The following is a 56513-nucleotide window of genomic DNA, read 5'->3' as shown; positions in this document are numbered from 1 at the left end:
GCGGCGACGATGCGACCGCCTTCGTCGCCGCCGCCCGGACCGAGGTCGATGACCCAGTCCGCGCCCGCCACCACCTCCATGTCGTGCTCGACGACCACCACCGAGTGGCCCGCGTCGACCAGACCGTGCAACTGCCGCATCAGCACCTCGACATCGGCGGGATGCAGCCCGGTCGTCGGCTCGTCCAGCACATAGAAGGTGTGCCCGCGCCGCACCCGCTGCAGTTCGGTGGCGAGCTTGATGCGCTGAGCCTCACCGCCCGACAGCTCGGTCGCGGGCTGGCCGAGGCGAAGATAGCCGAGCCCCACATCGAGCAGGGCCCGCAGGCTGCGTTCGGCCGCGGGGACAGCGGTGAAGAACTCCGCCGCGGCCTCGACCGTCAGATCGAGCACCTCGGCGATGTTCAGGCCCCCGTAACGGACTTCGAGCGTCGCCGGGTTGTAGCGGGCACCGTGGCAGTCCGGGCACGGGGCGTACGTGCTGGGCAGAAAGAGCAGCTCCACCGAGACGAAGCCCTCGCCCTGACAGGTCTCGCAGCGTCCGCCCGCCACATTGAAGGAGAACCGGCCCGCCTTGTAACCGCGTGCCTTGGCCTCGTCGGTGGCAGTGAAGAGCTTGCGGATGACGTCGAACAGACCGGTGTACGTGGCGAGATCGGAGCGCGGCGTACGGCCGATGGGGCGCTGGTCCACCTGGACCAGACGCTGCACGGCCGCCAGCCCCTCGACGGAGACGCACCCGGCCGCCGATGTCGCGTCCGTCCCGCCGCTGTCCGGCGCATCCGGGCCCAGTCGTTCCGCGAGAGCGCCCGCGAGCACCTGCCCGACCAGAGTCGACTTCCCCGAACCCGAGACGCCGGTCACCGCGGTGAACACCCCGAGCGGGAACCGCGCGTCCACGCCGCGCACATTGTGCCGCTCGACCCCGTTCAGCCGCAGCCAGCCCGTCGGCGCGCGGGCCTCGCGCACCGGCGCGGACCGCCGCTCGAACAGGAACCGCCGAGTCGCCGACGTGTCGACCCCGGCCAGATCCGCCACCGGGCCGCTGTGCAGCACAAGACCGCCGTGCTCGCCCGCATGCGGCCCCACATCGACGAGCCAGTCCGCGCTGCGTACGACATCGAGATGGTGCTCCACCACGAAGACCGAGTTGCCCGCTGCCTTGAGCCGCTCCAGAACCACCAGCAGCGCCTCGGTGTCCGCCGGATGCAGACCGGCCGACGGCTCGTCGAGTACGTACACGACGCCGAACAGACCGGAACGCAGCTGGGTGGCCAGCCGCAGCCGCTGCAGCTCTCCGCTGGACAGGGTGGGCGCGGTGCGGTCCAGGCTGAGATAGCCGAGCCCCAGTTCGGTGACCGTGCCGATCCGGGCGAGGAGATCGGCGGTCAGCACCCGTGCGGTCTCGGAGCCGCCCGCGGCGCCTGATCCGAGCACCTCGGCAAGTCCGGTCAGCGGCAGCGCCGCCAGTTCGGCGATCGTACGGCCCGCGAACGTCACCGCCAGCGCCTCGGGACGCAGCCTGCTGCCCCCGCACGACGGACAGGGCGCACTGACCAGGAACCGCTCCGCCTTGGTGCGCAGCGTCTGGCTCTTGGAGTCCGCGAAGGTGTGCAGGACATAGCGCTGGGCGCTCATGTACGTGCCCTGGTACGGGCGTTGGATACGGCCCGCCTCCCGTACCGGATGCACCGTGACGACCGGCTGCCCGTCCGTGAACAGGATCCAGTTCCGGTCCTTCTGATCGAGCTCGCGCCACGGCCGGTCGATGTCGTACCCCAGAGCGTCCAGCACATCGCGGAGGTTCTTGCCCTGCCAGGCCCCCGGCCAGGCCGCGATCGCGCCGTCCCGGATGGACAGCGACGGATCGGGGACGAGGAGCTCCTCGCTGGTGCGGTGGATGCGGCCCAGACCGTGGCACTCGGGGCAGGCCCCGGCGGTCGTGTTCGGCGAGAAGGCGTCCGAGTCCAGACGCTGGGCCCGCTCGGGATAGTCACCCGCCCGCGAGAACAGCATCCGCAGCGAATTGGAGAGCGTGGTGACCGTTCCGACCGAGGAGCGCGAGGTGGGCGATGAACGGCGCTGCTCCAGCGAGACCGCGGGCGGCAGCCCGGTGATCTCGCCGACCTTGGGCGCGCCCACCTGGTGGATCAGCCGGCGGGCGTAGGGGGCGACGGACTCGAAGTAGCGCCGCTGCGCCTCGGCGTAGATCGTGCCGAAGGCGAGCGAGGACTTCCCGGACCCCGAGACACCGGTGAAAACGACGAGGGCATCGCGCGGGATGTCCACGTCGACGCCGCGCAGATTGTGCTCATGGGCGCCGCGGACACGGACGTACGGGTCGTGAGGGCTGTGCATACCGGACGACTCTAGGCGTCCGCGCTGGTCAGCCCGGCGATCCGGGCGAGGCGCCGGAACGAGTCCAGCAGAGCCTCGCGGTCGTACGTACTCGTCGTGACCAGCACCTCGTCGGCGGCACTGTCCTTCACCACCGCCTCCAGCGCCTCCGTGACCTGCTGCTCGGTCCCCGCGATATGGCCGGTGAGCCCGGACTCGTAGAACTCGCGCTGCTTCGCCGTCATCGTCAGCTCCTCGATCCGCTCCGGCGGGACGAGCGGCGGGAACACGCCGTGCGTACGGGAGTACGCCAGCGACCAGGCCTCCGGCATCAGCAGCCGGCGGGCCGCCTCCTCCGTGGCGGCGACCGCAACCGTGCCCGCGACGACCACATAGGGCCGCTCCGACCAGGCGGAAGGACGGAAGTCCTGCCGATAGCGGTCGACGGCGGTCAGCATCCGGTCACGGCCCCGGATGTCGCCGATGACAAGCGGCAGCCCGGCCTCGGCCGCGATCTTCGCCCCTTCGCCGGTGGCCAGGAGGTACGGCGGGACGCGCAGACCCTCCGCCGGGCGGGCGTGCACCTGCGGATGCGTCGTCTGTTCTCCCGTGAACCAGCCGAGCAGCTCCTCCAGCTGCCCGGCGAAGTCCTCCGCGTCCTTCTTCTCGCGGCCCAGCGCCCGGCGTATCCCGTCCGTGAAGCCGACCGAGCGGCCCAGACCCATGTCGATCCGGCCCGGGAAGAGCGACTCCAGCACCCCGAACTGCTCGGCGACGACCAGTGGTTGATGGTTGGGCAGCATCACGCCGCCCGTGCCGACGCGGATCGTCGAGGTCGCGGCGGCGACCGCCGAGGCCAGGACGGTCGGCGCGGAGCCCGCCACCCCCGGCACGCTGTGGTGTTCGGAGACCCAGAAGCGGTGATAGCCGAGCGCCTCCAGCTCCTGCGCGAGCCGCACGGTGTCACGCAGGGCCTCGGGCCCGTCGTGCCCCTCGCGGGTGCGGGAACGGTCGAGTACGGAGAGGCGGGCGGACGCGATCACTGAGCTCACACCCGGTTACAACGCCCTTGCCACGCCAGGATTCCCTAGGCTGGGGGCCGTGACGCGAAGCAGCAGGCCACTGGCCGTATTCGACCTGGACGGGACGCTCGCCGACTCCGGGCACCGGCAGCACTTCCTCGAGCGCAAGCCGCGCGACTGGGACGCCTTCTTCACCGCTGCCCCCGACGACCCGCCGCTGGCGAATGGCATCGCGCTGTGCCTGCAGGCCGCTGAGGAGTGCGAGGTCAGGTACCTCACGGGCAGGCCGGAACGGTGCCGCAGGGACACCCTCGACTGGCTGGCGGCGCAAGGGCTGCCGGAGGGGAAGGTGTTCATGCGGCGCAACGACGACCGCCGGCCGGCCCGCACCACCAAGCTGGAGATCCTGCGGCGGCTGGGCCGGGACCGGGAGATCCGGATGCTGGTGGACGACGACGAGCTGGTGTGCGACGAGGCCGAACGGGCCGGCTTCCCGGTCGTACGGGCCCGGTGGGCGGCCGGTACGACCGAGGCGCTGAAGGACGCTCAGGAGCGCGAAGGCCGTACCTGAGCCGCCCTGATCCCGACCTGAGCCGCCCCGGTCCCGACCTGAGCCGCCCCGGTCCCGACCTGAGCCGCCCCGGTCCCGACCTGAGCCGCCCCGGTCCCGACCTGAGCCGCCCTGGTCCCGACGGCCGGCGGACAGTCCGCTCGTCAGCCGGTCACTCGCCGTCCTCGAGGCGGAAGCCCACCTTGAGGCCGACCTGATAGTGCTGGATCTGCCCGTCGACGATCTGGCCGCGGACCTGGGTCACCTCGAACCAGTCCAGTCCCCGAAGGGTCTCGGCCGCACGGGTGATGCCGTTGTGGATGGCCTGGTCGACGCCCTCCGGTGAGGTGCCGACGATCTCGGTGACCCGGTAGGTGTGATTCGACATGTGTGTCGCACTCCTCTCTGTACGTTCACTCAACGGTGCCCCACCAGGAGGCGCTGCGCGAGGCGTCGGGAACGGAACGGTCGTCTGCGGCCGGGCCGGGTGCGAGCGGGGGGACGATGCGGTAGCGGTCGCCGCGAGGGCTCAGGTCACCGCCCGGACCGCCGCCTGCCGGGGGCCGGAACGACCTCGAGGACACGGTGCCCGCCCGCCAGTGACCATGCTCAAGGACGCGGACGCCAGGCGGGCGTCCGCCCACCCTCGCGGGTGTTCTCGGGGGTGAGGGGAGCACCGCGGCGATGGCCGCGGGAGCCGCGCAGGGCAGGGCCAGACCAAATTCTCCGCAGTGGGCGAGCGCCGGGGCCGACAACCCGATGAAGCCGTACATGACTGCGTTGCTCGAGGGCAAGAGCCCGGACGAGCGGCGCGAGCCGCGTCCAAGCGCATCACCGTGGCGCTCACGCCCCACTGAGCCGCCACCCCTACCCTCTGTGCACGCTCGGTGGCACCGTATTCCCCGCCATTCAGCCGTCGCACATCCAGTCTCCGCCGAGCGGTCATGTCGAATCCAGCCGGCCACGGAAGAAGTAAGGAGCCGGGCCGCCGCACCCGCGGTCCGTCCCCTACCGTCCGGCACAGGAGACTGCCATGCCCGCATCGCCAGCCGTCGTCCCCGCCCCTCTCCCCGCACAGTTCTCCGCGCCCATGCCCTCACCCCTGGCCGCTCCCGGCCCGGAAACCGACCAGCCCCGCTATGTCGTCGCTTTCGCCCGCGACCAGGAGGACGTACGGGCCGCGCAGCGGCTGCGTCACCAGGTCTTCGCCGGTGAGATGGGAGCCAGGCTCGAGGGCCCCGAGCCGGGCCTGGACATCGACGCCTTCGACGCTTACTGCGACCACCTTCTGGTCCGAGAGGCGGACAGCGGTGAGGTCGTCGGCACCTACCGGCTGCTGCCGCCCGACCGCGCCCGGGTCGCAGGACGCCTCTACTCCGAGGGCGAGTTCGACCTCGCCAGGCTCTCCCCGATCCGCGACGACCTCGTCGAGGTCGGCCGCTCCTGCGTCCACCCCCTGCACCGCAACGGCGCCGTCATCGCGCTCATCTGGGCCGGACTCGCCCGCTACATGGTCCGCACCGGACACAACTGGCTGGCCGGCTGCTGCTCGATCCCGCTCGCCGACGGCGGCACCCTCGCGGCCGCCACCTGGGACACCGTGAAGGCCAAGAACCTCGCTCCCGAGGAGTACTGGGTCACGCCCCACAAGCTCTGGAACCCCGATTCCGTCGAGCGGCCCGGCGGGCGCACCGAGCTGCCCGCCCTGCTCCGCGGCTATCTGCGACTCGGCGCCTGGGTCTGCGGAGCGCCCGCCCACGACCCCGACTTCGGCGTCGCGGACCTGTACGTCCTGCTCTCGCTGCGCCGCACCAACCCCCGCTACCTGCGGCACTTCCTCTCGCTCGCCCCGGTGCGATGAGCGTCTGGCTGCCCAGCGCGCCCTGCACCCCGCGGGGCTGCGCGACACACCACGGCCCGGCGGCCGGCGCGCTCAGGGCGGCTGCCCGGCTGCTGGCGGGGACGCTGGCCGTCGTTGTGGGCCTGCTGCTCGCACCGTTGGCCGCACTGCTGGGCACCCTGTTCGGCGCCCGGGTCCGGGACGTCATGACCCGGAGCTGGGCGCGTGCGGTGGTACGCGCCTTCGGCGTACGCGTCCGGATCGTCGGCCGGCCGCACGGGCCCCGTGCCTCTCTGGTCGTTGCCAACCACATCTCCTGGCTGGACATACCGCTGATCGCGGCGGCCCTGCCCGGACGGATGCTGGCCAAGACCGAGGTGCGGCGATGGCCGGTCCTCGGGCCGCTCGCCGCCGGGGGCGGCACCCTCTTCCTGGAGCGCGACCGGCTCCGTACGCTGCCCGCCACCGTCCGCGAGATGGCGTCCGCGCTCGACGACGGGGCACGCGTCATAGCCTTCCCCGAAGGTTCCACCTGGTGCGGACGCGGTCAGGGCAGATTCCGGCCCGCCGTCTTCCAGGCCGCGCTGGACGCGGGCGCCGCCGTCCAGCCCGTACGCATCAGCTATCTGCCCACCGGCGCGGCCGCGTTCGTCGGCGACGACCCGCTGGCCGCGTCCCTGTGGCGGGTCGCGGCGGCCGGCGGGCTCACCGCGGAGATCCGGCTGCTGCCGGTCATCCCCGCGGGGAGCTGCCCCGACCGCCGCTCACTGGCCCGCGCGGCTCAGCTGGCCGTCGCGAGAGAGAGCGCGAACCTGCCTTCCGTATCCGTCCACCAGTGCGTCAATACCATCCCGGCTTCGGCCAGTTCGGTGCGTACACCCTCCTGACGGAACTTCGCCGACACCTCCGTACGCATCTCCTCGCCCGCTTCGAAGGAGACCTCCAGATCCAGCTCGGGGATCTTCACGTTCAGCGCGGAGCGGGCCCGCAGCCTCATCTCGATCCACTCCTGCTCGCGGTCCCACAGCGCCACATGGTCGAAGTCGTCGGGGTCGATGTCCGCGCCCAGCTCCCTGGCGATGACGGACAGCACGTTCTTGTTGAACGCGGCCGTCACCCCGGACGCGTCGTCGTAAGCCCTGACCAGGACTTCCTCGTCCTTCACCAGATCAGTGCCGAGCAGCAGCGCGTCGCCGGGTGAGAGAAGTGAGCGCACGGAGCGCAGGAAGACGGCGCGCTCGGCAGGCAGCAGATTGCCGATCGTGCCGCCCAGGAAGGCGACCAGACGCGGCCCCGGGGTGCCGGGCAGTGCAAGCCCGCGCGTGAAGTCGGCGATCAGGGCATGGACGTTCAGCCCGGGCCGCTCGGCGAGCAGCGACTTGGCCGCGCCCGTCAGCGCGCTCTCGCTCACATCGACCGGCACATAGCTGTGCAGACCGTGGAGCTCGTCCAGCAGATGCCGGGTCTTCTCCGAGGAGCCCGAGCCCAGCTCCACCAGGGTGCGTGCCCCGCTCGCCGCGGCGATCTCGGATGCGCGGGCGGCCAGGATCTCCCGCTCGGCACGTGTCGGGTAGTACTCCGGCAGCCGGGTGATCTCCTCGAACAGCTCGCTGCCGCGGGCGTCGTAGAACCACTTCGGCGGCAGAGCCTTGGGCGTACGGGTCAGGCCGTGCAGCACATCCGCGCGCAGGGCGGCGTCCGTCGCGTCCTCGGGCAGGGTTCGGGTCAGCAGGAACGGGCTCACGCGGTGGGCTCCTTGAGCGGGGTCAGCAGGACATCGGTGCGGGTAGCGGCCAGCAGGGTGCGGTCGGGAACCTCGCGCCAGTGCGGATCGTCGTCGTACGGCTCCGAGGCCACGACCGTGCGGCGGCCCGGCTCGGCCAGATACCAGAGCGTGTCGCCCCACGCGGTCGCCGCGATCGTCTCGCCGTCCGTGAGGAGCAGATTGAGCCGGGACCCCGGCGCGGCCGCGGCGATCTCCCGGACGGTATCGGCCAGCGCCTGGCCCATTTCGTCGCCGTCGCGCAGCCGGTGCAGCAGCAGCGCCCACACCAGCGCGGAGTCGCAGCGGGCCTCGAGCGAGAGCAGCTCGGCCGCGGGCAGCGTCACGGCGAGCGGCTCCAGGGAGCCGGGCCAGCCGCGGACCGCGCCGTTATGACTGAACAGCCACGGCCCGGCGGCGTACGGTGCGGCCGCCGCCTCGCCGTCCGCGCCGGCTTCGGTGGCGTCGCGGACGGCGGCGAGCAGGGCCCCGCTGCGGACCACGCGGGCGAGGTCGGCGAAGGAGAGATCGGCCCAGATGGGGCCGGAGCGCCGGTAGCGGGCGGGTACGGGATCGTCCTCGGCATACCAGCCGACCCCGAAACCGTCGGCGTTGACCGTTCCGTGTCGCTGGTGGCGTGGCGCCCACGACTGCCGGTACAGGCCGTGCACGGGCTCGACGAGCAGCTGCCCGAGCGGCAGCGCAGGTCCGAGGAAGGCGAGATGGCGGCACATCAGGCGAGGCCGCCTTCCTGCGGAGCCGTGTCCCGTGCCGTGCGGAACCCGGAGAAGATCTGGCGGCGCACCGGCAGATCCCAGTTGCGGAAGGTGCCGCGGCAGGCCACCGCGTCCACGGCGAACGAACCGCCGCGCAGCACCTTGTGCGCGCTGCCGAAGAAGACCTCGGAGTACTCGCGGTAGGGGAAGGCGGCGAAACCCGGATACGGGAGGAAGTCGCTCGACGTCCACTCCCACACATCGCCGATCAACTGCCGTACACCGAGCGGTGATTCACCGTCCGGATAGCTGCCGACGGGAGCCGGCCGCAGATGGCGCTGGCCGAGATTGGCGTGTGACGGTGTGGGATCGTCGTCGCCCCACGGGAAGCGGCGCGAACGGCCGGCGTCCGGATCATGCCGCGCGGCCTTCTCCCACTCGGCCTCCGTGGGCAGCCGCCGTCCCGCCCAGCGGGCGTACGCGTCGGCTTCGTACCAGCTCACATGCAGCACCGGCTCGTCCGCGGGCACCGGCTCCGTCACGCCGAAACGGCGGCGGAGCCACTGACCGCCCTCACACCGCCAGAACAGCGGCGCGACGATGTCGTGCTGCCGGATCTGGTCCCAGCCCTCGGCCGCCCACCAGCGGCGCTCCGTATAGCCGCCGTCCTCGATGAAGGCCTGGTACGCGCCGCAGGTCACCGGCACCGTATCGATGAAGAACGCCGGTACGAGACGCTGGTGCGCGGGCCGCTCATTGTCCAGCGCCCATGGCTCGGTGGAGGTGCCCATGGCAAACGGGCCACCGGGGACGAGGACTTCGGCCGGCAGGCCCTTGGTGCTGCCCGCCGGCGGCTCGGGCGCGGTGAGCGCGGCCGGCCCCTTCCGCAGCTGATGGGTGATCAGCATGGTCTCGTCGTGCTGCTGTTCGTGCTGGGCGATCATCCCGAACGCAAAGCCGGCATCGACGAGACGCCCGCCTTCCAGCGGGGTGCGGTCGAGGACGTCCAGGACCCTGCCGCGGACGTCGGAGGCGTACGCACGTGCCTCGGCCGGGGCCAGCAGCGGCAGCGTGGGTCGCAGTGCGCGCGGATGTTCGAAGGCGTCGTAGACGGAGTCGATCTCGGGCCGCAGCGCCTCACGCCCGGCGACCGTACGCAGCAGCCACTGCTCCTCCTGGTTGCCTATGTGTGCCAGGTCCCAGACCAGCGGAGACATCAACGGAGAGTGCTGCGCGGTCAGTTCATGGTCGTCGACGCACGAGGTGAGCGTGGCCGTCCGGGCTCTGGCGGCGGTCAGCGCGTCGAGGGCGCGCCGCCGGAGTTCTTCGGTCATGTGCGGAGTTCCTTCCCGAGGGAGGGGAAGCGCAGATCGTCGGCGGGACATCGGCCCCGCAGTACATGGCGCTCATTGAAGGCGGCGACCGCGTCCCGCACGGCGTCCGACGCGCCGATACGGGGGAGTGCCTCCAGTGCGACGGAGAAGCAGGTCACCGCGACCGCGTGCAGCTCCGGATCGGCAAGTGCGTCCCTGGCGGCAGTGATCCAGAGCGGATTGCGCGGCGCGGGCAGCGGACCTGCCGTCTCTGCCAGCGGTTTGACGGCGCGATAGACCGTCTCCGCCGCCTCGGCGTCGTCGAACAGGGCCGTGGTGACGGCGAGCGGCACCATCCAGCCGTCCTCTCCCGACTGGGCGTCGATCATGCGCAGCTCGAGATGGCCGCGCGGCCTCACGGGTGGAAAGAGCGTGGTCAGGTGGTAGTCGAGATCCTCCCGGGTCGGCGGACGCGGCACCCCTGAGCGCATCCACTGCCGGAAGGTCAGTCCCTCCGGCAGCTCCCACGGCCCGTCGGCCGCCCGAACGCACATCACCGGCGCGTCGAGCGCGTGGGCGGTCCAGGCGGAGTGCGGCTCCATGTACAGGGGCGGCGCCACCGGCCGTACGGCATCGAGCGCGGCCCACACGGCCTGCCGGGTCGACCGCCAGCCGGTGTAGCGCCCTTCCCGTGCGGGGGAGTTGGCGAAGGCCGCCATCAGCACCGCGCCCAGCAGATGCGCGAGCTGCCAGCGTCGGCCGTGCCCGAGCGGTCCCGGCTCCTCGTGGCCCGCGTCGAGGCAGACCTGGATGGATGCGGAGCTGCACATCATGGCGCGGCCGGACGGACCCGTCCGGTCGAAAAACGCCTCCATGGCGTCGTAACGGGGTTCATGGAGGAGCCGGCGCGGCGGATGCCACGGGTCGAGGCCGAGTCCGGTGAGAGTGAGGCCTGCCGGGCGGAGCGCGGTGCGTACGGCGTCCAGATCGGCGGCGGTGAAGTCGATGCACTGCATCAGGGAGGCGGCGGGTGGCGAGCTGAGCTCCAGCTGGCCGCCTGGTTCGAAGGTGAGAGCCGAGTTCAGGGGCAGTGAACGCACCTGGTCGAAGGCCGCCGTCAGGCGGTCGGCCCGGACCGGGCGCTCGGGTCTGTCCAGGTCATGAACGAGCCATTCCACCTCCACACCCACGGTGCGGGGCGGGCCGTTCTTGAAGCAAATACATCGGAGCAGGTCCTCCGCTTCATCCTCGGCGATCGGCCGGCCTTGGTCACCGGCATCGGGTGGATGCATGATCGACTCCTCCTGTCGAAGGCACTCTGCCAACCTAAGGCCACGGCCGCCGCTTCGCACAAGAGTGCCCTTGGCAGTCGGAAATACGCTTGCCGCGTCTGTCGCCGGTCACTGACGATGTCCCTCATGAGTGCACGACTGCGGGGGATCGCGAAGCAGACCGAGGCGATCGTTGAAACGGGCAACTACCTCGGACCTGATGGACGAGAGGTCCCGATAGGGCGGGCGGTGACCGCCGCCCTGGCCGGCACCAGGATGTACGGGCCCGAGGCCGTCCAGGTCACGCCGGACGCGGACCGTACGACAGCCTTCGAGGTCACGGGCGAGAGCAGCACGGAAGCGGCCCGCCGGCTGACGGCCGCCGACCAGGCGCCGGTCGCCGTCCTGAACTTCGCCTCCGCGCGCAACCCGGGAGGCGGCTATCTCAACGGCGCACAGGCCCAGGAGGAGGCGCTCTGCCGCGCCTCCGCGCTGTACGCCACGCTGCTGCGCGCCCCGGAGTTCTACGACCATCACCGCGCCGAGCGCAACCCGTTCTACACCGACCGGGTCATCCACTCGCCCGGCGTCCCGGTCTTCCGCGACGACCGCGGCCGGCTGCTGGACGCGCCGTACACGGTGGGATTTCTGACCTCGCCCGCGCCGAACGCCGGAGTGATCACCAGCCGCAGCCCCGACCAGGCGCACCGCATTCCGTCGGCCCTCGCCGCGCGGGCCGAGCGGGTCCTGGAGACGGCCGTGGAACACGGCTACCGGCGCCTTGTGCTCGGGGCCTGGGGCTGCGGGGTCTTCCGCAACGACCCCGCGGCGGTCGCGGGCGCCTTCCACGCCCTGCTCACCGGGAGCGGCCGGTTCGCCGGACACTTCGAAGAGGTCGTCTTCGCGGTACTGGACCGTACGGCCGAGGGCTCGACACTCGAGGCCTTCCGGCGCACCTTCGCCGGTCAGCTCCAGCCGTAGCGCTCCCGCAGCCGCTGTACGACCACATCGAAACGCGGCCGGTCCAGTGCGCACGCCTCACGGCGCATACCGTCCTCATGCACCCGCAGCACCCGGTCGAGATCGACCCAGGACTCGCGCCCGGCGCGGTCCCACGGCCCGACACCGATCGCCACCCACTCGCGGTCATGGTCATGGCGCTTGCTGGAGAGCTGTACGGCCAGCAGCGTGCCGGCCGCCTCACGGGCCACCACGAGCACCGGCCGGTCCTTGCCGCGACCGTCGTTCTCCTCGAAGGGCACCCAGGTCCAGACGATTTCGCCGGGATCCGGATCGCCGTCGCGATCCGGAGCGTACGAGGTGCGGACCGGGCCCACCTCGGTGGGGTCGGCCTCGGTGGTGGCGGCGGGGCCGCTGCTGCCGGGAAGGTCGGAGGGGCCGTCGAATGCGCCGGATGCGCCCGCCGCGCCGGAGAAGATCGTCACCCGCCACACGGTAAGACCTGTGCGATCGGTTCCGCAGGGCGGGTGCCGTTACTCAGCGGGACTCAGTCCTTCGGCTCGTCCGTCACCGGGATCTTCTCGGTGTGCGGAGCGGGCGGCACCATCCCGTTCACCGCGGCGCTCACGGAATAATGATGGCAGCGAGTACGAGTCCCGCAGCGACGCCGACAACCATCGGCACAGCCCCCTTCGCCCGGTGCCGTCCGGCACCGGATGACCGGGAGTGTCCTCCCGATCGGGAGAGGGCTCAACTGCCGTACGCGGATGTGACATAGACGGTGCGCGGCGGCAGATGTTCCACGACCGTCACCACCGTGCCGGTCTCGATGCGGTCCCGCGCGGAGGCCGGATAGGCGAGGAAGTGCCCGGCGCCGCCGCGGATATGAACGATGACCTCACCGACGAGCCCGGGTCCGACCGTGCCGGTCACCCGCCCGAGCAGCCCCACCATCGACTCGTCGTCCATGGCGGGGAGCCCACCCGCGCGGCTCGGGTCGGCGACCGTCACCAGCGAGGGAACCAGCAATGCGATAGCGGTCGTTGATGCGTGTAAACGCTGTGCGGCACTCGTTTCCGGCCATCCGCGAAACCCGGCGCGGAACCGGTCTGGAAGGATGCCGAGAGCGATGAGCCAGACACCCAAGCAGTCCGCAGAACGCCCCGTTCCCACCAGTGCCGATGTCGCCCGGCTGGCCGGAGTTTCGCGTGCCACCGTCTCGTACGTGCTCAACAACACCTCGGCCGTCCGGATCAGTGAGCCCACCCGCCGGCGGGTCCACGAGGCCGCCGAAGAACTGGGCTATGTGCCGCACGCCGCGGCCCGCAGCCTGCGCGCCGGTCACACCCGGACGGTCCTGCTGCCCACCGCCCATGTCCCGGTCGGCCCGCTCTACAGCCGTTTCTTCAAGGAACTCCAGTGTGCGCTGCGCCGCCTGGACTACACCGTCGTGCAGTACGGCAGCCTCGGCCTCGAGGGCGACGAGGCCGCCCGCGCCTGGGCCGAACTGCGGCCCGTCGCGGTCGTCTCGCTCGGCGAGGTCGCGCTCACCCCGCACGGTGTCGACGTCCTCAAACGCTCCGGTGCGAAGGCCGTCATCACACTGGGACCCGAGCACGTCGACGGCGCGCACTCCCTCGTCATGGACCAGCGGGAGATCGGCGGCTGCGCGGCCACGCATCTGATCGGCCGAGGCTGCCGCAGCATCGGCGTCGTGCTGCCCGAGGAACCCGGCCTGGAGCTCTTCTCCCGCCCCCGGCTCGTGGGTGCGACCGAGGCCGCGACCCGGACCGGCGCCCGGATCGAGCCGCTGCCCCTGTCGTACGACGAGGAGTCGGCCACCGCACTTGCCGCCCGCTGGCGGCAACTGGGCCTCGACGCGGTCTACGCCTACAACGACGAGTACGCCATGCTCCTGATGCGCGCACTCCAGGACGCGGGCATCGACGTCCCGCGAGAGACCGCGGTGGTGGGCGCCGACGATCTGCTGCTGGGCAAGCTGTTGCGGCCACGTCTGAGCACGGTGCGGATCGACCTGGTCACCGGACAGCGCCTGGCGGAGCTCGTCGACCGCGTCGTACGCGACCCGGGCGCCGAGCCCGAGCCGCACGATCTGATGGGGGCGCGGGCCGTCCACCGCGAGTCCAGCTGAATCCGCGCGCCGAGGGCGGTATCCGGTCTGCCAAGAACGACATGCGGGCCGGGCGGGGCGTGTCTAGCGTCGCTTGCATGAGTACTCATCCGCAGCGCTTCGAGATCCTGGTGGTGCCCGAGCACATCGAGGGCGACGACGCGGCATCCCTGGCCGGGAGTGCCATCCGCTCGGCGGTCGTGGACGCGACGGGCCGGTACGGATCCTCCGGTTACCCGCGCTATGCGGGCGACGGCATGGTGGCCGACATCGATCCGGAGACGCGCACGGTCGAGGCGCTGCTGGTGGACGGGTCGGAGCTGGACTACGGGCTCTCGGCGAGAGTGGTCGACGCGGCGGACGCCTGACAGCCCGCTGTTGCCCGATGCCTGGGTTCCGGCGGATTCCTCCGTCGATCGGCAGCGGGCGCCTTTCGCCGTTGAGCGTGGGTTCCTTCGGCCGTTGACAGCGGACGGCACCCGGCAGAGACTCGGGCGGGGCATGTGTGAACCATCGTTCACCAGGCAATAGCCGAACGGCCCAGGCCTTGGGAGTGATCCGATGAGCATCCGCGACGTCTACATAGTCGACGCCGTCCGCACCCCGATCGGCAAGTTCGGCGGCGCGCTCTCCCCCGTACGTCCGGACGACCTCGCCGCACATGTCGTCAAGGCACTCGTGGACCGTGCCCCGGAGCTCGACCCGGCCCGTATCGACGATGTGGTCTTCGGCGACGCCAACGGTGCGGGCGAGGACAACCGCGACGTCGCGCGCATGGCAGTCCTCCTCGCCGGGCTGCCCGTCTCGGTCCCCGGTGTCACCGTCAACCGCCTGTGCGGCTCGGGCCTGGAGGCCGTGATTCAGGCCGCGCGCGCGATCGCGCTCGGCGACGCGTCGGTCGCGATCGCGGGCGGTGTCGAGTCGATGTCCCGTGCCCCCTGGGTGCTGCAGAAGCCCGAGCGGGCCTTCCCCGCCGGCCACCAGCAGCTGTACTCGACCACTCTCGGCTGGCGTATGACCAACCCGCGGATGCCCGCCGAGTGGACCATTCCGCTCGGCGAGAGCGCCGAACTCATCGCCGACAAGCACGGCATCACCCGCGAAGAGCAGGACGCTTTCGCACTCGCGAGCCATCAGAAGGCCGCCGAGGCCTGGGGCAAGGGGCTGTACGACGGTGAGGTCGTCCCGTACGACGGAGTGGACCTGGCCCGCGACGAATGCATCCGCGACTCCACGTCCATGGAGGCGCTCGCCAAGTTGAAGCCGTCCTTCCGTGCGGACGGTGCTGTGACGGCGGGCAACTCATCGCCGCTCAACGACGGGGCCGCCGCCCTGCTTCTCGTCGACGAGGAGGGCCTGCGCGCGACCGGCCGTGAGCCGCTCGCCAGGATCCGTACGTCCGCCGTCACCGGTATCGAGCCGCAGCTCTTCGGCCTCGGCCCGGTCGAGGCGGTGCACAGGGCGCTGGCCAAGGCCGGCAAATCATTCGCCGACCTGACCACCTTCGAGCTGAACGAGGCCTTCGCCGCCCAGTCGCTCGGCTGCCTCGCCGAATGGCCGGACCTGGACCCGTCCCTGGTCAACCCGCGCGGCGGCGCCATCGCCATCGGCCACCCGCTCGGCGCGTCCGGCGCGCGGCTGGCCGGCTCCGTTGCCCATCAGCTCGCGGCCGCGGGGTCCGGAACCGGCCTCGCCGCCCTCTGTATCGGCGTGGGCCAGGGTCTCGCTCTGGTCCTCGAGCGCTGAGCCGGACTGCTGTCAGGCCTCTTCGGGCTGCTGTCAGACCTCTGTCGAGGGCTCCGTCTCGGCAGCGCCGGTCTTCGCCTCGTCGACCGACTTGCGAACCTCGTCCATGTCCAGCGCGCGCGCCTGACCGATCACGTCCTCCAGCGTGGCCTCGGGCAGCGCGCCGGGCTGGGCGAAGACCGCGACGTTGTCACGGACGATCATCAGTGTGGGGATGGAGCGGATCTCGAAGGCGGCGGCGAGCTCCTGCTGAGCCTCCGTGTCGACCTTCGCGAACACCAGGTCGGTGTGGCGCTCCGACGCACCTTCGTAGACAGGGGCGAACTGTCGGCAGGGACCACACCAGGAAGCCCAGAAGTCGATCAGAATGAAGTCGTTGTCGGTCACGACCTGATCGAAGTTTTCCTTGGTGAGCTCAACAGTGCTCATGACGTGCTACCTCTTCTTCCTGATGTCCGACGGACTCGCCCCGACAACGGTGCCCGGGGCCGTGCTATTCCTCCCCCTGCCCATGTGGCCAGGACGCACACCCGGCACCAGACTGGCTTTATGACGGAACCTGTGGAGTACGACGTTGTGGTGGTGGGCGGCGGCCCTGCCGGGGAAAACGTTGCGGACCGGGTCAGAGCGGCAGGACTGAGTGCCGCGGTCGTGGAGAGCGAGCTGGTCGGCGGCGAGTGCTCGTACTGGGCGTGTATGCCCAGCAAGGCGCTGCTGCGCCCGGTGATCACCCGCGCCGACGCGCGCAGGGTCCCGGGCGTGCGCCAGTCCGTACAGGGACCGCTCGACACCGAAGCCGTCCTCACCCACCGTGACGAGTACGCCTCCCACTGGAAGGACGACGGCCAGGTCGGCTGGATGGACTCGATCGGCGCCCGCCTCTACCGCGGACAGGGCCGGCTGCACGGACCGAAACAGGTCGTCGTGGACGGCCCCGAGGGCGAGCGCCATGTGCTGACCGCCCGGCATGCCGTCGCCGTGGCCACCGGCAGTCGCGCCGTCCTGCCCGACATCCCCGGCCTGGCCGGCGCCAAGGCCTGGACCAGCCGGGAGGCCACCAGCGCCCAGCGAGTGCCGCGGCGGCTCGCGGTCGTCGGCGGGGGAGTGGTCGGAGTGGAGATGGCCAACGCCTGGCAGGCACTCGGCTCGCAGATCACCCTGCTCGTGCGCGGCGGGGGCCTGCTGCCCCGGATGGAACCGTTCGTCGGCGAGCATGTGGCCGACGCGCTGACCGAGGCCGGCGCCCAGATCCGTACGCACACCTCCGTCGCCTCGGTGGAACGCTCCGACTGCTCCGGCCCCGTCACCCTCGTCCTCGACGGCGGCGAACGGATCGAGGCCGACGAGGTGCTCTTCGCGACCGGCCGCGCTCCGCGCACCGAGGACCTCGGCCTGGATACGGTGGACCTGGAACCGGGCTCCTGGCTTCCCGTAGACGACAGCTGCCGCGTCGATGGCAGCAACTGGCTGTACGCGGTCGGCGATGTGAACCACCGGGCGCTCCTCACCCACCAGGGCAAGTACCAGGCCCGTATCGCGGGAGCCGCCATCGCGGCCAGGGCCCGGCAGGTTCCGATACTGGAGACCGACCGCTGGGGAGCGCACGCCGCGACCGCCGACCGTGCGGCGGTCCCGCAGGTCGTCTTCACGGACCCGGAGGCCGCGGCCGTCGGCCTCTCGCACGCCGAGGCCGAGGCGGCCGGCCACCGGGTACGCGCCGTCGACTACGACATCGCATCGGTCGCCGGGGCGGGGCTGTACGGCGACGGCTACCGCGGCCACGCCCGGATGGTCGTCGACCTGGACCGCGAGATCCTGCTCGGCGTCACCTTCGTGGGTCCGGGCGTCGGCGAGCTGCTGCACTCGGCGACGGTGGCGGTCGCGGGCGAGGTACCGATCGACCGGCTGTGGCACGCCGTGCCCGCGTACCCGACGATCAGCGAGGTATGGCTGCGGCTGCTGGAGACGTACCGCGGCTGAGCAGCACCGTACGGGGGAGTGGGCGCTCCAGCTGAGCACCATGAGAACGGCGCTTGCTCCCCGGAACCGGGTTGGCTGGAAAGAACCACGCGGCCGACTCGGCCCCGGCAGCGCGAAGGTGTTCAGGGAAACCCGCCTCACTCAGACGGTCGACACCGAGCACCACCGAGGCTGAACAGGCGTCCTCTCCAGTGCTGTTGGTCGCGCCGCGGGCGATCAGGCGTGTCCGCCACACTGGAGATCACCGGAGACCAACAGATGTCGAACGAGTAGGAGACGCCGATGTCCGTGCGCCGTGTTGTGCCCGACATTCGGACCAAGGCCATGGAGGAGAGCCGGGACTTCTACGGCCTCATCGGTCTTGAGGAGGTCATGAACCTTGGCTGGGTCATGACGCTTGCCTCTCCGTCCAACCCCACCGCCCAGCTGACCCTCGTCACCCACGACGAGACGGCGCCGGTCGCGGCCGATATGAGCATCGAGGTGGACGAAGTCGACGCGGTTCACGCGGCGATGGTGGAGCGGGGCGCGGAGATTGTGCACTCGTTGCGGGACGAGGAGTGGGGCGTGCGCCGGTTCTTCGTACGCGATCCCAACGGCCGGGTCGTCAACGTCGTCAGCCACCGGCACTGACACCGGCACCGCCACCCGCGTTCACACCGGCGCTGCCGCCGGCAAGGGTGGGTGTGTCGCCCTCAAGCCGGCGCAGCCGCTCGGAGTCGCAGGTTCGCGGGCAGGTGCCGCATGCCTCGGCAGGGCGGATCGCGTAGTAGAGACAGCAGCCGAGACGGGTCCGGGTGAGATACGACTGCCCTTCCCGGCCCGTCAGCCGCCGGAAGTCGGCGCCGCCGGGGAACGGTGGCACGGGTCCCGGAAGCAGTTCGCCGGCTGCCCGCACGGCATGCTCCTCCTGGTCCAGCATGCGGCCGAGGTACCAGACGCCGGAGACCAGGTCGTCGCCGACCATGCCCCACAGCGCCCGCGGCCCGCGCCGCACCTGCGGGCCGATCGCGGCGAGCAGCGGCCGTACGTGGTCGGCGACGGCAGCGCGCAACTCCGCCCGCAGCGCCTCCTCGTGTGCCCGTACCCGCGCCCCGGGGAGACCGGCCGCCGGATCGTCGGGGAGGCAGGCGAAGCCGCCAGGGACGATGCCGAACGCTCCGGTGGTGAGACTGATCCGGACGTCGCGCGGGCGGATCCGCGGCACGCGTCGCTCCAGAAACCAGGGGCCGCTCATCAACAGGCAGACGGACCAGAGGTAGTCGTGCAGGGCCCGGGATGCGGCGACGTCCCGCCGAACCGTGTGCGCGTGACGTTCCTGGATACGCCAAGCCTCGGCGTCGAGAAAAGCGTCGAGGAATTCCGGACGCTCCGCCAGTTCGGTGCCGTCGGCCCACCCTTGGGCGGCCTGCGAACCGGGGGCCAGGACGTCCACGCTCATCGACTCGCAGAGCGCGGTGAGCCGTTGATAGGTCGAGGCGAGCACGGTGGAGCAGCTCACGGCGGGTGCTGCCAGAGGAAACGCCGGGGTCAGGGGAAACGCCGGAGCCAGGGTCACGGGTACTCCTCAACACCGAGATCGAGGACAGGGGAGATCACAAGGGAGGCCACAGAGTGGTAAGGCAAGGCTCACCTTAACCCTACTGAAGGGTTTGACTGTGAACGGGGGCCGCGTGGCGGCGAATTGACAGAGTTAGGTATGCCTAACTTAGGCTCTTCGTTTGTGTCCCAGCACCATTGGTTCACCTTCTCGGACGGTCCGACCTTGCGCGCGGAAGTGATCCCTTCATGCAGCTGTACCTGCTTGCCCTCAACCCGACCGACTCGGTCACCGAGGGATTCCTCCCCGCCGCCCGCCGGCTCGGCCTCGACATCACCCTGCTCACCGACCAGCCCGAGGCGCACCGGGTCGCCTGCCCGGAGATCGAGTTCCTCGAGTGCGATGTGCGCGACTTCCGCGCGGTCATCTCCCGGATAGCGATCCATCGCCCGCCGGACGCCCTCTTCACCAACAGCGACCATCTGCAGACCCAGACTGCCCTGGCCGCCGACTACTTCGGCCTCCCCGCCAAAGGCTGGCAGGTCGCGCTGCGCACCAAGGACAAGGCGGAGATGCGCCGCCACCTCGCCGCCACCGGCATGGACACGGTCCGCTCGGTGGAACTCGCCGCCGGACAGGACCCACTCGCCACCCTGGCCGCCCTCGATCTGCCGTACCCGTGCGTCGTCAAGCCGCGAGAGGGTGTGGCCAGCGAAGACGTCGTCCTGGTCGACGGCCCCGACGATCTTGTGCTGCGGTGCAAGGAGATCCGGGCACACCGGCCGGGGGCCGCCCTGGTCGTGGAGGAATACCTTCCCGGCGAGCTGTACACCCTGGAGACACTCGGCGACGGCACCAGCCTTCATGTGCTGGGTGGCTTCCACACCGAGCTGTCTCCACCCCCGTACTTCATCGAGGAGCGTCTGACCTACGTTCCGGCCCACCCGGAGCCTGTCGTCGCGCAGGTCCTTGCGCAGCTGGAAGCGCTCGGGGTCGGATTCGGCGCCTGCCACACCGAGTTCGTCGTGCACGAAGAACGCGCGCGCATCATCGAGGTCAACTACCGCGCCATCGGGGATCAGTGCGACCTGCTCCTGGCGCGGCTGCTGGACATTCCGCTCTTCGAGCACATCCTCCGTACGCATCTGGGCGAGCCGCTGCCGGCGGACCTGGGGGCACGGACCGGTGGCGCGGCGCGGCTCGACTACCCGTGCGCCGAGCGCTCCGGAACGCTCACTGCCGCCCCTGCCGCCACCGAACTGACGGTCGGTGACGTGCAGTTGACCTACCGGCCGCTGCGGCGGATCGGTGAGCGGCACGAGCTCCACCACACCAACCGCGATCTCCTGGGCGTCGTCCGGGTCGTCGGTAGCGATCAGGAGACCGTGGACCGGGCCGTGACCGACTTCCTCGCCGATCAGCGCTGGGAGATCACCCCGTGACGGTGACGAACACAGTCGATTGCCCGGCCGAGAAGGACCTCCTCCTTCGCCTGCTCAGCGCGCTGCTGCGGGAGGATGTCGTCGGCCTGCGCACGCGCTCCACCGCGCTGGAGCGACCGGACGGGGCCTGGTTGCGTCTGCAGGCCGCAGACGGGGACGCGCTTGAGCTGCCCATTCGCGAGGACGGATTCCAGTACGAGACCCGCGCCCGTCTGCCCCTGCTGCGCAGGGAGTCCGACGGCAGGGAACTGAGCACCGCCGACCACATCCTGGCCGCGCTCGGCGCGCTCGCCGACCCCGTGGACCACGACGGCTTCGACGCCCTCGCCGACGAATGCCGCCAGACGCTCGCCACCCTGCGGCTGCACGCCGTCACGCACCATGAGGTCATCGCGATGCTCGGAGCCCGGCACGGCACCGATCCCGCGGACTGGACCGGACTCGCGGGCGGACTCGCCCACGACACCCTCGCCGCCCGCCTCGACCACCCCGTCTACCCCACCGCGCGTGGCCGCCTGGGACTCACGACGGCACAACTACGGGTGTATGCACCGGAGTTCCACCCGCGATTCGACCTGCGCTGGATCGCCCTACCCAAGGACGCGGTCACCGCACAGGGCGTGACCGGGCCCGCGGACCCGGCCGACCCATGGCCGACGCCGTCGGCGCTCGGCCTGCCGGACCTCGACGACAGCCACCTCGCCATGCCCGTCCATCCGCTGACCGTGGGCGAACCGCTGCGGGACGCACTGCGCGCCACCGGACTCGACAGCCGGGCGGTGCTGTCCGACCGTCCGTACCTGGAGGCCGTACCGACCCTGTCGATGCGGACCGTGGCACTCGCCGCGTACCCCGGCATCCATCTCAAACTACCCCTGGCCACCGCCACGTTGGGCATGCGCAACCGCCGCACGATCAAGCCTGGCACACTGGTCGACGGCGCGGCGATGCAGTGCCTGCTGCAGACCGTGATCGACCACGAGCCGCGCTTCCGGGACAGCATCCTGAACGCCGACGAGACCCGCTTCGCCCACGCCGGTCATGAACTTATCGCCGTACTGCTCCGGCGCTGTCCGGCAGGCCTGGACGACGCAGTCGTCGTGCCGATGGCGGCTCTGCTGAGCGAGGCCCCCGGCGGGCGGCTGTTGATCGACCATCTCGCCGACCGTTTCCACGGCGGCGATCCACTCGCCCTTCTCGACGCCGTACTCAGACTGCTCTTCGACTGGCAGACAACGCTCTTCGGGTACGGAATCGCCCTGGAGTCCCATCAGCAGAACATTTCTCTGGTGCTGGACACGCAGGCGGGCCGCACCCGGATCAGACTGCTGCTCAAGGACAACGACGGACCGCGCATCAACACCGTACGGATGCGCGCCACCCTCGGCGCGGAAGCGCCCGATCCGTCCGAGTTCGACGACGCGCGGATTTTCGGAGACAGCGACGCGCCGGTTGTCGATCTGTTCACCACCATCACGGTCCATCTGTGCGCGGGGGCATACGCCTTCGGTCTTGCCCGCCATGGCCGCGCCCCGCTCGGCCGGCTGCTGAATCTCGTACGCGACCGGCTGGTTGAGGCCGTGGAGCGGCTCGGGACCCGGCCCGGGCAGCCCGGCGCCGTACTGCGCGAACACGTCCTTGACGCGGCGCGCCTGCCGGTCAAGGCGATGGTGTCCGCGGGCACCCTGCTCACCAAGGAGCGCTCGGGCGCGGTCGACATCAACAAGCACTACACCACCGGTCCCAACTACCTGGTGCGGGAGGTGTGAGCGGCGATGCCCGGCACACAACCCACCTGCCGCTCGCCGCATCCGCCGGAGCCGTTGATGTCACTGCCCATGGGCACTGTCTCCACCCACACTGTCTCCACCTACTCCTCCACTCATGCCGCCCCCCATTCCGCCGCCCCGACCGGGCTGCCGAGCGCCGACGTGGCCGTGGCGCACACCCTCCTCAACTGTCTCCTCCGCGAGGTCTCCGGCCCCGAGCACGAGACCGCCGTCATCGACGGCCATCTGCTGCTGCGCCTGCCACGCCGCGGGGTGCTGCTGAAAGTGGCCCTTCGCCGTACGTCCTTCATCGGAGCGCACCGCTTCAGGGGCCCGGTCGCCGAACAGACCGGCACCGGCTGGTCCGAGCTCGACTGGCGCCGCCTCGCCGAGTACACCCATGCCGAGCTCTCGCTCCGTACCGGCGCGCGCAATGACGAATTCCTGGCCCAGGTCGACGCGAGCCATCAGGGCGTCCGCGCCGCCCTGGCCGCGCCGCTTCCCGCCCTCGACGGTGGCCGGCTCGCCACGTACCTGGCATCCGAGCAGTCACTCAGACTCGGCCACCGCTTCCACCCCACCCCCAAGGCCCGCAGCGGCGACCCCGCCCTCTGGTCCGCCTACGCCCCCGAAGCCGCGGCCGCGTTCCCGCTCCACCTGCTCGCCGTTCGCGAGCATCTGACCGTCCAGGAGTCGGCCGAGCCCGGCGCCACCGACCCGCTGGACCGGCTGCATGCGGTGCCCGACGGGTACCGGCTGCTCCCCGCACACCCCTGGCAGTACGCACTGCTCCACGAGCACCCGTCGCTGCGGGCGGCCATCGCCCGGCGCGACATCCTGGATCTCGGCCGCGGCCGAAGCCGGTTCACCGCCACCGCGTCCGTACGCACCCTCTACGACGGCGACACCTTCCTGAAGTTCAGCCTCAACGTCCGCATCACCAACTGCCTGCGCAAGAACGCCAGTTACGAACTGGCCGGCGCGGTCGCCCTCACCCGCCTGCTCGGACCGGCCCTCGCCGAACTGGCAACCCGCTTCCCCCGCAGCGGCATGCTCCGCGAACCCGCCTACCGCAGCCTCGCCATCCCCGGCCCGGACGGCCGGCCCGACCTCGCTCTTCTCGAAGGCTTCGGTGTGATCGTCCGCGAAGGGCTCGACGTCCATCTCCGGCCCGGCACGACACCTCTGCTGGCGGCCGCCATCGCCGATGAGTACCCCACGGGCCCCGCCCATATCTCCAGGCTGCTGGCGGACTCGGACCCCGGCAGCGCCCTGAGGTGGTGGCGGGACTATCTGGCACTGCTCCTCCCGCCCGTCCTGGCCGCCTACTTCGACCATGGTCTTGTCCTCGAACCGCATCTTCAGAACGTCGTCGTCTGTGTCGACGCCGACGGCAGACCCGCCCAGGTCCTCTTCCGTGATCTGGAAGGCACCAAGCTCCTCCCCGAGCACCACGCCGACACCCTTGCCGCGCTGCCGCCCGAGGTCGCGGGCCCGCTGACGTACGACGCCGAGCGAGGCTGGAACCGAGTCGTCTACTGCCTCGTGGTGAACCATGTGTCCGACATGCTCGCCGCGCTCGCCGATCTGCACCCGGAGACCGAACCCTCGCTGTGGGCCGAGGTCCGCCGGGTGCTGCAGGAGTACGCGGACGAGCACGGCTGCCCGGCCCGTCTCGGCGCCCTGCTGGCCGGCGCGCCGCTGCCCGCCAAGGCCAATCTGCTCACCCGCTGGGAGCGCACGGCCGACCGCGAGGCGGGCTATGTCCGCCTTCCTTCCCCGTTCGCCGAGGACGTGCTGTCCGGAGCGACCCGCACCGACGACGTCTGGAGCGCCCGATGACCGCCCCCACCGAGCCGGTGCGCGACCGCGCCCTGTCGCTCCCGGCCCAGAGTCTGCCCGCCTATCTGTACGACCTCGGTGCGTTGCGCGAGCATGCCGCGTCCGTCCGGTCGGCACTGCCCGAGCGCGCCGAGGTGTACTACGCCGCCAAGGCCAACCCGGAGCCGGAGATCCTGGCTGCGCTCGGCCCGTATGTGGACGGCTACGAGGTCTCGTCGGGCGGTGAACTCGCCCATGTCGCAAAGGCTGTTCCGGGGCGTCCGCTGGCCTTCGGCGGCCCGGGAAAGACGCCTGCCGAGATCGCCGCGGCGCTGGACCTGGGTGTGGAGCGCTTCCATGTCGAGAGCGCGTACGAGCTCCGGATGCTGGCGGAACTCGCCTCCCGGCGGTCTTCCGATGCGCCTGTCGGAGTTCTGCTGCGGTTCAACCTTCCCCTGGCCGACGGTTCGTTGGAGGCAAGCGCCCTGTCCATGGGCGGCCGGCCGACGCCGTTCGGTCTCGACCCGACCCAGGCGGATGACGCGGTTCGCCTCCTCACTGACGGCACCTGCCCGCACCTCGAGCTGCTCGGCATCCACGCCCATCTGGCCAGCGGCCTTCAGGCCCCTCAGCAGCTCGCCGCCGCCGAGTCCATTGTGACCTGGGCCGCGAGTCTCGCCGCACGCCACGGCATCGACCTGCGCGAGGTGAACGTGGGCGGCGGCATGACCGTCGACTACACCGACCCCGACGCCCGCTTCGACTGGGCCGCCTACGGGGCGGGCCTCGCCCGCCTCACCGCGGCCCACCCCCGCCTGATGCTGCGCATCGAGCCGGGCCGCGCCCTGACGGCGTACTGCGGCTGGTACGCCACCGAGGTGCTGGACGTGAAGCCGAGCCACGGCGAGGAGTTCGCGGTCGTCCGGGGCGGCACGCACCATCTGCGCACCCCGGCGACGAAGGGCCACGACCAGCCCTACACGGTGCTTCCGGTAAACGACTGGCCGCACCCGTGGCCGCGGTCCACGGCCCGGCAGGAGTTGGTCACCCTGGCCGGCCAGCTCTGCACGCCCAAGGACGTCCTCGCCCGCCGGGTCCCGGCGGCGGGTCTTCGGGCGGGTGACCGTGTGGTGTTCTCGCTGGCCGGGGCGTACGCGTGGAACATCTCCCACCACGACTTCCTGATGCACCCCAAGCCGGGCTTCCACTTCTTGTGCCCTTGACTGTTGACACCCGGTGGTCCTGCGTCTGTCACGGGGCGCCGTCGATCAGAAGCTGACCCTCCTTGACGCCTGCCAGTCGCGCGAACCCCAGCGCGTAGCTGCGCAAGTTCGCTTGTACGAGACGGAGTTCGGCACGGCAGTCGGCGTTGTCCGGCCAGGCCGACTCGGGCCCGTCCGGGGTCGCGTTCTCGTGGGCCAGCAGGCGCGGATGCCAGCAGGACAGGAACGGGCGGAGCTCCCGGTTGAGCATGGTGATGGCGAGATACTCGACGGTCGGACCGCCGGAGACCGGCACCGAGGGGCGTGCGGCCTTCAGCGCCTCACGCGTCGTGGCGAACAGCCCGTACAGCGAGGTGAGAGTCTCGCGGATCAGGCCGTCGTCGTGCTTGAGGGGCTGGGTGCTCACCCGGGTGACAGTCTCGACGAACAAGCGCCATGCCACTTGCCGGGACTCGTCGTTGACCATGAAGGTCAGCTGACTGAACTGCGGCACTGTGATGGTCACTTCGGTCAGTCGCGCGGCGCGGCCGTAGACCTGGAACATCAAGACGCTGACCGCACCGGCGATGCCGCCGGTGACGACGAAGAGATCGCGGCCGGAGAGCCGGGTGACCCCGAAGAGAACGAGTCCTGTGGTGGCGCCTATCAGTACGGAGAAGAGCACTCGGGCGACCGAAGTGCGTAAGAGTTGGCTCATGCGGTCCGTTCGATGCGGTGCGGCGGGCCGTCGATTCACAACAGGTCCTGCCATCGGTCGGCGACTTTGGCGAACGCCTCACCGTACTGGCGTACGACGGGAAAGCAATCCCCGGAGAACGTGGGCAGGCTCAGCAGCTCCGGATACACGCCGTCGGCCACGGGGCATTCCCATAACGGCGGAGTCGACTCCGGCAGAGAGCCGGCCCAGGAGAGTCCGAGACGCTGGGCCTCCGTGCGGGTGATGCGGAAGACGGGAACCCGGTGCAGCGGAGGCGAGCCGGGCCGTTTCACCTGCACTCCTTCGGCCTGCAGGGCGTCCATGAAACGCGGGAGAGGAAGGTCGCCCAGTTCGGCACTCACATACCGGGCCTTGAACCCGTACCAGCCGCCCCGCGCCACTCCCGGAAGTGTTGCCGGCGGACGGATTCCCGGTACTGGGCTCAGTACCTCGCACAGCAGATCGAGGTTGGCACGACGGCGCTCGTTGCGCGCGTCGAGTCGGCGCAGTTGCTGAAGGGCTATCGCCGCCGCCAGCGGATGCATACGGTACTTGTGGCCGAACCCGGTCTGGATAAAGGGAACCAGGTCCTTGTGCATGACCTCGTCCTTGGCTCGGCGTCCGAAGTGACCCAGCATGAGCGCGCGTTCGTAGACCTCGCGCGAGCGCGTCACCAGGATTCCGCCCTCACCCGCTGCCACTGCCTTGTGGCCTTCGAGACTGAAACAGCCCACCGATCCGAACGTGCCGACCTTCTGGTTCCCAATGGTGGCCCCGTGGGCGTGTGAGCAGTCCTCGACCACGGGCAGAGCGTGACGCTCGGCAATGGCGAGCAGCGCCGCCATGTCTGCGGGATGCCCCCACATATGGGTGACGACGATGGCGCGGGTACGCGGAGATATGCGGGATTCGACCGAGCGCGGGTCCATGGTCAGCGTGACCGGGTCCAGATCGGCGAAGACCGGCAGCGCGCCCATCTGGAGCAGCGGGGTCACGGTGGCGAGGAACGTGTAGGTGGGGACGACGACTTCATCACCCGGCCGGATGCCGAGTCCGAAGTATGCGGCGTGCAAGGACGACGTGCCGGAATTGTGGGACAGCGCATACGGGACGCTCTGCTCCTCCGCGTGGTAGTCCGCGAAGGCCTGCTCGAATTCGGCCACGATGCCTGAACGGTCGTAGATGGAGATGACGCCGCGTTCGAGCAGATCGGTCACCGCGGCGACCTCTTCCGTGCCGATGTACGGCCAGTCCTGGCTCCATTCCACCGTCACGGCGGGCGGGCCTCCATGCAGCGCGAGTTTGTCCTTCCGCATCGCTCATCCCTTCAGGTCGAGTCCCTTGATGAAGTCGGACCAGGCTTCCATGGTGGTGGTCTGACGGAGGTTGTCGTCCCAGAACGGCGGAATTTCGCAGACGTTCCGGTCCGTCTTGAGCAGGACGGCCGGGTCATCGGTCACCTCACCGATGACATGCAGTTCGTAGCCGTGTTCGCTGAAGTGCTGCGATGCGTCGGCAAAGGCATCGGGGCGAACCGTGAACGCGTGCCGCAGCGGGGAGTCGTAGCCCGGATCGAAGGAGAGGAGGAACGGAAACTTCTCGACGATACCGAGCGACGAGTCGAGCCGGCCGAGAAGAGGAGCGTTGCGCCGGCTCGCGGCAGACACCGGAAGGAGGTCGGCGTCGATCAGGCATCCAACGTCGTTTCTGGTTTTCACGGTGTAAAGGAATTCGATCAGCCCGTCGCTCAGGTCCATGCCGGAGGTGAAGCATTCACTCTCGGCGGCTGCGGCGACGGCCGATGCGGCACCGATCGGCATCGACTTGTAGGTGCGGAATTTCGTCTTGTCCGCATCGTCGATCAGATGCTCCAGGTGATTCTTTCTGATCTGGTACTCGAGCCAGCCGAAACCGAGTTCGCCCGTGACAACGATTCTGTCACCGGGGCGAGCACCCGACCGCCGGACAATTCCATGTCTGGGCACGGTTCCCCAGGCGAACCCGACGGTCGCCATGTCGCCGTTGTGGAAATTGCCCCCCTCGTATGTCGAGCCGATGCTCGTCAGCACATCGTTGATGCCCAGGGCAATGGACCGGATGTCATCGGCGGGGGTCTGGGGGGGTGCCGCCAGAGCGAGTGAGAAGCCGCGGCATCTGGCGCCCATGGCAATGATGTCATTGCAGGTGGTGCCCGCGATCCAGCGGCCGTAGAAGCGCTGGGGGGCAAGGGAGGCGTCGGGCTGCTGGATGAAGTAGGGCTGGTCCATCGAATAGACAAGAAAGGGGGCATCATTCTGTCCGGTCATCTTCGCCAGGTCGAGCACCACCGCATCCTCGAAGTTTCCTGCCTGGGCCGTGCTGGCGAGCGGCCCCAAAATTTCCTGGATGAATGTCTTCTCCTGATAGTTCAGCAGATTCATAAGAAGCCCCTTCTGGTGTTCGCATGTTCGTAGAATGCTTCGAGCAGCCGTACCGTCGCCACATGACGGTCGAGTGATGTCTCAGATGTTTTTCCGGCCATGAAGTCCCTCAGAGAACGGGTGTCGTGCGCGTTGTCGAGGTGGTGACGGGTGATGCGCGTTCCGGATTTCTGGGTGTGCACGGCGACCAGTGATATGGAGCCGTCCAGACGTTCCCTTCTGACCCGCACGGAGGCTCTTGTTCCCTCGATCAGGAGATACTCGCCCGGACATACCGCATCGAGACCGATGCGCAACCGCAGTTCCATTTCCTGACCCACGCAGGATATGCGGGCACTGTCCTCGACGGAGAATTTCCCCCGGCCGAGACGAACAAAGCGCGGCACGAGGTCGTGACAGCTGCTGTCCAGGAGCCACTGCAGCGTATTGATCGTGTGATACCCGAGATCGAATAGAACCCCTCCGCCCGCCAGCAGCAGATCGTTGCGCCAGCTCTTGCCGAACGAAGGAACGGGAGCCACGGTATCGTGATAGATGATCTTCGTCACTCTGCCGATGCCGCCGGACGAGATGCACTTCCGTACGAACTTGAGATCTGTGCGGTGCACTCGCTGCTCCGAGACGGCGAGCCTTCCACCGCTCATGCCTCTCAGTCGGTCCGCTTCCTCCGCGCAGCGTGCCAGAGGTTTTTCCACGAATGTCATCATTCCCGATGCAAGTGCCACCCAGGCGTGCTCGAAATGGAGTCCGCTGGGGGAGGCCACGATGACCATGTCCGGCCTGCTGTCGCGCAGGACGGTCGCCGACAATTCTTCGGACGTCACCGGAGTGGGTTGACCGAGAAGGCCGGAAATCACGCTGTCGCGCGCATGACGGCTTGGATCGATGACGGCTACGAGTTGGGCCTCGCACTCCTTGAGGACGGGAAGTATCGCAGTTCCGAACCTTCGGCCGCACCCGACCACAGCCACCCGTGACGGGGTGGTCCCTTTCGGGCCCTCCGGTTTCGGCTTCAGAATATCATTACCCGTCTGCAATGCTTCACCAACCTGATATCCGAACAGCAGAGGAGTGAGTCCCCGCGATGCTCGGCAGTTCGAAGCCATTGATATGCTGATGGCGTTTTACCGGAAATCGGTTGAGTGGTCGGCGGCGACCGCCACGGCGGATTCTCATTCGACGCCGGACTGATCATCCGGCGCGAATCTATTGGCGAAAGTCAGCCACTGGGAAGGTCGATCCTGATATCTGCGAGGGACAAACTTCTCGTCCGTGTAGTACTGCAGCAATCGCTCTTCGCCATTCGTCCGCCGAATGCGAACACCGCTTTCGTCCTGCTCGGTGCGCTGCACCGCTGTGCCGATGCGGACCACTCGGCCGTTCCCCCGCAGATCGTGCTCGACAGCCGCCGCCACGGCTGCGAAATCTGCTTCCTCGCAGGCGAAGACCACTTCCCAGTCATGACCGGCACTGAACAGGAACAGTCCCGTCGGGAGACCGAGGATGCCGGCGAGCGTGCGTGCCTCGTCGCCGATGATGTCGGAGATCGCCGCCTCGTCGAGTTCGAAGCCCACACTGCTCTCCCGCCCGAGAATTTCCAGGCAGGCCAGTACACCGTCGCTGGTGTCCATGGCGGACTTCATGAGGCCGGTGCGTACGGCGCTTGCCATGACTCTGTCCGGCAGATACAGCAACTCGTACTTCGCCTTGGGGTCGACGACTTTCCGCAGCTGGGGGAAGTCACGCATGACGCCGGAGCGGTCCATACGGTAGTACTCGACCAGCTCCTGAGCCCATCGAGTGCCGATCGGGCGGCACCCGCCGGTGGGGCTGGAAGCGAGTGTGATGCCGATGGCATGTCCCTGGCGCACTGAATTCCTGGTGAGGATGCGGGACTTGTCGACGTATCCGATGCCCACACAGCCCACCGACTGCTCGCTGCGCTCCTTGGAATCTCCCCCGATGACGGCGACGCCGTAGCGAGCGGCCTCGCGCACCACGGCCTCGATCAGACGCCGGGCATAGCCGACCGAGACCGAACGCGACAGGAAGAGATTGAGGAGCAGCCCGACCGGCTGGGCACCCATGGAAATGATGTCAGCCAGCGTCTGGACCACCGTGAAACGGCCCACGTACTCGGGCGACTTGCCGGGTTCGGCCAGCGATCCCGGAGCGGAGTCCGTTGTGTACACAAGGCCTTGACCGTTGGCCGCTCCGTCGAACGACACGACCGCGGCGTCGTCACCGATGCCTACGGTGAGGCTGAAATTGCGGTCCAGCTCCGGGCCGTGCGTAGCGGTGTGCTCGCGGATCCACTTGTGGAAGTGGTACTCGCCGACGGAGATGAGTGGGGTGTTGTCCGGAACCTCGTTCATGGCCCGACGGCCGCTGTGCTCCAATTCGAAGCGCAACTCCATGCCTTCTTTGGCGAGCCGGATCTCCTGATAGAGCCTGTCCGCGTGTTCCAGATGCTCGCGGTACAGGGTGCCGGCGTCGTCGTCCGGACTGCGGGACATCCGGAAGTAGCCGCGGGCCAGGGCCGCATGCGCCCTCGCCAGAGCCGGACGGAGGCCCCGCTGGTTGAAGACCTGACGGCCGAGCTCATAGCTGTCGAGCGCCCGCTCCATGTTCCCCAGCACTTCGTACAGACCGCCGAGCGACAGATGGGAGAGACCGAGGGTGTAGCTGTGTCCGTGGACCTCGCGCATGCGCAGCGCCTTGCGCAGATACTCTTCCGCGCGCGTCAGGTTCTCGCGCCTGCTGGGGACATGCCTGGTCCAGGCCCGGCCCAGCCAGTCGTAGATCGTTGCCAGCCGGATCGGGTTCTCGAAGCCGGAAAGGATCTCCAGCGCGCTGTGAGCACGCTCGGTCGGCGGGTCCGCATGGGTGTGCGTCCCGTCGCGGTCGTCGATCGTCGCGTCGACGTACATCAGCACGGCCGAGAGGTAGCGCGCCGCTCCATGCGTCTCCTTGCCCCGGACGGCAAGCAGTTGTTTGGCGTCCTTGAGGCTGCTGCGGGCTCGGGTGAAGTCCATCCGTGCCACATACAGCTGCGCCAGCTCCCGCAGGCAGTCGGCGAGCACCAGGTCGCCGTAGCTGCCGTCGGTGGATTCCGCGAGATACTCCGCGACGCCGATCGTGCGCTGGATCACGCGCTCACCGGCGTCGAACTTGCCGCGCTCGCGGAGCACGTTCCCGAGGACACGGCCGGTCTGCACATAACCGGGCAGCTCGCCGGCGGCCCGGAACTCCAGCTGCAGATTCGTGATCTCCTGCTCGATACCGGCCGACCGCCGGTCGCCCAGCTCGTATTCGAGTGACATTCGCTCGAGCGTGAGATGCAGCCGAAGGTTCTCCGCCTGTGCGGTCAGGTCGGAGGGTGTGGCCAGCAGCTCATTGTGGATCAATTCGACGGCCTGCCGCCAGTCGCCGCGGAATCTGAGAGCGAGCGCCTGGTTGTAGACCGCGGAGAGCCTCAGATGGTCGCCCGCATTGAGCTCACTCACAGCGATTCGGTAGGCCTCAGCGGCCAGTTCGGCGACTCGGGGCGAGCAACAGAGGCGGTCGACCAGCACATTGATCGGCGTTCTGTCGTTGGCGGCGAGCACCTGCTCGTTCAGCTTGGCCACCCGGGACTGGGGAGCGGCCTTCCGTCCGGGCCGGCTCGCCACCCTGCGGGCCTGGGGGATGAATTCGTTCACCGAGAACGAGGGCGCGTCCAGCTCGGGAGCGGGAGGGGGAGCGTCTCCGGCGACTGCGAGATACACCGGAGACCCGGCAGCGGCATGCTCCAGTTCCTTGCGCCCCAGGCTGTAGGTTTCGGCCGACGCGACCGTCCACAGGAGAACGTGCGGGATTTCCGTGGCATTCGCCTCGCCCGGTCCACCCTTTCTCCGCCATCCGGGCCGCGCCTGAATAATGAGGTCGGCCAGCGCTCTGTCCTCGATGTCGTACAGCAGGACGGCGTTCTCCAGGGGGACACCCGATGGATTGTTCCGCGGGCTCGGCCTTGAGGGCGGCGAGGCCTGCACCTCTTGATGCAGCAGCCGTACGAGCAGCTCGTGGACGTGACGCCACTGGGCGTCCGTGTCCTCCCAGGTATCGCTGATCTCCAGGCGGCGGTACGCCGTGTACGACTTGGCCGGTGCACTGCGGGACGACAGCCCGGTGAAGACCGCGACGACCTTCTTGCCGAACGCCTCCGCGAAGTCGAGCTCGCGTTGCGTGGCCCGTGCGTGGGCGTAGGCGCTGGTGACCAGGGCCACGACGAGGTCGCAGTCCTGAATGGCGTTGGCCATTTCCACGCGCGGTGAACTGGCCCCGAAATCGTCCTCCATGATGACCCGGAAGCCGGATGCGGCGAGCTCTCGGCCGAGCCAGACAGCCCGGTTCTTCTGGTGGTTCTCAAAGCTGAGGAAAACGGTGAGCTGCATCCTTGTCCCCCCAGACGGATGAGGTGTTTCTTCCGTCAGCTTCAGCCCTTGTCGCTGTGAATGCGTGCGTGCAGGTGCATGTCGTGCCAGCCGTCCAGGTGTCGCGTCTGACTGCGCATCGTGCCTTCGAACGTGAACGCGGCCTTCGTGGCAACGCGGCACGACGCGGTGTTGATGGTGGAATGCGCCGCCGTCACCCGATGCAGCCCTATGTCCTCGAAGGCCCATCGGGCGAGTTCCTGAAGCGCCCTTGCAGCGATGTCCTGCCCGCGGGCCGGCGGGAGGACCCAGTAGGTGCAGTCGCCTCGTCCCGCGCGCAGATCGATGTAACGCAGTCCGGCACGGCCGACGATGTCCCCGGTCTTCGCGTTCGTGATGGCCCAGTTCGCCCCGGACTCCCGCTGCCAACTCCGCTGCCGGGCAATGATCCACTGGCGGGCATGCTCCTCCGTGGTCACTTTCAGCATGTGCCACTTCTGGATCTCGGGATCGCTGAAGGCCTCGATGACCTGCGGAGCGTCGTCGGTTTCCCACGGCCGGAGCACGAGTTCGTAGGAGGCCTGGAGCACTGGTTGGGGCGTGTCCGCCATTCTGCCGGGAGACACGGCAGCAGGCACGAGCGAGAGCATGAGGCATATGCTGACACGTCGGACGCCTCGGGGCACTCCTTTGGGCGAACCTGGCTGACATGCGACGCAGCGCCGAGAACGCCCAACTCTCCCTGCCTCAGGGGTGTACGCGGCACTGCCGGGGGCGGCCGGGGTGTGATGATCGCGGTCATGCATGCTGGCCGGGTGACCATGCTCTCCGGCTTCCTGCCCATCTGGGCGATCACCGCCGTCGGCTGGGCGGCGGGCCGGTTCAATGTGCTCGGGGCTCAGGCGCAGACCGTGCTGGGGCGATTCGCCTTCGCGTTCGCCATGCCGGCGTTGCTGTTCCTGACGCTGTCCAGGTCACGGGTGTCCGAGCTGGCCGGCCCAGGCGTGGCGGTGTTCGCGGCCAGCCTCGTCATCGTGTTCGGGGTGGGCCTGCTGCTTGGCCGGTGGGTCTTCCGCCGCCGCCAGGCCGACCGAGCCATAGGCGCGATGGCCGGGGCCTATGTCAACTCCGCCAATCTGGGCATCCCCATCGCCGTGCACGTCCTGGACGACGCATCGTTCGTGATCGCGGCGGCGCTGTTCCAGACGCTGTTCATCACGCCGGTGATCCTGGTGCTCATAGATCTGGATGTACGGCGCGGAGCGCGCGACCGCTGGGGCCGGATCCTGAAGCTGCCTCTGCGGAATCCCATCATCGTGGCGTCGGCCGCCGGGGTGACCGTCGCCGCGGCGGGCTGGCGGCTGCCCGCCGAGCTGACCGCTCCGGTCCAGATGCTCGGCGGCGCGGCCGTGCCCGCCGCGCTGTTCGCCCTCGGGATGTCGCTGAACGCGCGGGCGCAGCGGCCCGACGCCATGGGCCGCACCGAACGGCGCGTGCTGGTCGCGCTCAAGATCGCCGTCCAGCCGCTGCTCGCCTATGCGCTCGCGCGCTGGGGCTTCGGTCTCGACGGGCACGAGCTGTTCGCCGTGGTGCTCTGCGCCGGTCTGCCGACGGCGCAGAACGCCTTCATCTTCGCTTCCGAGTACCGGCTGAACACGGATCTGGCCAGGGACACCGTCCTGCTGTCCACGCTGCTGTCGATGGGGTCGCTGTCGCTCATCGCCTGGCTGCTGGCGTGACCGCGGCGTCCGGCGACTGAGGACGGACCGGCAGCAGGACGGCCCCGGCCACCGCGACGGCGGTCGACCGCCTACCGGTCGACCGCCTCCGGCACAGGCTCGCCGGACATCGCCGCGGCCATCCGCAGATGCGGCGCGGCGTCCCGCGGGCGCCCCTGGCGCTCCAGCGTGCGGCCGAGCATCAGCCGCGCGTAGTGCTCCACCGGGCTGAGCTCCAGGACGGCGCGCAGCTCGACCTCCGCCAAGCGCAGCCGTGCCGAGTGGTAATAGGCGCGGGCGAGCAGCAGACGCGGCGCGATCTTCTCCGGCGACTCGGCGACCAGACCTGCCAGAATGCAGGCCGCGGTGACGTACTCCTTGGCGTCGAAGAACAACTGCGCGCGATCCCACCGCTCCGCGGGGGTGCCGAACTCGTAGTACCTCTCGTTCACGTGCTCTCCTCCTCGGAGCCCCGGTCTGCTGCTTGCACGGTGCACAGCACAGAGAGATGGTTGAATATTCCACTATCATTTGGGCGTGGGGGCTGACGGCTCGCGTCCGTACAGGAATAGGTTGAGCGCCATGAGCAATCTCGATCGTCAGGCCGCCCTCTCCGTCTGCGGCGGTCGTGGCTTCGTCGTCGCCGAACCCGTCCGTGAACTCCTCAGCCCGCGCCATGTCCAGCTCGGCGAGTCCACCGAGGTCCGCAGGCTGCTGCCCAACCTCGGCCGCCGCATGGTGGGAGCCTGGGCCTTCGTCGACCACTACGGTCCCGACGACATCGCCGACCAGTCCGGCATGCAGGTCCCGCCCCACCCGCACATGGGACTCCAGACCGTGAGCTGGCTCCACGAGGGCGAGGTGCTGCACCGCGACAGCGCCGGCAGCCTGGCGACGATCCGACCGCGCGAACTCGGCCTGATGACCTCCGGCCGGGCGATCAGTCACTCCGAGGAGAGCCCCAAGCCGCACGCCCGCTTCCTGCACGGAGCCCAGCTCTGGGTCGCGCTCCCCGACGCCGAACGGAACGTCGAGGCGCAGTTCCAGCACCACGCGGACCTGCCGACCGTCAGCGGGCCCGGCCTGACCGCCACCGTCATCCTCGGTCAGCTCGACGGCGCGCTCTCGCCCGGCACCACGTACACCCCGCTCGTCGGCGCCGATCTGGCGCTCTCCCGGGGTGCGACGGCGAGCCTGCCGCTGGACCCCGACTTCGAGTACGCCGTGCTCTGCATGTCCGGTGAGACACATGTCGACGGCGTGCCCGTACTGCCCGGTTCGATGCTCTACCTCGGCTGCGGCCGCACCGAACTCCCCTTGCGCGCCGAATCCGACGCGGGCCTGATGCTCCTGGGCGGCGAGCCCTTCGAGGAGGAGATCGTCATGTGGTGGAACTTCATCGGGCGTACGAACGAGGAGATCGCGCAGGCGCGGGCGGACTGGATGACAGGCTCCCGCTTCGGCGAGGTGAAAGGATACGATGGCGGCCGGCTGCCTGCCCCCGAGCTGCCCCCGGTGGCCCTGAAACCACGGGGAAGGGTGCGTTGACCTCAGGTGATGGGTCCGCTGCGAGTCACTGTCAAATGCCCCTACCAGAGGTGCGGATGACCCGGCCGTCGGCTGACCCGACCGGCACGCGCGGCAGCGGTGCTGGACATCTGCGGCTGTCCAGGACCCTCCGCGCATCCGCATCACTCGGCGATGTAGGTGCGGTAGGTCCAGCGGTAGACAGGCATTATTTCACCGTGCAGGGTGCGGTACTCGTGCGTGAACTCGAAGTGCTCGTAGGCGTTGTGGCGCAATATCTTGACCGGCTCCCCGCACCCTCCGGGTGGCAATGCCCAGACTTGAGGAAGGTCGTCCGGGCCTCCGTGAAGAAGCACCAGATTCGATTGGGGCATGGCTCATGCCTCCAGCAGCCTGGGATGAGTCGGAGTGGGGCAGCGTTGAAGGGCGAGCCGGGCGGACGAGCCGTCAGCGCGGCTCGCCTGCGGGCTTATGAACCAGCAGGGTCCCGGAGCGTGAGGCTCATGTGGTCGGCGAGACCTGTGGCGAGTGCCGCCAGCGTCGGATGCTGATAGATGAAGTTGGCGGCGATTTTGATGCCGAGACCGGTTTCCAGGCGGGTGCGCAGTTCCAGGGACAGCAGCGAGTCGAACCCCAGCGACTTCAGCGGAGTCTGCGGGTCGAGGGTGGTGTTTCCCAGCCGGAGCACCGCGCGGATGTGGTCGGCGATGTACGCCTCGAGGGCGGTGCGTCGGGCCAGACCCGCAGGTATGGAGCTCAGCTCGGCCCGAATGTCGATGCTGTCGTCCTGCTCGGTGTTGCCGGACGGTTCGTCTGCGAGGAGGCTGAACAGCGACGAATGCCGGACCGCCGGGAGGATCCAGGTGTCCGGTTTCCCGGGGATCACGGCGGTGCGTGTGCGCCGGTGCAACAGGAGCGCATTCAGCGCCTGGAGTCCCTTCTTCGTGGGGATGGTCTGGTAGCCGCGTTCGGCGAAGTCGACGGCAGCTCCTGTCTCACCCCATGCGCCCCAGTTCACGGAGAGAGTCGGCATGCCGCGGACCGTCCGCCAGGTGGCGAATCCATCGAGCCAGGAGTTGGCGGCGGCGTAGGCACCTTGGCCGGGGTTGCCCAGCAGGGAGGCCATGGACGAGAACACGACGAACCAGTCGGGGGCGTGGCCGGCGGTCGCTTCGTGCAGCCTCCACGCACCGGTCGCCTTGGGGCGCCACACCCGTACGAGCTGGTCGTCGGAAATGTTGGTGACCGCGGCGTCGTCGAGGACCATGGCAGCGTGCACGAGGCCGCGCAGGAGCAGGCCGTTCGCGGTGGCGTCGGTCACGAGGCGTTCGGCGGTGCCCGGGTCGGCGATGTCGCCGAGAGTGACCGTGATCCGGGTCCCGCGGGCACGCAGCTCCTCCAAGGTCCGTACGGTGGATTCAGAGCCGGGCGAACGGCCATTGAGGACGATGTGACCGGCGCCCTGTTCCGCGAGCCAGCGGGCTGTCGCGAGGCCGACACCCCGCAGTCCGCCGGTGACGATGTAGGCGCCGTCCGGGGACACGGCCGACGGTCCTTCGGGGATCACGGCGGTGGTACCGCCCCGGTCGGGGACGGTCAGGACCAGCTTGCCGATGTGGCTCGCCCCGGCCATGAAGCGGAATGCCTCCGTGGCCTCGGCCAGTGGGAAGCTTTGGTGGGGCAGGGGCTCGAGCCGTCCCGAGGCGACCTCGCCGAGCACCTCGCGGAGAATGGCGGTGAACACCTCTGACCGCTTGTGCTGGACCTCGATGAGGTCGACGGTGCTGAGGGTGATGTTGTGCCGGAACGGCGACAGCCCGACGGACGCGTCGGAGAGGATGTCGCGTACCCCGAGTTCGATGAAACGGCCGAAGGGGCGCAGAGTTTCGAGCCCGGAGCGGATCGCCGCGCCGGACAAGGAGTTGAGGACGACATCGACGCCCTCGCCCCCGGTGGCGGCGCGCGTCTGCTCGGTGAAGCGCAAGGACCGGGAATCCATGACGTGCTCGATTCCCATACCGCGCAGATAGCCGCGCTTCTCCGTATTGCCGGCTGTGGCCAGTACCTCGGCCCCCAGCATCCGGGCCACGCCGATGGCGGCAAGGCCGGTCCCGCCGGTCGCGGAGTGGATCAGAACCCGTTCACCGGCGGTGAGTCGCGCCACATGGCGCAGGGCGTACCACGCGGTGACGTACGCGGCGGGGAGCCCTGCCGCTGCGGTGAGGTCGATCCCGGCCGGTACGGGCGCGACGGAATGGACGGGCACGGTGACGAACGAACCGAAGGCCCCGCCCCGCAGGTCGATGGCCAGCACCGGCTCACCTACGCAGACGGCCGTGACGTCCGGCCCCACCGCGGTGACCGTCCCCGCGCACTCGAAGCCGATGCGGTACCGCGCGTCCTCGTCGGCGGAGAGAAGGCCCATGGCTGTGAGCACGTCCCGGAAGTTCACCGCTGCGGCACGGACGCGGAGTTCGACTTCCCCAGGCCCCGGGGCGGGCCTGTCGGTGACGACGAGTTCGAGGGAGCCCAGGTCGCCGAAGCGGCCGACTCGGAGCCGGAAGCGGTCCGTACCGTAGCGCACGGTGCGTGTGGTGGCCGTGGTGCGCTCGGTCTCCGTCAGCGGGGCGTAGTCCAGCCGGGCGATGTGGCGGGTGCCGCCGCGCAGGGCGACCTCGTCCTCGGGACCTGCGTTCAGCAGTTCGGCCGCCACGTGGTGCAGTGCCGCGTCGGCCGGGTCGGCGTCCAGATGGGTGGCGCGGACTTCAGGGTGCTCGTAGGCGAGGACGCGTACCACTCCGCGCAGTGCGCTCTGGCCGGGGTCGGCCGGCTCTCCGGGGCCGACGGTCTGGGCGCCACGGGTGACCACGAACAGGCGAGGAGGTTCGGGGCAGCCGGAGACGGCGGCTTGCGCGGTGTCGAGCAGCCGTCGGGTGCGTCGCAGTGCATGCGCTGCCGGATCCCCGCCTTCGGCGGGTGGCGCGCAGAGCAGCACCACCGCGTTCGGGGGCGCGGGGTGGTCGCTCCAGCGGTCGACGAGTACGCCCTTGAGCAGCCCGAGCGGCTGGTCGCCCACGGGGATGTCGAGCACGTCGGTGGTCGCCCCTGCCGTGTGCAGCATGGCGGCCAGCGCCTGGGCGGAACCGTCCGCCTCACCGATGACGAGCCAGCTTCCCTGCGGTGTCGTCCCTTTCGTCTCCGGGCGCTCAGCAGGTTGCCAGCGGGTCTCGAGGAACCAGCCGTCGATACCGGCTGCACCGGACGCCCCATGGCGTACCAGCTGCAGGCTGTCGATACTGAGGACGGGCCTGCCCGCCTCGTCCAGCAGGCGGACGTGTCCGGTGACACCGTCGGCCTTCTCCTCCACGATGCGGGCGTGACAGTACACGGCTGTCGTGGGGTCGCCGAGGATGCGTAGTGCCTTGACCCCGACCGGAAGGACCAGGCCCTGGCCGGGCTCCCGGATCAACCCCGCCACCAGCGTTTGCGCGCAGCAATCGACAAGGACCGGGTGGATACGCAGATGGTGCGGCGCCGATGTGGCCTCCGCCGGTAACTCGACGCGGGCCCACGTGCTCTCGCCATCGCGTGAGACCCGCAGGCTCGTGATGCCGGTGAAGGCTGGGCCGTGTTCGATGCCGCGGGCGCGCATGCTCGCGTAGAGGGAGGCCGGGTCGAGGGCGACGGGGTGTTGTGCCGGCAGAGCCGTCAGTTTCGCCGTCGGCGGGAGCGGCGGTGCACCGGCGTGGTGCAGCTCGGCAGTCGCCTGTCGTACCCAGCCTCCGTCGCCACCGCGACCGAAGATCTCGCACTCGGCACGGTCCGGATCGGTCACGGTCACGCTTGTGACCACCTCGGTATGCTCGGACAGTTGCAGCAACTCGAGGAACCGGACGTCGGTGACTTCGATTTCCTGCGGAGGCGCGCCAAACACCTCGCAGGCTGCTGTCAGGGCGACGGCGCAATAGCCGGCGCCGGGAAATACCGGATCCGCGTGCACCTGGTGGTCGGCCAGCCATGGCACCGCAGTGGTCCCCGCGTCTCCCCGCCAGTAGTGGCGGACCTGTTCACCAGGGACCTCGGCGTGTGTGCCGGGCAGGCCGTCGGCCGTTCCCGCGGGAGTGCCCGGGAACGGGGCGACATCCGCCCAGTGACGTTGCCGGTCGAAGGTGAAGGAGGGTACGTCGGCGAGCTCCGCGTCCGCGTAGAGCTTCGACCAGTCGACACTGACGCCCGCGCAGTGCAGAGCAGCCAACTGGGTGCGGAACGTGGCCAGTTCCTCCTCATCGCGGCGCAGTGTGGGCAGGACGACCGGGTGCTCGATGAGACGTGGCAGGCTGTCCGTGACGGAGCGGGTGACAACCGGGTGGGGAGAGACCTCGACATAGACGTGGTGCCGGTCCGCGGCAGCTGCGGCGATCGCGGAGGCGAACCGGACGGGACGGCGTAGGTTCGCGCACCAGTAGACGGCGTCGAAGTCGGGAATCCGGCGTGGGTCACTCAGAACTGTCGAGTAGAACGGGACTAGGGGCGGCTCGGGTGTCACGTCCAGCAGAGCCGCGCGGAGGTCGGCCAGCAACGGATCCACCTGTGGAGAGTGCGAGGCGACATCCACGGCGATCAGGTGCGCGGGGATGGCTCGCGCATCCCAGGCGGCAACAAGCCGTTCCACCTCTCGCCTTTCACCGGCGACGACCGTTGAGCCGGGGGCGGCCAGGACGGCGACCGAGACCGCCCCGGTTGCACGGGCGGTGTTGAGTTCCTCTTCCACCGCGGCCCGGTCCAGGTTCACGGTGGCCATGGCGCCGGCCCCCGCAATGCGGGTCAGCAGCGAGGACCGGCGGCAGATGACCCGCACACCGTCGGCGAGAGTCAGCGCTCCGGCAACGACAGCGGCCGCGACCTCACCCATGGAATGGCCCACGACCGCGGCCGGTTCGATCCCGTGCGCCCGCCACAGAGCGGCAAGCGAGATCTGCAGCGCGAACAGCAAGGGCTGCACACGCGAGCATTCGGTGACCGGCACCCGGGTGTACACCATGTCGAGTACGGAGAACCCGCCTTCGTCCCTGATCAGCGCATCGGCTTCGGTCATGGCCTCGGCGAAGGCCGGTTCGTCGTCCAGCAGAGTGCGTCCCATGCCCGGCCATTGCGAGCCCTGCCCGGAGAACACCCATACCGGGCGCCGCGAGACTCCGGCGGCCACCGCGCCGGACACAAGGCCCGGGTGGGCCACTCCGGCCGCGAAGGATCTCAAGGCGCGGACCAGGTCGTGGCGGGAGGCGGCCACCGCACCGAGGCGGCCGCGGCCCGGCGAGCGCCTCAGCGCGAGTGTGTGGGCGACGTCGCGCAGCGGCACGCTCGATCCGTCACCCTCGAGCCAGTCGGCGAGCCGTTCCGCCGCCAACGGGAGCATGGCGGTGGAGCCCGCGGGCACGAGAAAGACCTCGGGCGTCGTGCCCTCCGGCCGGCGTGGGACAGGCGGGCGGCTGGGGGTGGCAGGCGGTGCCTGTTCGAGTACGACGTGGGCATTGGTACCGGAATACCCGAAGGATGAGACTGCCGCGAGCCGGGGGCTGGAGCGGGTGGGCCACTCGGTCAGCCGCGTGGGCACGAAGAAGCGGGATCCTTCCGGCGCGATGGCCGGGTTCCACTCCGTGAAGTGCAGATTGGGCGGGACGAGTCCGCGCTGCAGGCACAGCACGGCCTTGATCAGGCCGATGACCCCGGAGGCGGGTTCGAGATGTCCCAGGTTCGTCTTGACCGATCCGAGCGCGCACCGCTCCCGGCCCACGCCGTAGACCTGTGCCAGGCTCGAGAACTCGATCGGATCCCCGACAGGCGTGCCCGTACCGTGCGTCTCGATCATCCCCACGTCCTGTGGGTCGGTCCCGGCACGTGCCAGTGCCTCCCGGAACAGGGCCTGCTGGGCGGCCGCCGAGGGTGCGGCCAGCCCGTCGGACCGACCGTCCTGATTCACGGCCGAGCCGCGTATCACGGCGAGTACACGGTCACCGTCCCGCAGGGCGTCGGCCAGGCGTTTGAGTACGACGACACCGCACCCCTCACCGCGCACGAAGCCGTCCGCGGCGGCATCGAACGTACGGCACCGTCCCGTGGGCGACAGCATTCCCATCCGCGCGAAGGACCTCATTGTCCTGGATCCGAGGATGAGCGTGACGCCGCCGGCCAGGGCGAGGTTGCACTCACCGGACCCCAGCGCCCCGCACGCCAGGTGGAGTGCGACGAGCGATGAGGAGCACGCCGTGTCCAGTGCGACACAGGGACCGTTCAGCCCCAGGAGATAGGAGATCCGTCCCGCGGCGACGCAGTGACCGTTCGTCAGGAGTGAGCCCTCCAACTCCAGCGGCTGCCCGGCGAGCCCCTCGTAGAAGTCGTTGTAGCTGATGCCCAGGTACATTCCTGTGGAGCTTCCGGCCAGCCGGTCGGGCGGCAGCCCCGCGTGTTCCAGTGCCTCCCATGCCACCTCCAGCAGTACCCGGTGCTGCGGGTCGAGCACGTCCGCCTCGCGACCGGAGACACCGAAGAAGGCCGCGTCGAAGCCGGACACGTCCCGCAGATAGCCGCCCTGTCGCGCCATCGGATTTCCGTTCCCGGGCCCGGCGCTGCCGTAATGAGCGCCTGATGCCCCGGTCCCGGTACGACCGGCAGGAGGGCTCCCCACCGCATCCCGTCCGTCGGCCAGCATTCGCCACAGCGCGGCGGGTGAATCGGCATCGCCGGGAAGCCGGCACCCCAGTCCGACAACGGCGATGCGCTTGTACTCTCCGCCCTCTGGGTGCTCACGCTGGACCATGGAAACCTCCTCCTCCCGTCCGTCAGACGGGTCCGGATCGAAAACACACTGTGGAATGGCCGTGTACCGGTCGGGTTTCTCAGCGCCGCTCAGCGGCGTCCAGGCTTCCCAGCAGGACCGCGCTCTTCACGCCACCGATCTGGTACGTGAAATTCAGCGCATGATGGAAGTCGAGAGAACGGGTGCGTACACCAGGGACCGGATCGAATATGAGACCGTCGGCCGGCTGCTCACAATTCGCCGTAGGGCATACCTCGCCCCGTTCCATCATGAGGAGGGTCAGCGCCACCCCGAGGCATCCCGCCGGGGCTCCGTTGTGGCCGAAACAGCCTTCCTGGGAAGTCATGAGGAGACCGGCCGCGGCCGAGCCGTACAGGTGTCTGACCGCATTGACTTCAAAGGCGGTGACGACGGCGTCACCGTCGCTGCCGCCGTGAATGTAGGGCACCTGCTCGATGGACCACCGGTCCCCGAGGCAGGCACGGACGGCGGCCACGAGCCCCATACCACTCTCGTCGCTTGCCAGTGGGTTGGCGAGCCCGTCGCGGGTCGTGGCCTGTGCGAGAATCTGGCCGTACGTGCGAGCGCCACGCCGATGTGCGTGGTCCCGGCTTTCCAGGATCAATGTCGCCGAACCCTCACCGTAGTTCACGCAGTCCGCACGCCAGTCATACGGCCGCATAAGGCGGTCGAAGGACGGCAGGAGCGCCGGTTTGCCGGCCGATCGGATGGACGTGTTCGCTTGCTGAGCGACACGTAACAGGCGCTGTGCGTTCCGGACCAGACCGACGTTGAAAACGTCGACGCCGGTCACCACCGCAATGTCCACGACGCCATCGGCAATCATGCGGCGGGCATTTCCGAGCTGGACCGCGGACGACGCACAACCGCAGGACACCGTGTAGCAAGGACCGGTGGAGCGGGTCACCGCTCCCTGCACCAGGGCGACATCGGATGGAGAAACGGCCAGTTCGGTGCCGATGAAGAGATCCATCGCCTCCAGGGCGCTGATCGTCTCAGGGTCGGCCCCGAGGACTGCCTGATAGCTGCCCACTTGGGCGTCCACCCCGCCCCGGCCTGCCAGAATCGCCGCGGCTGTCAGGTCTCCCGAGTACGGGTTCAACTCGGCATCCACGCACGCCTCTGCCAGTGAGACCAGGCCGAACCGATGCGCGGCGGTGAAGTGGCGGGCGAAGACTCCAGGAAATTCGGGCAGACGTTCCTCGAACATGGCATCCGAAAGGTGCACCGGTCCGTGATAGACGCCGTCACGTAAGAGACATGAACGTCCGTGCGAAGCGATATCCCAGACTTCCTCCGCGGTGAAAACGGGCCGGCCCTCACCCGGCAGGCAGAACCCCATGCCGGTGACCACGGCATCTCGTGTGCTCGCTCCCGCACTTCCTCGAGTTGCCGCCGCTCGAGCACTCATGTCACACCTCCGCACGCTGGGACGGCATGGCAATGCGCCACACCACTGCCAGGGACTGGGTCGTGTCAGGACCCGGAATGCCGGACGTACTGGTGAGCGGCTCGGCTCGCAGCCGAGACCTGCTCGAACACAACTGGCGCCTTTTGCGACGCGATGAAGGCCTGGCGTACCTGTCGGCCGCCGACAGCCTGAACAAAACCGACGACAGTTTCGTTCTGTAAGGCTGTCCTTACCTTAAGGTGTGACGGGCAGTTACCGATGGGCCGGTGCCACGGCGCTCGAAGCACTGAAAACGTCAAGCGTGCGCCTGAACTCCACCGGCGTATTCCGCTTTCCCGAAGCTCCGGGTTCGACGGCCGAGAAAGTTGGAGTTTCTCCGCGGTTCGCTGCGAACGCAAGCGCCGGGCGCACTCGCTCGGGCGCAGCGTGCAGAGCACCCGGACGCGCCCGGCCGTGGATTTCCCACGGAGAGGCAGGAGTCGAGCGAGTTGGCGCTACGAACGCGCCTGAACGTTTTCCTCGACTTCTCGTGAGCGAGTTGTGCAATGCGAGAGTGGATCTTGGCCATGAATGATCAAGAGCCAAGGACAGAGGTCCGCGCGGGAACCCTCAGCATCTGTGTCGCGCGGGCCCTGTCCGAGGCGGGCTGCCCACAGCCCGGCTCGACCCCGCTGATGTGTGTGGCGTATCCGGTCAGGCGCCGGCCAGGGTGCTGGGGCCGCCCGTCAGGGCGATGTGCAGGCCGTCCGGCTGGACGTGCACGGACGTGGCTTTGAGTCCGAGCGGGTAGTCCTTCTGCGCGCCCGGCGACGATCCAGGGCTGCCGTTGCCCCTCCCGAGCCGGCTGGTGGGGACGGAGCGGCCGAACACGGTGAGCCCGTCGACGGCGAGGGTGACCCTCCCGTCCTTGAGTACGGGACGCAGCGTCAACTGTCCGGCGCCGGCCGGGCCGACGGCGGCGAGGATGGTTCCCTTCGCCGGGTCGGTGGTGACCGATGCGACCGGTACGGACGGGGCGGCGGTCTGGATCGCGGCGGCGAGGGACTGCGTCCAGGCGGTCACCTGGGCGTGGGTGCTGCCGACGGTGGACGTGCCGCCGAGGCGGACGTCGTCGAGCTGTGCGTGGACGGAGACCTCGGAGAGGGGTCCGAGGTGGGCGTCGTCGCTGCTGATGTCGAGTCTGGGGATGTTCTTGTGTGCCAGGTCCCACAGGACCCAGTCGCCGGCCACGCTGACCGCCACGTTGTCGCCGAGGGAGGGTGCTGCTTCGGCGATGCGATTGTGGATCATGTTGCGGGCCATGAACTCGGCCGCGCCCGTGGCGACGGCGACTACCAGGACCACGGCGGTCGTGACCGTGAGGACGAGGTGGCGGCGCATGGCTGCCCGGGTCTTCGTCAGGCGGTGCTTCATCGCTGGTCTCCTCGGGCGGGCACAGGGGCGGGTGCGGGCAGGGAGGTGGGCGCGGCTGCGGGTCCTTCCGGGTCGAGATGCGGAAGGAGCCGGTCCAGCCAGCCGGGCAGCCACCAGTTGGCGCGCCCGAAGAGGTACATGGACGCGGGCACCAAGACCAGACGGACCACGGTGGCGTCGATGATGACGCTGACGCCGAGGCCGAGGGCGAGCATCTTGACGGCGACGTTCGTGGAGAGCAGGAACGCCAGGAAGACGCTCGTCATGATCAGTGCTGCGCAGGTGATGACGCGGGCCGTGGCGGCGAGGCCGGTGGCGACGGCCAGGTGGTTGTCCTTTCGGTGCAGCCAGGTCTCGCGGATCCGGGACAGCAGGAAGACCTCGTAGTCCATGGAGAGCCCGAAGACGATGGCGAACATCATCATCGGCACGTAGGACTCGACGGGAACCGTCTCGGTGACGCCGAACAGCGCGCCGCCCCAGCCCCATTGGAAGACCGCGACGACCACGCCGTAGGAGGCGGCTATGGAGAACAGGTTGAGCACGGCGGCCTTGAGCGCGATCAGCAGGCTGCGGAAGACGGTGAGCAGCAGCAGGAACGCGGCGGCGACGACCACACCGATGATCAGGGGCAGTTTGGCGACGAGGGTGTCGGTGAAGGTCTGGGTGGCGGCGGTGGTGCCGGTGACGTAGCCGGTGGCACCGGTGCCGGACAGCACTTGCGGCACCGTGTCGTTCTGCAACGTGTGGATCAGGTCGGTGGTGGCCTGGTCCTGCGGGCCGGTGGTGGGGGTGACGGTGGTGATGAGCAAGTCGTGGTCGGGGCTGGGGGCCGGGGGTGTCACGGAGGCGACACCGGGCACAGCGGCCAGCGTGTGCTGGAGCGAGGTGGCGAGGTCCTGGCGCTCGGTCTGGCTGGCGACCTGCCGACTGTCAAGGTGGGTGACGACGGTGAGGGGGCCGTTGGCGCCGGGGCCGAATCCCACGGTGATCAGGTCGTAGGCACGGCGGTCGGTCCGGCCGGTGGACTGTGCTCCGGCGTCGACGTGGCCGAGCTGCATGGACGCGACCGGAATGGAGAGTGTGCCGAGCAGGAGCAGGCCGCTGACCAGGAAGAGCCAGCGGCGCCGGCTGACCTTGACGGCCCAGCGGTGCCACACGTCCGAATCGCCGGTGGGTTCGGCGACCGGCGTGCGCACGTGAAGGCGGTCGATGCGGCGGCCGAGCAGACCCAGCAGCGCGGGGGTCAGTGTCACGGACGCGGCGGCGGCCACGACGACACTGAGCCCGGCCGCGATGCCGAGGGTGCCGATGAAGCTCATGCCGGAGACGCAGAGCCCGCCCAGCGCCATGGCGACCGTGGCGGCGGCGACCAGCACGGCACGGCCGCTGGTGGCAACGGTGCGCCCAACCGCCTCAGCGGGTTCCATCCCGGAGTGCAGCAGTGCTCGGTAGCGGGTGGCCAGGAAGAGCGCGTAGTCGATGCCGACACCGAGGCCCATCATCGCGGCCAGGGTCGGGGACGCCTGCGCGAAGCTGAAGTGTGAGGCGAGCAGGCCGAGGCCGCCCAGGCCGACGGTCAGGCCGAGCACGGCCGTCAGCAGCGGCAGTCCGGTGGCGGCGACGCTGCCGAAGCCGATCAGCAGCACGAGCACGGCGACAGCCAGACCGATGGCCTCCGAGGCGCGGTCGGCCGATTTGGGCGCGGCCAGCTGCCCAAGCGGGTCCCCGTATTCGACGGTGACGTGGTCGGTGCGCAGTGGCTCGACGGCGGTGTCGACCTGGGCGAGATAGGAGCGGTCGAAACTCGCCGGGTTGCTGTTGAAGCGGACGGTCATCTGGGCGATGTCGCCGTTCGCGGAGACCGCCCCAGGCGTGGTGAGCGGGTCGGCCACCGAAAGGACGTTCGGCAGCTGATCCAGGTTATTGACGGCCGCATCGATTGCGGCCTGGTGACTGGCGACCGAACCCTGGTCGGACTTGATCACGATCGGGGCGGATGTGCCCCCGGAACTGCTTGTGTGGGCCTTGAGCAGGTCGGCACCGGTCTGGGCACTGGTGCCGGGCAGGGAGAAGCTGTCCGCGAAGGTGCCGCCCCACTTGTGGTTGGCCAGCCCGAGGCCGACAAGGAGCAGCACCCACAGGGCGACAACCCGCCAGGCGTGCCGGGCACACCAGCGCCCGCTTCGGTGGAGCAGTCCAGGCCCGGCCGATTCAGTTTTCATGGGGCCTCACTGTGCGCGGCGCGTGTAAGGGGGCCTTAGGCGCAATGTTCGGGGAATGTACGGGCGGCTGCGCGCCCGCCGGGACGAGGGCTCGCGAGTCCTCAAGCGCCGACGGGTGACGGCGGGAGGGTGACGGTGAAGCAGGCGCCGCCTTCCGGGCCGCGCCCTTCGACAGCGATGGCGCCACCGAGGCGGCCGGTCAGGCGGTGGGCGATGGCCAGGCCCAGGCCGCTGCCGACCGGGCGGGTGCCCCGGTAGCGCTCGTGGAGGGCGCCGCTGTCGAAGGCAATGCGGACGTCGTCGTCGCTCAGGCCAGGTCCACCGTCGCGGACCTGCAGTTCAGCCGCGCCGGCCGCAGCCGCGTGGACGGCGAGGACCAGGGGTGCGCCCTCGGGCGTGACCCGTAGGGCATTCTGCACCAGGCCGTCGATCAGCTGGCGAACCCGGAAGGCGTCCGTGTCGACGACGGGCTGCCCGGACTGCTCGAGCCGTAGGTCGACGCCGTGGCGTGCGCAGGGGCCGGCCCAGAAGGCAGCGGCCTCGGCGACGAGTGCGGAGATGTCGGTCGGGGCCGTGTCGAGGCGGAAGTCGTCCGCCTCCAGCCGGGCCAGGTCCAGCAGGTCCTCCAGGAAGCGGTCCAGGCGGCGGGTCTCGTCGGCCAGGATGCTGCCGACCTCGGGCAGTTGATCCGGCTCGACCAGGCCGTCGGCAAGTGCCTCGGCGTATCCCTGCAGTGCGGTCAGCGGGGTGCGCAAGTCGTGGGAGACGGAGAGCAGGAACTCCCGCTGCCGGTTCTCGCTGTGCGCCAGCGCTTTGTCCAGGACGTTGAGGGCGCGCCCGATGTCCGCGGTCTCCCGTGGGCCGTCGACCGGGGCCGGTACGCCGCGTTCGCCGTCGGCGAGCCGGTGCGCGATCTGCGCGGCCGTCGCGAGCGGGCGGGCGATGCGGCGGGCCAGGAGCGCTCCGGCCAGTGCCGCGCCCAGCATGCCGACGATCAGCGGCGCGATCACGTTGCGGCGGATCTGGTTCGTGTTCTGGGTGACGACCGTGTACGGCTCGGTCAGCACGATCGCGCCGCCGCGCGCGCCGGGCTGCCCCACCAGCAGCACGTCCTGGCCGCCCAGGACGCTGTTGATGGAGACCGGCTCTCCCGCCAGCAGGTCCGATTTCGACGCCATGTCGACGGCTGGGGTAGCGGTTCCGCTCACCGTTCCGTCCGGGGCGATGACGGCGAGCTGCACGCTGTTCGGCCCGGCCAGTACCTGGGCGCCGGTAAAAAGGGCTTCGGAAAAGGCGGGCAGGCGGCTCAGCACCGTTGCCTGGCGCGTCAGTTGGTCGCGCTCGCGCTGCTCCGCGCCGTGCTCGGCGGTCTGCCAGGCGATCAGCCCGGTCAGCGCCACTGCGAGTGCTGCCACCACGGTGGTCAGCACCACGATGTTGCGTGCGAGCGAGCCACGACGGGAGCGGGGGCGGTTCACCTGCTGGAGGCCGTCGCGCTGTAGCCGACGCCGCGGACCGTACGGATCGGGCTCGCCTCGCCGAGCTTGGCGCGCAGTTGTGAGACGAAGACGTCGACCATCCGGGTGTCGCGGTAGCCCGGGTACCCCCAGACCCGCGCGAGCAGCTGCTCGCGGGTGAAGACCTGCCCCACGTGCTGGAGCAGGTACGCGAGCAAGTTGAACTCGGTGGCGGTGAGCTCGACCGGCTCGCCGTCGCAGCGCACAGTGCGGCTGATCGGGTCCACGCTGAGCCGGCCAACGCTCTCGGTCGGCTGCCCCGGCAGCCCGGCCGTCCGGCGCAGCACGGTCTTGACCCGGGCGACCAGCTCGCGCGGCGAGAACGGCTTGGTCAGGTAGTCGTCCGCGCCCAACTCGAGCCCGAGGATCCGGTCGGCCTCCTCACCGCGGGCCGTGACCAGCAGCACCGGCGTCCAGTCGCCGACGTCACGCAGGGCACGGCAGAAGGCGATGCCATCCAGGCCCGGCAGACCGATGTCCAGCACGATCGCCACCGGGTGCATCCGTCTCGCGGCCACGAGCCCGGCAATCCCATCGGTCTCGACGTGGACACCGAAGCCCTCGCGCGCCAAGTAGAGCCTTTCCACATCGGCGATGTGGCGCTCGTCCTCGACGATCAGCACGAGGCCCCTGGACTCCGTCATCACTGCCTCTCACGTGCGGCAACCTCATCGATGCTAACCACATCAAGCCGCCCTCCCGGCGGGCGCGCCGCCGCCCGTACATTCCCCGAACAATGCGCCGACGCCCTTGCACCCGCAGCGCGTCCTGGTACTGGACGGCGCGCCCGGGGCATGGCTGTCGCCGGGGGGCGAGGTCGTCCCACAGGTCGCGGGCGGCCTGGACGAGCGACTGGCTGCCGCAGTTCCGCCGAAGGCGGCGTTTGCGGGGAGCTCTGATCCGGAGCAGCGTGGACATGGTGCCGGTGCGGCACCGCGGCATCGAGGGCACTGGCTTCCAGAGGCACCTGCCGGAGCGAGGAGGAGACCGATGACCACTCCGCATGGAGGCCCGGAAGGCGTGCCGCCCGAACGCCGTCAGCCCGATTCGATGGACAGCGTGACCTGGGAGCCGAGTGAGCGGTGGGTGCGTGCGACGAAGGGCGAGGTCACGGTCGTGGACAGCCGCCGGCCCGTTCTTGTGTGGGAGCCCGGTCGTCCCGTACCCCTGTACGCCTTCCCGGCCGCAGACGTCCGGATGGATCTGCTGCGAAGGACCGAGCGGCCCGCCAACCCGCGACGTCACGGGGGAGCGACGGTCTTCTACGACCTTGCGCTCGCCGAACGGACCGTCCAGGCGGCGGCCTGGACCTATCCCAGCGAGGAGCTGGCCGGTTACATCAGCTTCGAATGGTTCGGGCACGAGGTGCTCGACCACTGGTACGAAGAGGACGAGGAGATCTTCGTGCACCCGCGTGACCCGTACAAGCGGGTGGACGCGCTGCCCAGCACCCGGCACGTCCAGGTCGAGATCGAGGGCACCGTCGTCGCGGACACGCGTACGCCGGTTCTGCTGTTCGAGACGCACCTGCCGGTCCGCTACTACATTCCGCGGGAGGATGTCCGCCTCGATCTTTTCACCCCGACCAGTGCGCGAACCCGCTGCCCGTACAAGGGTGTGGCGACCGACTACTGGTCGTGGGCGGGCGGCGCCGACGTGCGGCCCGACATCGCCTGGAGCTATCCCGATCCTCTGCCCTCCGTGTGGATCATCAAGGACCGGGTGGCCTTCTACAACGAGTCCGTCGACATCGTCGTCGACGGAGAGCGGCAGCAGCGTCCGGTCACCTTCTTCAGCAAGCCGTCGCCCGAGAGTTCGGGAGGACCGGGTGCGACCGCAGGGCGGCCGGACCCGGAACACGCCTGATCGTTCCGTGCCGCAGGCGTGGGCATCGCGGCGCTCGCATCGTCAGGGACTGCTGGTGCCGGCGGTGCTGAGGTGGGCGGTTTTCATGCGCCTCTGCCCGGCGCTGCGCCCGATCCGTCGGCTCTCGACGACATACGCAACCGCGTTGAGGGCCAATATGGCCGCGGCGAGTGCGGGCTGAGGGGCGAAGGTCCTCGGCGGGTCGACGAGCGCCGTGCCGGGGTAGAAGATCGCCGACAGCTGGGTGATCCAGTACAACGATGCGGCGCCGGTGGCGAGTTGAAGCCGGGAGTGCGACCAGGCGCCCCGGCGCATCCACAGGGCGTACAGACCCACCAGGCCGAGCGCAGCGCCGACGCTCATGGTCTGGGCGTTGTGGAACTTCGCGTGCGACGTCCAGTCGGGGTTGTAGATGTGCGTTTCATTCCAGTCCGCCACGTACGCGAGGCTCATCGTGGCGAGCGAGGTCAGGGTCAGCAGGGCTCGCCCTGTACTGATCTTGGGCATGGGATTCCTCCGCAGGGTTGTGGCAGGCCGGCCAGCTGGCTGCCTGTGGGGCAGGTGCCACTTCACGTGGCGTGCGTGCGTCGATGAGCGCCGGCCGCGCTGCTGTTGTCAGGCGGCCTGGGTGGTCATCGCGCGGCCGCGGGCGTAGATGAGTGCCTGTTCGGCGACGCGACGGCCGAGGTGGGTTGCGGTGCTCAGGTCGGCGCCGTGGACGGCTTCGATGCCCTGGTCGATGTGGGTCGCCGCTCCCGCGCCGAGGTAGAAGCCCAGGCGGTTGTTCTCGTGCTCGGTGGAGGTGCTGGTGTTCCAGCCCGAGGGCAGGTCCAGGTTGACCCAGTGCATGCCGTGCTGTGCGGCCAGGATTGTGAAGTACTGCAGGGTGTGGAGCTTGTCGCCGCTCTTGGAGCCGGAGTTGGTGAAACCCGCGGCGAGCTTGTCCTGCCAGGTGCGGCGGATCCACCGCTTGCTGGTGGCCTCGGCGAAGACGTGGAAGGCGCCGGAGGCGGTGCCCATGTAGGTGGGGGAGCCGAAGATGATGGCGTCGGCTTCGTCAAGGAGCGCCCACTGCGCGTCCGTGAGCGCGGTGACGTCGAGCAGGTGGACCTCGCTCCCCTCGACGGAGGCGGCGCCGGTCTGGACGGCGGTGGCGAGCTGGGCGGTGTGGCCGTAGCCGGAGTGGTAGGCAATGGCGATCGAGACAGCGGACACGGTCAATTCTCCTTGATGAACGAACTCGGGGGTTGGCGTGGCGGCGCCTTCAGCGCGCCGCCAGGCAGTCAGTCGGACAGGTGTCACCGTCAGGCCGTAGCGCTCGCGACGGTCGGAGCGCGGCCGGTTGCGTACTGGTAGGAGGCGGCGATGACCTTCTTGGCCACCTCGAGCTCGGCCTGGTCGCGGGGGGCGTAGAACATGACGACGTTGACGCCGCGGTCGTACAGAGGGTGCTTCTCGCCCCACCCGGAGGCCAGGAACGCGGAGTGGTCGGCCGGGTCCAGCGCCAGGTGGAGGCTGCCGTCGGCGTGCAGGTGCGCGAACTCCGCGTTCCCCCGGGGCAGGAACAGCCGGGCGCCCTCGGCCGGGGCGACGTCGCTGAGGAACACCGCCCAGGTGCTGGGGACGGATATCTCGCTGCGGCCCGGGACGATGCCGGGCAGCGCGGTGGCCATCCACTGCCGCAGTTCTTCCTTGATCTGCGGCGGACTGATCTGGGTGTACTGCAGGTGAGGGACCTCCGGCCCGGTCTCGGGCCGGTCGCCCTCACGTCTGGGGAGTGCCGGGATCGTCATGGTGGTGCCTTCTTCGCGTAGGAGACCGTGCCCCAGAAAACGGGGCCTGGTCCGGGTCGGCGGGAGTGCCGGGCTGCTGTCTTCAGCAACACCACCAGGCTACTTTCCTCGGTATAGTGGTTACCTCAGAGATAGTGCCCGCAGGTTCGCGGGCCCGGGGCGGTAAGGAGATGGTCATGGCCGAGCCGGTGGAGCAGGCATGCCCGATCAATCCGGTGGTTGACCTGGTGTTCAGCCGCTGGACCACCCCGATCCTGTGGGTGCTCGAACACCATGGGCGGCTGCGTTTCAATGAACTGCAGCGGCTCGTGCCGACCATCACCCCCAAGGTCCTCACCCAGCGCGTGCGTCAGCTGGAGCGTGACGGCATGATCGTGCGCACCTACCACGCGGAGATCCCGCCCCGGGTGGAGTACGAGATCAGCGACCTGGGCCGCACCCTGGTACCGGTCTTCGACACCCTCGTGGGCTGGTCCGAGGCGCACCTGCCACAGGTCGCCGCCGCCCGCCGCGGCTATGACGCCGCACGGGAGGAAGAGGAAGCATGGGCCAAAGGCTGACCGCGGTCCCGCTCCAACCGGACTCGAAGCCCACATGCCGGCTCGTCGTCGTCGCCGCCCAGCACAGACCCGGAAAGTGGCGCTGATCCGTGGTACGACGAGGAATCCCGCACAACCGGCAGCCCAGCCGAAGCGTGCCGAGGACTCGATCGCAGTGCCTTATGCCATTCCTTCAACGGCGCGCCCTGGGGCCATAACTGAGGCTCCCGATTCGGTAATTGAAGGGCTACGACGGGGTGCCGCTGCCAGCTCCGGAACTGCCCGCGACGCCGCTGAAGCCGCGGGGTGGGGTGCGTTGACCTGTCCGATGCTTCTGTAGCACGTCTCTGGAGCGATGTGGGCGCTTCATGTCCAACACGGGACTTCGCACCTGCCCACCGGTGTGCGGTGTTCACCGGTCCGTGGCACGGAAGTGCGGCCCGGAGATGGTCAGATCGCCGCCGAACTGGCCGGCCTGCGAAACGGTCACGTCTTCGAATGCGACGGTCCGCATGGGCGCCCCCGGGTGAGAAAGCCACTGCGGGAGGGCGTCGGGGGTGATCGTGACGCTGCGGACCGCGGGGAGTGGGGCGCCGCCCAGGCTGGTGAGCGAGCCGGACAGCCTCTCGGTGTAGAGCGTCACCACGTCCTTGCCTCTGATCGTGGATGTCGTCGCGGGCCTGGCCCGCAGGCGTACCCCGCCGCCGATCGTCAGGTCGAGGTCGGTGATGTCCATCAACCGTGCGGTGAACTTCAGAACCCGTTCGGGTCCGGCCGGGGTCTGCACGGTTACCACGCCGTGGAAAACGCTCCCGTGGAGGACGAGCTTGTCTGCCCGCAGAACAAAGGGGCCGTTGCCGAGCGGGGCAGGAGGCCGGTCGCGCGGGGCATCGGTGCCGACAGCGTCGAATGTGGGGATGCCGCTGGAGGAGAGGAGCGCGGTCGAAGCTGCCGGCGCACAGAAGAGGGCCACCGGCAGCGCCGTCAGGGCCAGCGTCCTGGCGAGTGACCACTGCAAGCGGTCGAGTACGCCGCTCAGTTCGTCACCTCTCACCCTGGTCCTCGCTCACCGGGACGGCCGCGGAAGCGCGGTGTGCCGCGGACCGAGGATCCGCGGTGTCCGGCGGGGCCCAGGCGCAGGCGAGGGAGCCGCCGACGAGGCCGCAGAGCAGACCGAGAAACATCCCCCCGAAGTTGACCATGGGAAAGGAGACGAGGGCGAGCATCATGGCCGCGATCCCGGCGAATACACGCACTTGCTGGTGGAACCAGAGGGTGATGCCGAGGATGACGAGCAGGATCCCGATGATCAGCGATCCTGCGCCGGCGGTGGTGGACAGCGCGAGAGGGATGCCGCCCAGACTGAGGCTCACGTAGGGGAAGTAGATGACGGGAACTCCGGCCGCGAGGGTGAACAGCCCTGCCCAGAAGGGACGTTCACCACGCCATGCCCTGAATCTCCGTCGGGCGTCGGCGATCGCGACGCGCAGTCCTGGGCGTCTGCCGAAAGGGTTGTGGATCACGTGCGTCTTCCCTGTGGAAGCGGGCAGGAGGCAGGGCAGGCGAGCCCGGGTCACGCGGTCAGAAGCACTCTTCGCGACCCTTCACGAGACGCAGATTGAGACCAGGGACATTGAGAGTGGCGGCCGAGACGGCGACTGCGGTGACACGCACGTCGGTGAGAGTGGCCGATGCCGCTTGCTGTGCGAAGCCGTTGGGATCGAAGAACCGCGAGTTCCTGTCATCGGGGTTGACCTTGCCCTTGGTGAGCGAGCCGGCCGCGACACCGATGTCGAGATCATCGAGGGACGCCTGACTCGCGGCCAAGGAGGTCCCATCGATGAACATGTCCTTCGCCTCGGCCGGACCCCGGTCACCCGTGAGCCTCAGCGTGTACGTGCCGAGAACCGGGATCGGGACCGCAACAGACTGGCACAGACCGTCGATCTTCGCATGCCTCAGCCCGGTGACCACGACCGGAACGGGGGTGCCTTTACGGGGCACGTCCACCATGCCGTAGATGCTCAGACCCCGTACGGTCAGTGAGTCGGCGCCGACCTGGAAGCGCTGGCCGGAGATGAAGAACGACGCGGCCAGCGCTCCTTGCGCCATGGCGACACCAAGAGTCGCGGCGGCCGCGATGCCCGGGACCAGGATGATGGCGAAGCGCTTCCAGCGTGTCCTGCCGACGCCCTGGGGCATTCCCTCTCCTCCGGTCCTGATATGGGCATGCCGGTGTCAGGCAGAGGAAGGCAATGTCCCAGTATGTAGTGATAAATCCTAGACTGCTGTGACCGGCAGCTGTCGGCACATCAGATCGCGCAGACGGGTGAGAAGCTTCTCGCGGGGTATGCGTGCGACGCGCGGTGTTGTGCCACGGGCGATGCCCTCCGGCTGCTGACAATCACCGGGTGTGTGCCGAGGATGCTGAGCCGTATCTGGGAGGCGGTGCCCGACACCGCACGAACTGGTACCCGCCCCCGTGCCGTACCGGACCCGTCGCTTCTGAAGTGTCCGGAAGTCGGTACGGAGGTCCTCGGGGCGGCGGGCTGTGCGGCGTGTTGGGGGTTCTGACGCTCGCGTGACGCTGTTCCGGCCCCGACGCCGATCGTGCACGAGGTCGTTAGGGCTCGCAGAGAATCAACATGCGGGTTTGATCTTCCTCGGGGGCTGGCTGCCGTACTTGTCGAGGTGGGCAGCCACGTCCGTCGGGGT

General features: G+C 69.4%; 48 protein-coding genes and 2 pseudogenes (1 of these 50 running past the window's edge). 19 read left to right on the top strand and 31 right to left on the bottom strand.

Features of this window, described 5'->3' with window-relative positions:
- Positions 1-2357, bottom strand: a pseudogene (gene uvrA, locus AB0D12_RS34990) (excinuclease ABC subunit UvrA) (its annotated part extends 67 nt beyond the left edge of the window); the annotation flags it as partial.
- Positions 2358-2368: 11 nt separating this feature from the next.
- Positions 2369-3388: an MsnO8 family LLM class oxidoreductase gene (locus AB0D12_RS34985; protein WP_362692193.1), complete on the bottom strand. Its 1020-nt coding sequence runs from the start codon at positions 3386-3388 to the stop codon at positions 2369-2371.
- A gap of 49 nt (positions 3389-3437) precedes the next feature.
- Here AB0D12_RS34985 and AB0D12_RS34980 point away from each other — a divergent pair, with 49 nt between their 5' ends.
- On the top strand, positions 3438-3929 hold the full coding sequence (locus tag AB0D12_RS34980) for a hypothetical protein (protein ID WP_362692190.1): 492 nt from the start codon (positions 3438-3440) through the stop codon (positions 3927-3929).
- Positions 3930-4080: 151 nt separating this feature from the next.
- Here the strand turns inward: AB0D12_RS34980 and AB0D12_RS34975 are convergent, their stop codons facing one another.
- Positions 4081-4296, bottom strand: a complete 216-nt coding sequence (locus AB0D12_RS34975; protein ID WP_362692187.1) for a dodecin — start codon at positions 4294-4296, stop codon at positions 4081-4083.
- A gap of 251 nt (positions 4297-4547) precedes the next feature.
- On the opposite strand from AB0D12_RS34975, the pseudogene AB0D12_RS34970 reads away from it, so the two are divergent.
- The 3 genes and pseudogenes from AB0D12_RS34970 to AB0D12_RS34960 form a co-directional block, all read left to right on the top strand.
- Positions 4548-4765 (top strand): annotated as a pseudogene (locus AB0D12_RS34970) (sugar transporter); the annotation flags it as partial.
- Between the two features lie 176 nt (positions 4766-4941).
- On the top strand, positions 4942-5769 hold the full coding sequence (locus AB0D12_RS34965; RefSeq protein ID WP_362692185.1) for a GNAT family N-acyltransferase: 828 nt from the start codon (positions 4942-4944) through the stop codon (positions 5767-5769).
- Positions 5766-6635, top strand: a complete 870-nt coding sequence (locus AB0D12_RS34960; RefSeq protein ID WP_362692182.1) for a lysophospholipid acyltransferase family protein — start codon at positions 5766-5768, stop codon at positions 6633-6635. The genes AB0D12_RS34965 and AB0D12_RS34960 overlap by 4 nt, the downstream gene beginning before the upstream one ends.
- Here the strand turns inward: AB0D12_RS34960 and egtD are convergent.
- From egtD to egtA, 4 genes are read right to left on the bottom strand one after another with little or no spacing between them, the layout of a single operon-like run.
- The gene (gene egtD, locus AB0D12_RS34955; protein WP_362692179.1) at positions 6530-7492 is read right to left on the bottom strand and encodes an L-histidine N(alpha)-methyltransferase; all 963 of its coding nucleotides are present in this window, start codon (positions 7490-7492) and stop codon (positions 6530-6532) included. The two genes, AB0D12_RS34960 and egtD, sit on opposite strands and share 106 nt — an antisense overlap.
- The gene (gene egtC, locus AB0D12_RS34950) at positions 7489-8244 is read right to left on the bottom strand and encodes an ergothioneine biosynthesis protein EgtC (RefSeq protein ID WP_362692176.1); all 756 of its coding nucleotides are present in this window, start codon (positions 8242-8244) and stop codon (positions 7489-7491) included. Before egtC ends, egtD begins: the two co-directional genes overlap by 4 nt.
- Positions 8244-9560 carry an ergothioneine biosynthesis protein EgtB gene (gene egtB, locus AB0D12_RS34945; RefSeq protein WP_362692173.1) on the bottom strand — a complete coding sequence of 439 codons (1317 nt, stop codon included), beginning with the start codon at positions 9558-9560 and terminating at the stop codon, positions 8244-8246. Before egtB ends, egtC begins: the two co-directional genes overlap by 1 nt.
- Complete coding sequence (gene egtA / locus AB0D12_RS34940) at positions 9557-10831, bottom strand: ergothioneine biosynthesis glutamate--cysteine ligase EgtA (protein ID WP_362692170.1); 1275 nt, start codon at positions 10829-10831, stop codon at positions 9557-9559. Before egtA ends, egtB begins: the two co-directional genes overlap by 4 nt.
- A gap of 126 nt (positions 10832-10957) precedes the next feature.
- Here egtA and AB0D12_RS34935 point away from each other — a divergent pair, with 126 nt between their 5' ends.
- On the top strand, positions 10958-11791 hold the full coding sequence (locus AB0D12_RS34935; protein ID WP_362692167.1) for a TIGR02452 family protein: 834 nt from the start codon (positions 10958-10960) through the stop codon (positions 11789-11791).
- Here AB0D12_RS34935 and AB0D12_RS34930 read toward each other — a convergent pair.
- Together AB0D12_RS34930 and AB0D12_RS34925 are read right to left on the bottom strand one after the other, a co-directional pair.
- On the bottom strand, positions 11776-12249 hold the full coding sequence (locus AB0D12_RS34930; protein ID WP_362692227.1) for a type II toxin-antitoxin system PemK/MazF family toxin: 474 nt from the start codon (positions 12247-12249) through the stop codon (positions 11776-11778). The genes AB0D12_RS34935 and AB0D12_RS34930 overlap by 16 nt on opposite strands.
- Positions 12250-12520: 271 nt before the next feature.
- Positions 12521-12739, bottom strand: coding sequence for a hypothetical protein (locus tag AB0D12_RS34925; RefSeq protein WP_362692224.1), 219 nt, complete (start codon positions 12737-12739; stop codon positions 12521-12523).
- 160 nt (positions 12740-12899) lie between these two features.
- Here AB0D12_RS34925 and AB0D12_RS34920 point away from each other — a divergent pair, with 160 nt between their 5' ends.
- From AB0D12_RS34920 to AB0D12_RS34910, 3 genes are all read left to right on the top strand, one after another.
- Positions 12900-13922 carry a LacI family DNA-binding transcriptional regulator gene (locus tag AB0D12_RS34920; RefSeq protein WP_362692164.1) on the top strand — a complete coding sequence of 341 codons (1023 nt, stop codon included), beginning with the start codon at positions 12900-12902 and terminating at the stop codon, positions 13920-13922.
- 77 nt (positions 13923-13999) lie between these two features.
- Positions 14000-14269, top strand: coding sequence for a hypothetical protein (locus AB0D12_RS34915; RefSeq protein WP_362692161.1), 270 nt, complete (start codon positions 14000-14002; stop codon positions 14267-14269).
- A 193-nt stretch (positions 14270-14462) separates the two neighbouring features.
- On the top strand, positions 14463-15647 hold the full coding sequence (locus AB0D12_RS34910; protein ID WP_362692158.1) for a thiolase family protein: 1185 nt from the start codon (positions 14463-14465) through the stop codon (positions 15645-15647).
- Between the two features lie 33 nt (positions 15648-15680).
- Here the strand turns inward: AB0D12_RS34910 and trxA are convergent, their stop codons facing one another.
- A complete protein-coding gene (trxA, locus tag AB0D12_RS34905; RefSeq protein ID WP_362692155.1) occupies positions 15681-16076 on the bottom strand; it encodes a thioredoxin in 396 nt (131 codons plus the stop codon).
- Between the two features lie 120 nt (positions 16077-16196).
- Between trxA and AB0D12_RS34900 the strand changes: the two genes are divergently transcribed.
- Together AB0D12_RS34900 and AB0D12_RS34895 are read left to right on the top strand one after the other, a co-directional pair.
- On the top strand, positions 16197-17627 hold the full coding sequence (locus tag AB0D12_RS34900; RefSeq protein WP_362692152.1) for an NAD(P)/FAD-dependent oxidoreductase: 1431 nt from the start codon (positions 16197-16199) through the stop codon (positions 17625-17627).
- 282 nt (positions 17628-17909) lie between these two features.
- Positions 17910-18260, top strand: coding sequence for a VOC family protein (locus AB0D12_RS34895; RefSeq protein ID WP_362692149.1), 351 nt, complete (start codon positions 17910-17912; stop codon positions 18258-18260).
- Here AB0D12_RS34895 and AB0D12_RS34890 read toward each other — a convergent pair.
- Positions 18244-19185, bottom strand: coding sequence for a (2Fe-2S)-binding protein (locus tag AB0D12_RS34890; protein ID WP_362692146.1), 942 nt, complete (start codon positions 19183-19185; stop codon positions 18244-18246). The genes AB0D12_RS34895 and AB0D12_RS34890 overlap by 17 nt on opposite strands.
- Before the next feature lie 230 nt (positions 19186-19415).
- Between AB0D12_RS34890 and AB0D12_RS34885 the strand changes: the two genes are divergently transcribed.
- The 4 genes from AB0D12_RS34885 (at position 19416) to AB0D12_RS34870 (ending at position 25422) form a co-directional block, all read left to right on the top strand.
- Positions 19416-20609, top strand: a complete 1194-nt coding sequence (locus AB0D12_RS34885) for an ATP-grasp domain-containing protein (protein ID WP_362692143.1) — start codon at positions 19416-19418, stop codon at positions 20607-20609.
- A 2-nt stretch (positions 20610-20611) separates the two neighbouring features.
- Positions 20612-22378 carry an IucA/IucC family protein gene (locus AB0D12_RS34880; protein ID WP_362692140.1) on the top strand — a complete coding sequence of 589 codons (1767 nt, stop codon included), beginning with the start codon at positions 20612-20614 and terminating at the stop codon, positions 22376-22378.
- Between the two features lie 69 nt (positions 22379-22447).
- On the top strand, positions 22448-24220 hold the full coding sequence (locus AB0D12_RS34875) for an IucA/IucC family protein (protein ID WP_362692222.1): 1773 nt from the start codon (positions 22448-22450) through the stop codon (positions 24218-24220).
- Positions 24217-25422 (top strand): type III PLP-dependent enzyme, encoded by a 1206-nt coding sequence (locus tag AB0D12_RS34870; RefSeq protein ID WP_362692137.1) that lies wholly within the window; start codon positions 24217-24219, stop codon positions 25420-25422. The genes AB0D12_RS34875 and AB0D12_RS34870 overlap by 4 nt, the downstream gene beginning before the upstream one ends.
- Positions 25423-25450: 28 nt before the next feature.
- Here the strand turns inward: AB0D12_RS34870 and AB0D12_RS34865 are convergent, their stop codons facing one another.
- The 6 genes from AB0D12_RS34865 to AB0D12_RS34840 all read right to left on the bottom strand — a co-directional run bounded on the left by AB0D12_RS34865 (position 25451) and on the right by AB0D12_RS34840 (position 33601).
- The gene (locus AB0D12_RS34865; RefSeq protein WP_362692134.1) at positions 25451-26119 is read right to left on the bottom strand and encodes a hypothetical protein; all 669 of its coding nucleotides are present in this window, start codon (positions 26117-26119) and stop codon (positions 25451-25453) included.
- Positions 26120-26154: 35 nt separating this feature from the next.
- Entirely contained in the window at positions 26155-27435 is a 1281-nt protein-coding gene (locus AB0D12_RS34860; RefSeq protein WP_362692131.1) for a DegT/DnrJ/EryC1/StrS family aminotransferase, read from the bottom strand.
- A gap of 3 nt (positions 27436-27438) precedes the next feature.
- Positions 27439-28539, bottom strand: a complete 1101-nt coding sequence (locus tag AB0D12_RS34855; RefSeq protein ID WP_362692129.1) for an AIR synthase related protein — start codon at positions 28537-28539, stop codon at positions 27439-27441.
- Positions 28536-29645: a Gfo/Idh/MocA family oxidoreductase gene (locus tag AB0D12_RS34850; protein WP_362692126.1), complete on the bottom strand. Its 1110-nt coding sequence runs from the start codon at positions 29643-29645 to the stop codon at positions 28536-28538. The genes AB0D12_RS34855 and AB0D12_RS34850 overlap by 4 nt, the downstream gene beginning before the upstream one ends.
- 66 nt (positions 29646-29711) lie before the next feature.
- A complete protein-coding gene (locus AB0D12_RS34845; RefSeq protein ID WP_362692123.1) occupies positions 29712-32972 on the bottom strand; it encodes an AIR synthase related protein in 3261 nt (1086 codons plus the stop codon).
- 41 nt (positions 32973-33013) lie between these two features.
- Positions 33014-33601: a GNAT family N-acetyltransferase gene (locus tag AB0D12_RS34840; protein WP_362692120.1), complete on the bottom strand. Its 588-nt coding sequence runs from the start codon at positions 33599-33601 to the stop codon at positions 33014-33016.
- Positions 33602-33751: 150 nt separating this feature from the next.
- Between AB0D12_RS34840 and AB0D12_RS34835 the strand changes: the two genes are divergently transcribed.
- The gene (locus tag AB0D12_RS34835) at positions 33752-34690 is read left to right on the top strand and encodes an AEC family transporter (RefSeq protein ID WP_362692117.1); all 939 of its coding nucleotides are present in this window, start codon (positions 33752-33754) and stop codon (positions 34688-34690) included.
- A 71-nt stretch (positions 34691-34761) separates the two neighbouring features.
- On the opposite strand, the gene AB0D12_RS34830 is transcribed toward AB0D12_RS34835, so the two are convergent.
- Complete coding sequence (locus AB0D12_RS34830) at positions 34762-35121, bottom strand: tetratricopeptide repeat protein (RefSeq protein ID WP_362692114.1); 360 nt, start codon at positions 35119-35121, stop codon at positions 34762-34764.
- A gap of 130 nt (positions 35122-35251) precedes the next feature.
- Here AB0D12_RS34830 and AB0D12_RS34825 point away from each other — a divergent pair, with 130 nt between their 5' ends.
- Positions 35252-36217 (top strand): pirin family protein, encoded by a 966-nt coding sequence (locus AB0D12_RS34825; protein WP_362692111.1) that lies wholly within the window; start codon positions 35252-35254, stop codon positions 36215-36217.
- A 143-nt stretch (positions 36218-36360) separates the two neighbouring features.
- Here the strand turns inward: AB0D12_RS34825 and AB0D12_RS34820 are convergent, their stop codons facing one another.
- From AB0D12_RS34820 to AB0D12_RS34810, 3 genes are all read right to left on the bottom strand, one after another.
- Positions 36361-36570: a DUF5988 family protein gene (locus AB0D12_RS34820; protein ID WP_362692108.1), complete on the bottom strand. Its 210-nt coding sequence runs from the start codon at positions 36568-36570 to the stop codon at positions 36361-36363.
- 95 nt (positions 36571-36665) lie between these two features.
- Positions 36666-43013: a type I polyketide synthase gene (locus tag AB0D12_RS34815; protein WP_362692105.1), complete on the bottom strand. Its 6348-nt coding sequence runs from the start codon at positions 43011-43013 to the stop codon at positions 36666-36668.
- A 79-nt stretch (positions 43014-43092) separates the two neighbouring features.
- Positions 43093-44445: a beta-ketoacyl synthase N-terminal-like domain-containing protein gene (locus AB0D12_RS34810; RefSeq protein WP_362692102.1), complete on the bottom strand. Its 1353-nt coding sequence runs from the start codon at positions 44443-44445 to the stop codon at positions 43093-43095.
- A gap of 77 nt (positions 44446-44522) precedes the next feature.
- On the opposite strand from AB0D12_RS34810, the gene AB0D12_RS34805 reads away from it, so the two are divergent.
- Positions 44523-44666 carry a hypothetical protein gene (locus tag AB0D12_RS34805; RefSeq protein ID WP_362692099.1) on the top strand — a complete coding sequence of 48 codons (144 nt, stop codon included), beginning with the start codon at positions 44523-44525 and terminating at the stop codon, positions 44664-44666.
- Between the two features lie 472 nt (positions 44667-45138).
- Here the strand turns inward: AB0D12_RS34805 and AB0D12_RS34800 are convergent, their stop codons facing one another.
- The 4 genes from AB0D12_RS34800 to AB0D12_RS34785 form a co-directional block, all read right to left on the bottom strand.
- Positions 45139-45858: a DUF2993 domain-containing protein gene (locus AB0D12_RS34800; protein ID WP_362692096.1), complete on the bottom strand. Its 720-nt coding sequence runs from the start codon at positions 45856-45858 to the stop codon at positions 45139-45141.
- Positions 45855-48083: an MMPL family transporter gene (locus tag AB0D12_RS34795; RefSeq protein ID WP_362692093.1), complete on the bottom strand. Its 2229-nt coding sequence runs from the start codon at positions 48081-48083 to the stop codon at positions 45855-45857. The genes AB0D12_RS34800 and AB0D12_RS34795 overlap by 4 nt, the downstream gene beginning before the upstream one ends.
- A gap of 101 nt (positions 48084-48184) precedes the next feature.
- Positions 48185-49561, bottom strand: coding sequence for a HAMP domain-containing sensor histidine kinase (locus tag AB0D12_RS34790; RefSeq protein ID WP_362692091.1), 1377 nt, complete (start codon positions 49559-49561; stop codon positions 48185-48187).
- Positions 49558-50244, bottom strand: coding sequence for a response regulator transcription factor (locus AB0D12_RS34785; protein WP_362692088.1), 687 nt, complete (start codon positions 50242-50244; stop codon positions 49558-49560). The genes AB0D12_RS34790 and AB0D12_RS34785 overlap by 4 nt, the downstream gene beginning before the upstream one ends.
- Positions 50245-50590: 346 nt before the next feature.
- On the opposite strand from AB0D12_RS34785, the gene AB0D12_RS34780 reads away from it, so the two are divergent.
- On the top strand, positions 50591-51466 hold the full coding sequence (locus AB0D12_RS34780) for a DUF427 domain-containing protein (protein WP_362692085.1): 876 nt from the start codon (positions 50591-50593) through the stop codon (positions 51464-51466).
- Positions 51467-51508: 42 nt separating this feature from the next.
- Here the strand turns inward: AB0D12_RS34780 and AB0D12_RS34775 are convergent, their stop codons facing one another.
- The 3 genes from AB0D12_RS34775 to AB0D12_RS34765 form a co-directional block, all read right to left on the bottom strand.
- The gene (locus AB0D12_RS34775) at positions 51509-51973 is read right to left on the bottom strand and encodes a DUF6640 family protein (RefSeq protein ID WP_362692082.1); all 465 of its coding nucleotides are present in this window, start codon (positions 51971-51973) and stop codon (positions 51509-51511) included.
- A 108-nt stretch (positions 51974-52081) separates the two neighbouring features.
- A complete protein-coding gene (locus AB0D12_RS34770; protein WP_362692079.1) occupies positions 52082-52681 on the bottom strand; it encodes a flavodoxin family protein in 600 nt (199 codons plus the stop codon).
- Between the two features lie 89 nt (positions 52682-52770).
- The gene (locus AB0D12_RS34765; protein ID WP_362692076.1) at positions 52771-53259 is read right to left on the bottom strand and encodes a luciferase family protein; all 489 of its coding nucleotides are present in this window, start codon (positions 53257-53259) and stop codon (positions 52771-52773) included.
- 176 nt (positions 53260-53435) lie between these two features.
- Between AB0D12_RS34765 and AB0D12_RS34760 the strand changes: the two genes are divergently transcribed.
- A complete protein-coding gene (locus tag AB0D12_RS34760; RefSeq protein ID WP_362692073.1) occupies positions 53436-53819 on the top strand; it encodes a helix-turn-helix domain-containing protein in 384 nt (127 codons plus the stop codon).
- Between the two features lie 391 nt (positions 53820-54210).
- Here the strand turns inward: AB0D12_RS34760 and AB0D12_RS34755 are convergent, their stop codons facing one another.
- Genes AB0D12_RS34755 through AB0D12_RS34745 form a run of 3 tightly spaced genes read right to left on the bottom strand, consistent with a single transcriptional unit; the run spans position 54211 to position 56000 of the window.
- Positions 54211-54852, bottom strand: a complete 642-nt coding sequence (locus AB0D12_RS34755) for a hypothetical protein (RefSeq protein ID WP_362692071.1) — start codon at positions 54850-54852, stop codon at positions 54211-54213.
- Positions 54842-55321 (bottom strand): DUF6114 domain-containing protein, encoded by a 480-nt coding sequence (locus AB0D12_RS34750; protein ID WP_362692068.1) that lies wholly within the window; start codon positions 55319-55321, stop codon positions 54842-54844. Before AB0D12_RS34750 ends, AB0D12_RS34755 begins: the two co-directional genes overlap by 11 nt.
- A 58-nt stretch (positions 55322-55379) precedes the next feature.
- Positions 55380-56000: a DUF6230 family protein gene (locus AB0D12_RS34745; protein ID WP_362692065.1), complete on the bottom strand. Its 621-nt coding sequence runs from the start codon at positions 55998-56000 to the stop codon at positions 55380-55382.
- Positions 56001-56513 lie beyond the last annotated feature (513 nt).

Origin of the sequence: Streptomyces sp. NPDC048479, from assembly GCF_040651435.1 — a bacterium.
GTDB lineage: Bacteria > Actinomycetota > Actinomycetes > Streptomycetales > Streptomycetaceae > Streptomyces.
The sequence above is the reverse complement of the archived record's forward strand: the minus strand, read 5'-3'. Positions and strand labels throughout refer to the sequence as shown.

Excerpts from the sequence above, each read along its gene's own strand:
- AB0D12_RS34975 (WP_362692187.1), bottom strand. The coding sequence starts at position 4,296 with ATGTCGAATCACACCTACCGGGTCACCGAGATCGTCGGCACCTCACCG.
- AB0D12_RS34965 (WP_362692185.1), top strand. The coding sequence starts at position 4,942 with ATGCCCGCATCGCCAGCCGTCGTCCCCGCCCCTCTCCCCGCACAGTTC.
- AB0D12_RS34960 (WP_362692182.1), top strand. The coding sequence starts at position 5,766 with ATGAGCGTCTGGCTGCCCAGCGCGCCCTGCACCCCGCGGGGCTGCGCG.
- egtC (WP_362692176.1), bottom strand. The coding sequence starts at position 8,244 with ATGTGCCGCCATCTCGCCTTCCTCGGACCTGCGCTGCCGCTCGGGCAG.
- egtB (WP_362692173.1), bottom strand. The coding sequence starts at position 9,560 with ATGACCGAAGAACTCCGGCGGCGCGCCCTCGACGCGCTGACCGCCGCC.
- egtA (WP_362692170.1), bottom strand. The coding sequence starts at position 10,831 with ATGCATCCACCCGATGCCGGTGACCAAGGCCGGCCGATCGCCGAGGAT.
- AB0D12_RS34935 (WP_362692167.1), top strand. The coding sequence starts at position 10,958 with ATGAGTGCACGACTGCGGGGGATCGCGAAGCAGACCGAGGCGATCGTT.
- AB0D12_RS34925 (WP_362692224.1), bottom strand. The coding sequence starts at position 12,739 with ATGGACGACGAGTCGATGGTGGGGCTGCTCGGGCGGGTGACCGGCACG.
- AB0D12_RS34920 (WP_362692164.1), top strand. The coding sequence starts at position 12,900 with ATGAGCCAGACACCCAAGCAGTCCGCAGAACGCCCCGTTCCCACCAGT.
- AB0D12_RS34915 (WP_362692161.1), top strand. The coding sequence starts at position 14,000 with ATGAGTACTCATCCGCAGCGCTTCGAGATCCTGGTGGTGCCCGAGCAC.
- AB0D12_RS34910 (WP_362692158.1), top strand. The coding sequence starts at position 14,463 with ATGAGCATCCGCGACGTCTACATAGTCGACGCCGTCCGCACCCCGATC.
- trxA (WP_362692155.1), bottom strand. The coding sequence starts at position 16,076 with ATGAGCACTGTTGAGCTCACCAAGGAAAACTTCGATCAGGTCGTGACC.
- AB0D12_RS34900 (WP_362692152.1), top strand. The coding sequence starts at position 16,197 with ATGACGGAACCTGTGGAGTACGACGTTGTGGTGGTGGGCGGCGGCCCT.
- AB0D12_RS34895 (WP_362692149.1), top strand. The coding sequence starts at position 17,910 with ATGTCCGTGCGCCGTGTTGTGCCCGACATTCGGACCAAGGCCATGGAG.
- AB0D12_RS34885 (WP_362692143.1), top strand. The coding sequence starts at position 19,416 with ATGCAGCTGTACCTGCTTGCCCTCAACCCGACCGACTCGGTCACCGAG.
- AB0D12_RS34875 (WP_362692222.1), top strand. The coding sequence starts at position 22,448 with ATGGGCACTGTCTCCACCCACACTGTCTCCACCTACTCCTCCACTCAT.
- AB0D12_RS34870 (WP_362692137.1), top strand. The coding sequence starts at position 24,217 with ATGACCGCCCCCACCGAGCCGGTGCGCGACCGCGCCCTGTCGCTCCCG.
- AB0D12_RS34865 (WP_362692134.1), bottom strand. The coding sequence starts at position 26,119 with ATGAGCCAACTCTTACGCACTTCGGTCGCCCGAGTGCTCTTCTCCGTA.
- AB0D12_RS34860 (WP_362692131.1), bottom strand. The coding sequence starts at position 27,435 with ATGCGGAAGGACAAACTCGCGCTGCATGGAGGCCCGCCCGCCGTGACG.
- AB0D12_RS34855 (WP_362692129.1), bottom strand. The coding sequence starts at position 28,539 with ATGAATCTGCTGAACTATCAGGAGAAGACATTCATCCAGGAAATTTTG.
- AB0D12_RS34850 (WP_362692126.1), bottom strand. The coding sequence starts at position 29,645 with ATGGCTTCGAACTGCCGAGCATCGCGGGGACTCACTCCTCTGCTGTTC.
- AB0D12_RS34845 (WP_362692123.1), bottom strand. The coding sequence starts at position 32,972 with ATGCAGCTCACCGTTTTCCTCAGCTTTGAGAACCACCAGAAGAACCGG.
- AB0D12_RS34840 (WP_362692120.1), bottom strand. The coding sequence starts at position 33,601 with ATGCTCTCGCTCGTGCCTGCTGCCGTGTCTCCCGGCAGAATGGCGGAC.
- AB0D12_RS34835 (WP_362692117.1), top strand. The coding sequence starts at position 33,752 with ATGCATGCTGGCCGGGTGACCATGCTCTCCGGCTTCCTGCCCATCTGG.
- AB0D12_RS34825 (WP_362692111.1), top strand. The coding sequence starts at position 35,252 with ATGAGCAATCTCGATCGTCAGGCCGCCCTCTCCGTCTGCGGCGGTCGT.
- AB0D12_RS34820 (WP_362692108.1), bottom strand. The coding sequence starts at position 36,570 with ATGCCCCAATCGAATCTGGTGCTTCTTCACGGAGGCCCGGACGACCTT.
- AB0D12_RS34815 (WP_362692105.1), bottom strand. The coding sequence starts at position 43,013 with ATGGTCCAGCGTGAGCACCCAGAGGGCGGAGAGTACAAGCGCATCGCC.
- AB0D12_RS34810 (WP_362692102.1), bottom strand. The coding sequence starts at position 44,445 with ATGAGTGCTCGAGCGGCGGCAACTCGAGGAAGTGCGGGAGCGAGCACA.
- AB0D12_RS34805 (WP_362692099.1), top strand. The coding sequence starts at position 44,523 with ATGCCGGACGTACTGGTGAGCGGCTCGGCTCGCAGCCGAGACCTGCTC.
- AB0D12_RS34800 (WP_362692096.1), bottom strand. The coding sequence starts at position 45,858 with ATGAAGCACCGCCTGACGAAGACCCGGGCAGCCATGCGCCGCCACCTC.
- AB0D12_RS34795 (WP_362692093.1), bottom strand. The coding sequence starts at position 48,083 with ATGAAAACTGAATCGGCCGGGCCTGGACTGCTCCACCGAAGCGGGCGC.
- AB0D12_RS34785 (WP_362692088.1), bottom strand. The coding sequence starts at position 50,244 with ATGACGGAGTCCAGGGGCCTCGTGCTGATCGTCGAGGACGAGCGCCAC.
- AB0D12_RS34780 (WP_362692085.1), top strand. The coding sequence starts at position 50,591 with ATGACCACTCCGCATGGAGGCCCGGAAGGCGTGCCGCCCGAACGCCGT.
- AB0D12_RS34775 (WP_362692082.1), bottom strand. The coding sequence starts at position 51,973 with ATGCCCAAGATCAGTACAGGGCGAGCCCTGCTGACCCTGACCTCGCTC.
- AB0D12_RS34765 (WP_362692076.1), bottom strand. The coding sequence starts at position 53,259 with ATGACGATCCCGGCACTCCCCAGACGTGAGGGCGACCGGCCCGAGACC.
- AB0D12_RS34760 (WP_362692073.1), top strand. The coding sequence starts at position 53,436 with ATGGCCGAGCCGGTGGAGCAGGCATGCCCGATCAATCCGGTGGTTGAC.
- AB0D12_RS34745 (WP_362692065.1), bottom strand. The coding sequence starts at position 56,000 with ATGCCCCAGGGCGTCGGCAGGACACGCTGGAAGCGCTTCGCCATCATC.